The sequence below is a fragment of the Arthrobacter sp. SDTb3-6 genome (genome assembly GCF_013376095.1).
In the GTDB taxonomy this organism is placed as follows: Bacteria; Actinomycetota; Actinomycetes; order Actinomycetales; family Micrococcaceae; genus Specibacter.
Genome location: NZ_JAAMFN010000033.1, coordinates 1 through 48,009, shown reverse-complemented (window position 1 = coordinate 48,009; position 48,009 = coordinate 1). Strand labels below are relative to the sequence as shown.

At 68.3% G+C, this 48,009-nt stretch carries 46 protein-coding genes and 1 tRNA gene; 11 read left to right on the top strand and 36 right to left on the bottom strand.

The annotated features are described in order from the left end of the window. Positions 1 to 119 precede the first annotated feature (119 nt). The 3 genes from G6035_RS15115 to G6035_RS15105 all read left to right on the top strand — a co-directional run bounded on the left by G6035_RS15115 (position 120) and on the right by G6035_RS15105 (position 2,828). A complete protein-coding gene (locus tag G6035_RS15115; RefSeq protein ID WP_218063266.1) occupies positions 120 to 770 on the top strand; it encodes a TetR family transcriptional regulator in 651 nt (216 codons plus the stop codon). After that, a complete protein-coding gene (locus G6035_RS15110) occupies positions 767 to 2,440 on the top strand; it encodes an MDR family MFS transporter (RefSeq protein ID WP_176617927.1) in 1,674 nt (557 codons plus the stop codon). Before G6035_RS15115 ends, G6035_RS15110 begins: the two co-directional genes overlap by 4 nt. A gap of 163 nt (positions 2,441 to 2,603) precedes the next feature. Beyond that, positions 2,604 to 2,828: a helix-turn-helix domain-containing protein gene (locus G6035_RS15105; RefSeq protein WP_176617926.1), complete on the top strand. Its 225-nt coding sequence runs from the start codon at positions 2,604 to 2,606 to the stop codon at positions 2,826 to 2,828. A 129-nt stretch (positions 2,829 to 2,957) separates the two neighbouring features. Here the strand turns inward: G6035_RS15105 and G6035_RS15100 are convergent, their stop codons facing one another. After that, positions 2,958 to 3,428: an NUDIX domain-containing protein gene (locus G6035_RS15100; protein ID WP_176617925.1), complete on the bottom strand. Its 471-nt coding sequence runs from the start codon at positions 3,426 to 3,428 to the stop codon at positions 2,958 to 2,960. A gap of 135 nt (positions 3,429 to 3,563) precedes the next feature. After that, positions 3,564 to 4,079 (bottom strand): A24 family peptidase, encoded by a 516-nt coding sequence (locus G6035_RS15095; protein WP_176617924.1) that lies wholly within the window; start codon positions 4,077 to 4,079, stop codon positions 3,564 to 3,566. A gap of 69 nt (positions 4,080 to 4,148) precedes the next feature. On the opposite strand from G6035_RS15095, the gene G6035_RS15090 reads away from it, so the two are divergent. Further along, the gene (locus tag G6035_RS15090) at positions 4,149 to 4,937 is read left to right on the top strand and encodes a hypothetical protein (protein ID WP_176617923.1); all 789 of its coding nucleotides are present in this window, start codon (positions 4,149 to 4,151) and stop codon (positions 4,935 to 4,937) included. Positions 4,938 to 4,947: 10 nt separating this feature from the next. Here G6035_RS15090 and G6035_RS15085 read toward each other — a convergent pair whose 3' ends face one another. From G6035_RS15085 to G6035_RS15070, 4 genes are all read right to left on the bottom strand, one after another. Then, positions 4,948 to 5,925, bottom strand: coding sequence for a DMT family transporter (locus tag G6035_RS15085; protein WP_176617922.1), 978 nt, complete (start codon positions 5,923 to 5,925; stop codon positions 4,948 to 4,950). 114 nt (positions 5,926 to 6,039) lie between these two features. Then, on the bottom strand, positions 6,040 to 7,368 hold the full coding sequence (locus G6035_RS15080; RefSeq protein ID WP_176617932.1) for a PhoH family protein: 1,329 nt from the start codon (positions 7,366 to 7,368) through the stop codon (positions 6,040 to 6,042). 167 nt (positions 7,369 to 7,535) lie between these two features. Then, positions 7,536 to 8,156: a YoaK family protein gene (locus tag G6035_RS15075; RefSeq protein WP_256128025.1), complete on the bottom strand. Its 621-nt coding sequence runs from the start codon at positions 8,154 to 8,156 to the stop codon at positions 7,536 to 7,538. A 43-nt stretch (positions 8,157 to 8,199) separates the two neighbouring features. After that, a complete protein-coding gene (locus G6035_RS15070; protein ID WP_176617920.1) occupies positions 8,200 to 8,982 on the bottom strand; it encodes an isoprenyl transferase in 783 nt (260 codons plus the stop codon). A gap of 164 nt (positions 8,983 to 9,146) precedes the next feature. Here G6035_RS15070 and G6035_RS15065 point away from each other — a divergent pair, with 164 nt between their 5' ends. Beyond that, complete coding sequence (locus tag G6035_RS15065) at positions 9,147 to 9,794, top strand: hemolysin III family protein (RefSeq protein ID WP_256128024.1); 648 nt, start codon at positions 9,147 to 9,149, stop codon at positions 9,792 to 9,794. 105 nt (positions 9,795 to 9,899) lie between these two features. On the opposite strand, the gene G6035_RS15060 is transcribed toward G6035_RS15065, so the two are convergent. The 3 genes from G6035_RS15060 to mca all read right to left on the bottom strand — a co-directional run bounded on the left by G6035_RS15060 (position 9,900) and on the right by mca (position 13,501). Then, entirely contained in the window at positions 9,900 to 12,140 is a 2,241-nt protein-coding gene (locus tag G6035_RS15060) for a thioredoxin domain-containing protein (RefSeq protein ID WP_176617918.1), read from the bottom strand. A gap of 21 nt (positions 12,141 to 12,161) precedes the next feature. Beyond that, positions 12,162 to 12,524 carry a hypothetical protein gene (locus G6035_RS15055; RefSeq protein WP_176617917.1) on the bottom strand — a complete coding sequence of 121 codons (363 nt, stop codon included), beginning with the start codon at positions 12,522 to 12,524 and terminating at the stop codon, positions 12,162 to 12,164. A 74-nt stretch (positions 12,525 to 12,598) separates the two neighbouring features. After that, a complete protein-coding gene (mca, locus tag G6035_RS15050) occupies positions 12,599 to 13,501 on the bottom strand; it encodes a mycothiol conjugate amidase Mca (protein ID WP_371131029.1) in 903 nt (300 codons plus the stop codon). Between the two features lie 211 nt (positions 13,502 to 13,712). Here mca and G6035_RS15045 point away from each other — a divergent pair, with 211 nt between their 5' ends. Together G6035_RS15045 and greA are read left to right on the top strand one after the other, a co-directional pair. After that, on the top strand, positions 13,713 to 14,078 hold the full coding sequence (locus G6035_RS15045) for a DUF4307 domain-containing protein (RefSeq protein ID WP_176617915.1): 366 nt from the start codon (positions 13,713 to 13,715) through the stop codon (positions 14,076 to 14,078). Positions 14,079 to 14,224: 146 nt separating this feature from the next. Next, complete coding sequence (gene greA, locus G6035_RS15040; protein ID WP_176617914.1) at positions 14,225 to 14,716, top strand: transcription elongation factor GreA; 492 nt, start codon at positions 14,225 to 14,227, stop codon at positions 14,714 to 14,716. A 95-nt stretch (positions 14,717 to 14,811) separates the two neighbouring features. Here greA and ilvA read toward each other — a convergent pair whose 3' ends face one another. From ilvA to G6035_RS15025, 3 genes are all read right to left on the bottom strand, one after another. After that, complete coding sequence (ilvA, locus tag G6035_RS15035; RefSeq protein WP_176617913.1) at positions 14,812 to 16,050, bottom strand: threonine ammonia-lyase; 1,239 nt, start codon at positions 16,048 to 16,050, stop codon at positions 14,812 to 14,814. A gap of 51 nt (positions 16,051 to 16,101) precedes the next feature. Further along, positions 16,102 to 17,322: an AI-2E family transporter gene (locus tag G6035_RS15030; protein WP_176617912.1), complete on the bottom strand. Its 1,221-nt coding sequence runs from the start codon at positions 17,320 to 17,322 to the stop codon at positions 16,102 to 16,104. An 87-nt stretch (positions 17,323 to 17,409) separates the two neighbouring features. Then, positions 17,410 to 18,363, bottom strand: coding sequence for an aldose 1-epimerase family protein (locus tag G6035_RS15025; RefSeq protein ID WP_176617911.1), 954 nt, complete (start codon positions 18,361 to 18,363; stop codon positions 17,410 to 17,412). A 159-nt stretch (positions 18,364 to 18,522) separates the two neighbouring features. On the opposite strand from G6035_RS15025, the gene G6035_RS15020 reads away from it, so the two are divergent. From G6035_RS15020 to galK, 3 genes are read left to right on the top strand one after another with little or no spacing between them, the layout of a single operon-like run. Beyond that, positions 18,523 to 19,350 carry a DeoR/GlpR family DNA-binding transcription regulator gene (locus tag G6035_RS15020; protein WP_176617910.1) on the top strand — a complete coding sequence of 276 codons (828 nt, stop codon included), beginning with the start codon at positions 18,523 to 18,525 and terminating at the stop codon, positions 19,348 to 19,350. Then, on the top strand, positions 19,347 to 20,501 hold the full coding sequence (gene galT, locus G6035_RS15015; protein ID WP_176617909.1) for a galactose-1-phosphate uridylyltransferase: 1,155 nt from the start codon (positions 19,347 to 19,349) through the stop codon (positions 20,499 to 20,501). Before G6035_RS15020 ends, galT begins: the two co-directional genes overlap by 4 nt. Further along, on the top strand, positions 20,498 to 21,715 hold the full coding sequence (galK, locus tag G6035_RS15010; protein WP_176617908.1) for a galactokinase: 1,218 nt from the start codon (positions 20,498 to 20,500) through the stop codon (positions 21,713 to 21,715). Before galT ends, galK begins: the two co-directional genes overlap by 4 nt. Positions 21,716 to 21,804: 89 nt before the next feature. Here galK and G6035_RS15005 read toward each other — a convergent pair whose 3' ends face one another. The 11 genes from G6035_RS15005 to eno all read right to left on the bottom strand — a co-directional run bounded on the left by G6035_RS15005 (position 21,805) and on the right by eno (position 32,709). Next, positions 21,805 to 22,992, bottom strand: a complete 1,188-nt coding sequence (locus G6035_RS15005; protein ID WP_176617907.1) for a TerC family protein — start codon at positions 22,990 to 22,992, stop codon at positions 21,805 to 21,807. A 107-nt stretch (positions 22,993 to 23,099) separates the two neighbouring features. After that, positions 23,100 to 23,945: a Bax inhibitor-1/YccA family protein gene (locus tag G6035_RS15000; protein ID WP_176617906.1), complete on the bottom strand. Its 846-nt coding sequence runs from the start codon at positions 23,943 to 23,945 to the stop codon at positions 23,100 to 23,102. Positions 23,946 to 24,146: 201 nt separating this feature from the next. After that, positions 24,147 to 24,222, bottom strand: a tRNA-Leu gene (locus G6035_RS14995). A gap of 66 nt (positions 24,223 to 24,288) precedes the next feature. Continuing rightward, positions 24,289 to 24,789 (bottom strand): GNAT family N-acetyltransferase, encoded by a 501-nt coding sequence (locus tag G6035_RS14990; protein WP_176617905.1) that lies wholly within the window; start codon positions 24,787 to 24,789, stop codon positions 24,289 to 24,291. Positions 24,790 to 24,981: 192 nt separating this feature from the next. Continuing rightward, positions 24,982 to 26,457, bottom strand: a complete 1,476-nt coding sequence (locus G6035_RS14985; protein ID WP_176617904.1) for an NAD(P)/FAD-dependent oxidoreductase — start codon at positions 26,455 to 26,457, stop codon at positions 24,982 to 24,984. Positions 26,458 to 26,570: 113 nt separating this feature from the next. Beyond that, the gene (locus G6035_RS14980) at positions 26,571 to 27,083 is read right to left on the bottom strand and encodes a hypothetical protein (protein WP_176617903.1); all 513 of its coding nucleotides are present in this window, start codon (positions 27,081 to 27,083) and stop codon (positions 26,571 to 26,573) included. 100 nt (positions 27,084 to 27,183) lie between these two features. Next, positions 27,184 to 28,698, bottom strand: a complete 1,515-nt coding sequence (locus G6035_RS14975) for a S8 family serine peptidase (protein WP_256128023.1) — start codon at positions 28,696 to 28,698, stop codon at positions 27,184 to 27,186. A 32-nt stretch (positions 28,699 to 28,730) separates the two neighbouring features. Continuing rightward, entirely contained in the window at positions 28,731 to 29,705 is a 975-nt protein-coding gene (locus G6035_RS14970; protein WP_176617902.1) for a Ppx/GppA phosphatase family protein, read from the bottom strand. A gap of 48 nt (positions 29,706 to 29,753) precedes the next feature. Next, positions 29,754 to 30,365 (bottom strand): DUF501 domain-containing protein, encoded by a 612-nt coding sequence (locus G6035_RS14965; protein WP_256882832.1) that lies wholly within the window; start codon positions 30,363 to 30,365, stop codon positions 29,754 to 29,756. 171 nt (positions 30,366 to 30,536) lie between these two features. Then, a complete protein-coding gene (locus G6035_RS14960; RefSeq protein WP_176617901.1) occupies positions 30,537 to 31,295 on the bottom strand; it encodes a septum formation initiator family protein in 759 nt (252 codons plus the stop codon). 133 nt (positions 31,296 to 31,428) lie between these two features. Then, positions 31,429 to 32,709, bottom strand: coding sequence for a phosphopyruvate hydratase (eno, locus tag G6035_RS14955; protein ID WP_176617900.1), 1,281 nt, complete (start codon positions 32,707 to 32,709; stop codon positions 31,429 to 31,431). Positions 32,710 to 33,198: 489 nt separating this feature from the next. Here eno and G6035_RS20410 point away from each other — a divergent pair, with 489 nt between their 5' ends. After that, positions 33,199 to 34,113 carry a PadR family transcriptional regulator gene (locus G6035_RS20410; protein ID WP_176617899.1) on the top strand — a complete coding sequence of 305 codons (915 nt, stop codon included), beginning with the start codon at positions 33,199 to 33,201 and terminating at the stop codon, positions 34,111 to 34,113. Positions 34,114 to 34,207: 94 nt separating this feature from the next. Here the strand turns inward: G6035_RS20410 and G6035_RS14945 are convergent, their stop codons facing one another. From G6035_RS14945 to G6035_RS14885, 13 genes are all read right to left on the bottom strand, one after another. After that, a complete protein-coding gene (locus tag G6035_RS14945) occupies positions 34,208 to 34,912 on the bottom strand; it encodes a MazG nucleotide pyrophosphohydrolase domain-containing protein (protein WP_176617898.1) in 705 nt (234 codons plus the stop codon). Continuing rightward, positions 34,899 to 36,053 carry an adenosine deaminase gene (locus G6035_RS14940; RefSeq protein ID WP_176617897.1) on the bottom strand — a complete coding sequence of 385 codons (1,155 nt, stop codon included), beginning with the start codon at positions 36,051 to 36,053 and terminating at the stop codon, positions 34,899 to 34,901. The genes G6035_RS14945 and G6035_RS14940 overlap by 14 nt, the downstream gene beginning before the upstream one ends. 34 nt (positions 36,054 to 36,087) lie before the next feature. After that, entirely contained in the window at positions 36,088 to 37,002 is a 915-nt protein-coding gene (locus G6035_RS14935; protein ID WP_176617896.1) for a DedA family protein, read from the bottom strand. Between the two features lie 282 nt (positions 37,003 to 37,284). Continuing rightward, a complete protein-coding gene (locus G6035_RS14930) occupies positions 37,285 to 38,607 on the bottom strand; it encodes a thymidine phosphorylase (RefSeq protein WP_176617895.1) in 1,323 nt (440 codons plus the stop codon). After that, positions 38,604 to 39,062, bottom strand: coding sequence for a cytidine deaminase (locus G6035_RS14925; protein WP_256128022.1), 459 nt, complete (start codon positions 39,060 to 39,062; stop codon positions 38,604 to 38,606). Before G6035_RS14925 ends, G6035_RS14930 begins: the two co-directional genes overlap by 4 nt. A gap of 8 nt (positions 39,063 to 39,070) precedes the next feature. Continuing rightward, the gene (locus G6035_RS14920) at positions 39,071 to 40,366 is read right to left on the bottom strand and encodes an ABC transporter permease (protein WP_176617894.1); all 1,296 of its coding nucleotides are present in this window, start codon (positions 40,364 to 40,366) and stop codon (positions 39,071 to 39,073) included. Next, a complete protein-coding gene (locus G6035_RS14915; RefSeq protein ID WP_176617893.1) occupies positions 40,363 to 41,571 on the bottom strand; it encodes an ABC transporter permease in 1,209 nt (402 codons plus the stop codon). The genes G6035_RS14920 and G6035_RS14915 overlap by 4 nt, the downstream gene beginning before the upstream one ends. Next, positions 41,564 to 43,168 carry an ABC transporter ATP-binding protein gene (locus G6035_RS14910; RefSeq protein WP_176617892.1) on the bottom strand — a complete coding sequence of 535 codons (1,605 nt, stop codon included), beginning with the start codon at positions 43,166 to 43,168 and terminating at the stop codon, positions 41,564 to 41,566. The genes G6035_RS14915 and G6035_RS14910 overlap by 8 nt, the downstream gene beginning before the upstream one ends. A gap of 121 nt (positions 43,169 to 43,289) precedes the next feature. Next, the gene (locus G6035_RS14905) at positions 43,290 to 44,339 is read right to left on the bottom strand and encodes a BMP family protein (RefSeq protein ID WP_176617929.1); all 1,050 of its coding nucleotides are present in this window, start codon (positions 44,337 to 44,339) and stop codon (positions 43,290 to 43,292) included. A 230-nt stretch (positions 44,340 to 44,569) separates the two neighbouring features. Beyond that, positions 44,570 to 45,583: an NADP-dependent oxidoreductase gene (locus tag G6035_RS14900; protein WP_176617891.1), complete on the bottom strand. Its 1,014-nt coding sequence runs from the start codon at positions 45,581 to 45,583 to the stop codon at positions 44,570 to 44,572. After that, the gene (locus G6035_RS14895) at positions 45,580 to 46,014 is read right to left on the bottom strand and encodes an organic hydroperoxide resistance protein (RefSeq protein ID WP_176617890.1); all 435 of its coding nucleotides are present in this window, start codon (positions 46,012 to 46,014) and stop codon (positions 45,580 to 45,582) included. Before G6035_RS14895 ends, G6035_RS14900 begins: the two co-directional genes overlap by 4 nt. A gap of 60 nt (positions 46,015 to 46,074) precedes the next feature. Continuing rightward, positions 46,075 to 46,524, bottom strand: coding sequence for a MarR family winged helix-turn-helix transcriptional regulator (locus G6035_RS14890; protein ID WP_176617889.1), 450 nt, complete (start codon positions 46,522 to 46,524; stop codon positions 46,075 to 46,077). 123 nt (positions 46,525 to 46,647) lie between these two features. Continuing rightward, positions 46,648 to 47,850 (bottom strand): amidohydrolase, encoded by a 1,203-nt coding sequence (locus G6035_RS14885; protein WP_176617888.1) that lies wholly within the window; start codon positions 47,848 to 47,850, stop codon positions 46,648 to 46,650. Positions 47,851 to 48,009 lie beyond the last annotated feature (159 nt).

The window sequence follows — 48,009 nt, the reverse complement described above, 5'->3', positions numbered from 1 at the left end:
CCGCCGCCGTCGTACTTTCCCCTGCATGGGGTGACGAATGCCACCCTTCGGCAATTTTGCACCTTTACTTAAATAGTGCAAACTTTTACTTTGTGACTGAAAGTGCAAATATTTGTGGCGTGCATGGACTCCGTGCACGCAAGCGCGAGGCAACCCGGTCCGCCATCACCTCGGCGGCCCGGCGGTTTACTGCGACGCACGGACTCAACGGCTACACGGTTGAGCAGCTGTGTGAGGACGTCGGCATCTCCCGCCGGACGTTCTTCAACTACTTCCCGTCCAAGGAAGACGCCATTGTGGGGCACCTGCTGGACGAGTTCCCGGCCGATGCCCTGGCGGCCTTCCTGGCCGGCGGCAGCGCCGGGCCGGGCGCGGAACGCGGGCCGCAAGGGCTGAGCCGGGACCTGCTGCGCGACCTGTTCGAGCTGACGTGCGCCATGGCCGATGAGATGGACTTCACGCGGGAAAACGTCCACGCGCTCATCGAGGTCATGAAGGTGGAACCCCAGCTCATGATCAAGATGATGGGCAGCGCCGAATCCCGGGAGCACGACTTTGCGGACATCATCGCCCAGCGGGAGGGCCTTGCCCCCAATGACCCGGTCGCCTTGCTGGTGGCAGGCCTGTTCGGCAACCTGTCCCGCCGCGCCAGCCACCGGTTTTTCTCCGAGTGCAACACCCTGCAGTACCGCGACATCCTGGCCGGCCACCTGGCCCAGGCCCGGCAATTCTTTGTTTATTCCGATCTGACCTTTGAAGGGACCAGATGAGCACCGCCATCAAGGCAGGGCAACCCCTCCTGCTGACCCAAAGGAGGATCTGGATCATCTTCTCCGCGCTCATCGCGGGCATGCTGCTTTCCAGCCTCGACCAGACCATCGTCTCCACCGCGATGCCCACCATCGTCGGCAAGCTGGGCGGGGTGGAACACCAGACGTGGATCACCACCGCCTACCTGCTGGCCACCACCATCGTGATGCCCATCTACGGCAAGTTCGGCGACATCCTGGGCCGCCGGAACCTGTTCCTGGCCGCCATCGCCATCTTCACGCTGGCCTCCGTGGGCTGCGCCTTCGCCACCGGCTTCTGGGGCTTCGTGGTCTTCCGCGCCGTCCAGGGACTCGGCGGCGGCGGGCTGATGATCCTCTCACAGGCCATCATCGCGGACATCGTCCCGGCCAACGAGCGCGGCAAGTACATGGGCCCGCTCGGTGCCATCTTCGGCCTGGCCGCCGTGGCAGGCCCCCTGCTGGGCGGCTACTTCGTGGACCACCTGACCTGGGAATGGTGCTTCTACATCAATATCCCGGTGGGCATCATCGCCTTCGTGATCGCGTTCTTCACCCTGACGCTGCCGAACAAGAAGGCGACGATGAAGATCGATTTCATGGGCGTGGCGTTCCTCTCCATCGCCACGACCTGCCTGATCTTCTTCACCGACTTTGGCGGCAAGGCCGGCGGCTGGACGTCGCTGACCACCTGGAGCTGGGGTGCCGGCCTGGCCGCCGCCGTCGCACTGTTCATCTTCACCGAGGCCCGCGCCGAGGACCCGATCATCCCGCTCTCGCTGTTCAGGAACCCCATCTTCCTCAACTCCACGGCGATCGGCTTCGTGCTGGGCATGGGCATGTTCGCCGCCCTGGCGTTTGTGCCCACGTTCCTGCAGATGTCCTCGGGCACCTCCGCCGCGGAATCCGGACTGCTCATGCTGCCGATGATGGCCGGCCTGATGGGAACGTCCATCTGGTCCGGCATCCGGATGACGAAGACCGGCAAGTACAAGATGTTCCCGATCGCCGGTTCAGTGCTGACCATTGTCACCATGTGGTGGATGACCACGCTGTCCGCCGACACACCCATCTGGGTCATTTGCGCCCAGCTGTTCGTGTTCGGTGCCGGCCTGGGCCTGATCATGCAGATCGTGGTCATCGTGGTGCAGAACTCGGTCCCCGCCGCCCAGCTGGGCACCGCCACCAGCACGAACAACTACTTCCGCGAGGTTGGTTCCGCCCTGGGCGTGGCCGTCTTCGGCGCCATGTTCACCACCCGCCTGGCCAACTCCCTCACGGAACTGTTCACGCAGGCCGGGGCGTCCCCGGAGCAGGCCGGCAAGTCGATGGCCACGCTGGACCCGCAGGCGCTGGCGCAGCTGCCCCCGGCCGTCAAGGACGGCATCATCAACGCCTACGCCAACTCGCTGGCGCCCGTGTTCTGGTACCTGATCCCGTTCATGGCCATCGCGCTCATCCTGGCGCTGACCATGAAGGTCATCCCACTCTCGGACACCGCCGGCATGGTGGCCCGCGGCGAGGCAATTGGCGGCGAGGAGGCGGACCGCCTGGAGGCCGAGCGCGCGGGAGCCGCCGGCGCGCTGCTGCTGGCCCACGACAAGTCAGGGCCGGGCGAGACCGGGCCGGGCCAGGCTCCGGAGCAGCTGTAACCCTTCCACAAGCAGGTACCGCACGGGAAAAAGCAGGTAGCACCACTTCTGTTGCGGTCCTTGTAGTTGCCGCTAGCATGTGGACCACGTGGGGCCGGTGGTTGGCGGTGCCTGCGTCTGGTTGGCCGTCGCGAACACGATGGGCACTGCGGCTGGAGGGGCAATGGTTGATCTGCAGAGATTCGAGGACGCGCATTACCTCACGGTGGCCGAGGTGGCCCAGGCGATGCGCGTGTCAAAAATGACCGTATACCGGATGGTCCATGCCGGTGACCTGCCTGCCGTGCGGTTCGGCCGATCGTTCCGCGTGCCTGAACGGGCGGTGGAGGAATACCTCGTCGCCGAGCAGCACGCGGCGGCTCCGGTCCACCGGGTTCAGGGCTCCTGACGGGGCAGCCTGGCCAGTCCAATTCGAAGCGAACAGCCGGCGGGCAGGCGGGCGTCCAAAAATTCGGCGGTGCAGCTCGTGCGGGCCGGCGGGCAGCCAGGTCACCGAAGCTGCACCGCCGGTCCCGGCTCAGCGCTGGAAGTGCGGCTCGCCGTCGAACGCCAGGGCCCGCTGGATGCAGGCAAGGTGACCTGGGCGCAGGGGCGGCAGCTCCGCGGGGTCGAACCAGCCCACGGCGAGGGATTCGTCGTCGTTCACGCGGGCGGTGCCGCTGACGTGGCGGCAGATGAATTCGATGTTCAGGAAGTCGCAGACGTCGCCGTTGGGGAAGGTCACCGGGCCCACGGCGGCCAGGCCAAGCAGGTGCTCGATCTCGGCCACGACCGCGGTTTCCTCGAAGATTTCCCGCAGCATGCCCGGGCCGGGTTCCTCGCCCGGTTCCAGGATGCCGGTGATCAGCGCCCAGCCGCCGGTGTCGGAGCGCTCGCCCAGCAGGACGCGCCCGTCCGCGTCGAACACGACGGCGCGCACGCCGGGCAGCCAGAGCGGGTCATGGCCGATCTTCTTGCGGAGGTTGACGATGAATTCCGGTGAGCCCATGCCTCCAGCCTAGCGGGACGAAAGAAGCCCCCGCTGGACAACTAGGTCGCAGTAGTTGCCGTTTTCGGGCCCGTTTCCGCCCGAATTCTGTCATAACTGCGACCTGGTTGAGTCCCGGGGCGCGGGCGGGGCGGTTCAGACGGCGGGGACCAGCAGCATCGTGCCCATGGCGCCGGCCAGCATGGACGGTCCGAACGGGATGCGGGACCGGGCGGTGCCGCGACGGGCGGCGATCAGGGCGATGCCCCAGAGCCCGCCGGCCACAAAACCGGCCGCCGCGCCAAGCAGGACGTGGTTCCACCCCAGGAACCCGAGGTAGAGGCCCAGCAGGCCGGCCAGCTTCACGTCGCCATAGCCCATGCCCGTCGGATGCACAGCCCAGAGGACCCAGTACAGGGCACCCAGGGCCAGCAGCCCGGCCAGGGCCCGCCACAGGTGGCCAGGCTGTCCGGACAGGAGGGCGCCGGCCCCCAGCAGTATCCCAGCCACGGGGTAGGCCGGCAGGACCAGCCGGTCAGGCAGGGTGTGGGTGCGGATGTCAATCACGCTCAGTGCGGCTGCGAGGAACAGCAGGTACAGGCACGCGGCGGCCGCGCAGGCAGCGGCAACAGCCTGGGAGGCCTCCCACATTTCCAGCAGCCGGGTCACCATAGCCGTGATCCTACGCCATCGCGGAACCGCACGCGGCGGCATTTCGCGCTCCCGGCGTAAGCTGTGGATATGACCGGTGTGCCCATGACCCCCGACACCTTCCGCCACTTGTGCCGGTCGTCGCCGTGGCGCTGGCAAAGCCTGCGGTTTGAGCTCCACCGGCGTGATTCCGCCGCCGTCCGGGAGGAACGCGCCCGGGCCGGGCAGCCGGCGTCGGGCCCGGTGGTGGCAGCAATGAACTTCTGGGTGCGGCGCCCCGGCGCCCTGCGCGTGGAGACGCTGGAGGGGCAGCTGCTGGCGAGCACCACCAGGATCAACGAGTCCAAGGATTCGCTGTTCATCAGCGGCAACCGCAAACCGTGGCTGCTGCGGCCCAGCCTGGTCAACCCCGTCAAGGACGCCGACGGCTTTGTGGTGCGCCGCCCCGAGGCGCTCTACGGCGAGCCCGCCTACGGTTCCGGGCGCTTTGCCGCCGCCCTGGACCCCGTGGAGCTGGCGGGTGAACGGCCGGTGCCGTTGGAGAAGCCCTTTGCCAACGTGGCCGAGATCTCCGACATCGCCATGGTGGACCACCACGGCCGGCCCGCAGTGGATGCCATCCTCACGGCCAATCCGTCCTACACGCCGCTCTTTCCCGACGCCCCGCTGCTGTACCCCGGGCGGACGGCCGTGCGGATCGACCTGGAGACGGCCGTGTGCGTCGCGAGCCAGTCGCTCGACGGCGACACCTCCGGGGCGGGGCACGCCATGATCCTGCGGGGCATCGACGAATACATGCTGGACGACCTCTTCGAGGAGGTCAGCATGGGCCTGACCGACGTGCGGGCCCACATCCCCTGGGACCTGCCCGGTTCGTAGGCCTGCCCCGCTAGCGGGCGCGGCCGGAGGAGGCGTGCACCGGCGCCGGGTTCCGCCGCCAGGGCGCGGCGGCGATGACGACGGCGATCAGGGTCAGCGCGGTGCCGAGCACGGTGGCCGTGCCGACCGCCGCCACGGGTGACGGGAAGGCAAGGTCAAGCAGCACGGAGCCGACCAGCTGGCCGGCCACGCCTCCCAGTCCCAGCAGCAGGACGCCGATCCGCCGGACCAGCGCCGCACTGAGGAAGACCACCACGATGCCCAGCGGCCCGGCGGAATAGAGCCACCAATCGTGCGGCAGGGCGTGGGCCGGCGGGGAGAACGGCAGCTTGATGAGCCACGCGGCCAGCAGCACCACGGTGCCGGCGGCGAAATTGGTCAGGGTGGGGGTCAACGGCGTGCCCGCCACGGCCCCGATACGTCCGTTCATCGCCTGCTGGAACCCGTAGAACAGGCCCGCCAGCAGGGGCAGCAGCAGAAGTGCGGGGGCGCCGGGACCGAGCGTGGTGAACTTGGCGGAGACGGCCCAGGCCACCGCGGCCAGCGTCAGCACCGAGCCGGCCAGCCGCGGGGCTGTCAGCCGCTTCCGGCCGCCGGCACCGAAGCCCACCCGGTCCACCAGCAACCCGCCGACTGTCTGTCCGGCCACCAACGCAATGGTGAACAGCGCGACACCCACCGTCCCGACGGCGACCCCCTGGCCCAACACCAGCGAGGCACCAATCGTGCCGGCCGCCAGGTACCAGGGCGGCAGCTCGCGGCGGGACAGGGCACCGCGCAAGGCCGACGCCCCGGCCCGCCCGGCCCGCGTGCCCAGCGTCAGCAGGACCATGACCAGCAGCCCGGAGCCGAAGCTGACCAGCGCGGCCGCCAGCCCGTCGTCCAGCCGCTGCCCCATGGTTCCGGTGATGCGGGACTGCAGGGCGAGGGCCAGCCCGGCCACCATGGCCAGGCCGAGTCCGGTCGGCAGGGGAAGGTGTCGGGGCATGGGGTCGATTCTATCCCCGGAACCGCCTGCCCCAGGACGTCCTGCCCAACGCCGAACGGGCCCTTGACGGTGATACATCCCCGTCCAGTGCCCGTTGGCGGGGCGGCGCCGCGGCTAGATTTCGGCCCGCTCCAGCATCTCGGTCACGAGCGCGGCGATGGGCGAGCGCTCCGAACGGGTCAGCGTGACGTGGCCGAAGAGCGGGTGCCCCTTGAGCGTTTCGACGACGGCGGCGATCCCGTCGTGGCGGCCGACGCGGAGGTTGTCCCGCTGGGCGACGTCGTGGGTGAGCACGATCTTGGAATTCTGGCCGATCCGGCTCATGACGGTCAGGAGCACGTTCTTCTCCAGCGACTGCGCCTCGTCAACGATCACAAAGGAATCATGCAGCGAACGGCCGCGGATGTGGGTCAGCGGCAGCACCTCGAGCAGTCCCCGCTCCATGATCTCGTCCATGACCCGGTCGCTGACCACCGAGCCGAGCGTGTCAAAGACGGCCTGCGCCCAGGGGTTCATCTTCTCGCCCTCCGAACCGGGGAGGAAGCCCAGCTCCTGGCCGCCCACGGCGTAGAGGGGGCGGAACACCACCACCTTGCGGTGCTCGTTGCGTTCCAGCACCGCCTCAAGCCCGGCGCACAGGGCCAGTGCGCTCTTGCCCGTGCCGGCGCGGCCGCCCAGCGAGACGATGCCGACGTCGGGGTCCATGAGCAGGTCCAGGGCCAGGCGCTGCTCGGCGGAGCGGCCGTGGAGGCCGAACACCTCCCGGTCGCCCTTGACGAGGCGCACCTGCTGGTCCGCACCCACCCGGCCCAGCGCCGACCCGCGGTTGCTGGTGAGCACCAGGGAGGTGTTGACGGGGAGCACGGCCGCCTCGGGGATGGCCACCTCCTCGTGGTTGTAGAGCGCCGCCATCTCCTCCTCGGTGGTGACTATCTCCGCCACGCCGGTCCAGCCGGAGTCCTTGACCAGTTCGTTGCGGTATTCGTCCGCCGCCAGCCCCATGGCCGACGCCTTCACGCGCATGGGCACGTCCTTGGACACCAGGGTGACGTTCATGCCCTCGTTGGCCAGGTTCTTCGCGACGGCCAGGATGCGCGAATCGTTGTCCGTCCCCCGGAATCCCGCGGGAAGCACCTCAGCGGAAATGTGGTTGAGCTCCACACGGAAGGTCCCGCCGTCGTCCCCCAGGGGAATGGGGCTGGCCAGGCCGCCGTGCTGTTCGCGGAGTTCGTCCAGCAGGCGCAGCGCCGTGCGGGCAAAGTAGCCCAGTTCCGGATCGTGGCGCTTGGATTCCAGCTCGGAAATGACCACGATCGGCACAATCACCTCGTGCTCGGCGAAACGCAGGATGGCCCGCGGGTCCGAAAGAAGCACGGACGTGTCAATTACGTAGCTGCGCAACCCGGTGGGTGCCGCCTGCGGGGCATGCTGTTCGAGTTTCATCGTCTCAACCACGTCGACTCCAGCCTTTCCAGGCCTGCCGTGCACCTGGAACTCAATAGGTACGTCGGGCGGAGTTGCCCTCCGTTACTGCCCAAGGTACCCGCGTGGAAGGGAAGGCCTGGGGCGCCACGCGCAACGGGCCGGCGAACGCGGGGTGAACACTTCGGCTAGACGGTCTCCGGCGTCCGGGAGCGGACATTGACCGCCATGGCCAGCACAAAAATTCCCACGGAAACCCACAGGGCGTTGAGGTTGAACGCAAAATACGCGAATCCGCCCACAATCGACCCCATGGTCAGGGACAGCCACAGGAAGAGGTAGCGGACCCAGCCCAGCCGGTCCTCCCCGGCCAGGGCCGCCGCCATCCGCTGGCCCATCTTCACCAGCGTGCCGGTCATGTAGGTCAGGCCGATGCTGACCTCGCCGTCGCGTTCAAAGATGACGTTTTCCGCACCCATGGCCAGCGCCATGACCGGCGGCGCCAGCCAGACAGCCAGATTCAGGTCATAAAGTACGACGGCGGACCCCAGTGCCGCCGCCACGTACAGCAGGACCCACATCCGTTTGCGGGACGGGACCAGCCGGCGCAGGATCGAGGCCGAGATGACCCCGGCCGTAAACGCCCCCACCAGCCCCATCGCCAGCAGGAAGCCGAGCGGGTGGCCCTCGGCCAGGGCCGCGCCGGCGCGGGTGGAGTTGCCGCTCATGAAGGAGACGAAGTACCCGCCGAGGTGGATGAAGCCGACCGCGTCAACAAATCCCGCGGCCAGCGACAGCGCACCGGCCATGACGACTTCATTCCTGTGGTGTCTTTGCATGGCAGCGTTGCGGCTAGGCGCCGAAGCGGCGGCTGCGTCCGGCGTAGTCGCGCAGGGCCCGCAGGAAGTCGATGCGGCGGAACGCGGGCCAGAGTGCTTCGCAAAAATAAAATTCGCTATAGGCGCTTTGCCACATGAGGAAGCCGGAGAGGCGCTGCTCCCCGGACGTCCGGATGACCAGGTCCGGGTCCGGCTGGCCGCGGGTGTAGAGGAACTTGGAGATGTCGTCCACGGTGAGGGTGTCCGCAACCTCCGCCATGGTGCGCCCCCGGGTGTCGGCGTCGTGCAGGAGCTCACTGACGGCGTCGACAATCTCGCGGCGGCCGCCATAGCCGATGGCCATGTTGACGTGGATGCGTTCCTTGGCGGGCACGCGCGTGGTGAGCGAGGACAGGCGCTTGGCCAGGTAGTCGGGCAGCAGTTCCGGGGCGCCCATGGCGTGGACGCTGATGTCGGCGTCGGCGTCGAGCAGGTCAAGGGTGTTGGCGATGATGCCCATGAGTTCGTCGAGTTCCTCGGGCGAGCGGCTCATGTTGTCCGTGGAGAGCATGTAGAGCGTGACCACCTTGATGCCCAGGTCCTGGCACCAGCCCAGGAATTCGAGGATCTTGTCCGCACCGGCCTGGTGGCCCTGGCTGGTGGGGGCGTTGAACTGCCGTGCCCACCGGCGGTTTCCGTCCACCATGACGCCGATGTGCCGGGGGACGCTGCTGAGGTCCAGGGACCTGCCCAGGCGCCGTTCATAGTAGTTGTACAGGAATTTGGGCATCCGGACGGGGCCGGAAAACAAATGCATGGGTGGTGCGCCAGACCTTCCGGATCATGGCCAGGCGGCCGGGGAAACTTGCTAACCCTAGGTTACCCGCCGGTCCCCGGATTTGCGGACAGGCTGTGGACGCGTGCTGCCGGCCCTGGGCTGCCGGCGGATGGCTGGCGGGCGTCCCGACTATGATTTCGTCTATGACACCCCCTCCCTTGGCCGACACAAAACCGAGCTGGCGGGGTTGGCTGCACGCGGGAACCGCCCCCGTGGTGCTGGTGGCGGGCCTGGTGCTGGTGCTGCTGGCACCGGGTGGCACGGCCAAGGTGACCACCGCCATTTACACGTTTACGGGGGTGCTTTTATTTGGCACAAGTGCGTTGTATCACCGGCTTGATTGGCAGCCGCGGGCCAAGAGGCTGCTGAAACGGCTGGACCACAGCAACATCATGCTGGTCATTGCCGGCACCTACACGCCGCTGTCGGCGCTCATGCTGCCGCAGCCCACCGCCACGCTTTTGCTGCGTTTAATTTGGACCGGCGCCGTGCTGGGCGTGGTGTTCCGCGTGCTGTGGGTGGGCGCGCCGCGGTGGCTGTACGTCCCCCTCTATGTGCTCTTGGGCATCACGGCGCTGTTCTTCCTGCCCCAGTTTTGGGCGGCCGCCGTTGCCCCCACCCTGCTGATCTGCCTGGGCGGGGTCTTTTACATAGCGGGGGCCGTCATCTACGGGATCAAGCGGCCCAACTTCAGCGCACGGCACTTTGGCTTCCATGAGCTCTTTCATGCCCTGACCGTGGCCGGGTTTGCGTCCCATTTTGCGGCCGTGGCCCTGGTGCTGTTCCCCTAATCCGCAGCGCACCGCGGGAGCGTTGGCCGAAAGCGCCCCGGTTGCAACCGGGCGTCACGGGAAAGCGCCCCGGTTGCAACCGGGCGTTGGGGGACGGGCGGGCGGCTAGAGGAGCCGGGCCAGCTCTTCGACGGAGGCGGCCGGGCGGGCACACACCATGTTGCGGCACACGTACGCCAGCGGCGGGCCGCCGGCCGGTGCTCGCCCTTCCAGCAGCGGCACGGCGGGCGCACCGGTTCCATCCCAGACGGCCACCACCATGCCGGGCGACGGCGACGCCCACGCCCGCCGGAGCAGCGCCTCCCGCTCCGGACCGGGCGCGCCCACAACGGCCGTCTCCACGGGCCCGGCCGCCAGGGCCTGCCCTACGGCCAGCAGGCCGCCGGCGGACCGGGGTGCGCGCCGGGCGAGCTCCGGCAGCGTCGCCAGCAGCCTCTCCGCCAGCACGCGGTGCTCCGTGGATCCCGTGTACGCGGCAAACGTGGCCAGCGAGCCGGCCAGCAGTGCCACGGGCCCGGTGGTCGCGTTGTCGAACGCGTCGGCAAAACGCGCGCCGGCCGGGGCGCCGCCCAACGCCGCGCCGCCGGCGCTGTTGAACACCGTGCCGTCCTGGACAAACTTCTGCGCGGCGGCCAGCAGCGATGCCGCAAAATCAAACCACTGGCCGTCGCCGGTCGCGGCATAGAGCGCCAGGAAGCCGTCCGCGCAGGCGGCGTAATCCTCCAGCAGCCCCTCGATCCCCTGCGCCCTGCCGTCATGTGAAACCCGCCGCAGCATCCCGCCGTCCCAGTGGACCCGGCGTACATACCGCCCCAGTTCCACCGCGTGACCCAGCCAGCCAGGTTCGTCCAGCACCATGGCGGCCTCGGCCAGGGCCGCCAGGAGCATGCCGTTCCACGACGCCACCACCTTGTCATCCCGCGCCGGCATGGCGCGCGCGGCCCGCTGTTCGCGCAGCCCGGGAAGCAGGCGCTCCCACGCGGCGCGTTCGGCAGCCGTCAGCGCCCGGCCGGGGTGCAGCGGCCCCGCGCCGGAGGCCGGAATCCCCATGAAATGCCCGACGGCGGACGCGGCTGCCGCCCCTTCCGCGCCTGCCGCCCCTTCCGCGCCTGCCGCCCGGCGCAGCTCCGCCAGGCTCCACTTGTAGCTGGCGCCTTCACGGTGGACGCCGTCCACCACGGTGTCGGCGTCGAGCGAGGAGGCAAACGCCCCGCCGGGCAGCCGAAGCTCGGCCAGCAGCCAGGTGACGGTTGCCGCCACGGCCCGGCGGGCCTCCGCCGGCGGCAGCGGCACGGGCCTGGCCGTGGCGTGGATGTGGTGTACCGGTTCCACCGGCGCGGCGGCCTCCAAGGCGGCAAGCCCTTCCGGCCGTGCCTCTGCCAGCCGCACCCAGTGGACCAGGACGCGCAGCAGCCCGGCGTTGTCGTACAGCATTTTTTCGTAGTGTGGTTCGGACCAGTCCGCCGTGACGCTGTAGCGGGCAAAGCCGCCGCCCACCTGGTCGAACAACGCGGAATTGACCATGGCGCCAAGCGTCCTGCCGGCCAGTCCGAACGCCTGGCGCGCGGACTCCCCCGGACCGGCTGCGTGCCGGACAAGGAATTCGAGCCCGGGCGTGGGCGGGAACTTTGGGGCCGTGCCGAATCCGCCCTGGACGGGGTCTTCGGCCGCGGCCATCGCCACCACCGCGCCGGTCGCGGCGCCGGACAGCGACCGCGCCCACACGGCAGGATCGGAGCCTTCGGGGCTCACCGGACCGGCGCCCGGACCGGCGCCCGCGCCGGCGGCCGCGCCGGTGCCCGGACCTGTGGCCGCGCCCGCAGCTGCCCCGTCAGTGCGCACCTGCCACACGGGATCCGCCAGTGCCGCCGCCACGGCAGTGGCGGTGGCCTGGACCTTCTCCGGCCGCTGCGTCCAGGCCTCGACCACCGCCTCCAGCACCTGCCGGAAGGACGGCCGGCCGGAGAGCTGCTGCGGCGGAAAATACGTTCCGGCGTAAAAAGCCTGGCCCGAAGGCGTCAGGAAAACGCTCATGGGCCAGCCGCCCTGCCCGCTCAGGGCCTGGGTGGCCGCCATGTAGGCATCGTCCACGTCGGGGCGCTCCTCGCGGTCCACCTTGATGGAGACAAAATGCCCGCGGAGATAGGCGGCAATGGCCGGGTCCTCGAAGGATTCCCCGGCCATGACATGGCACCAGTGGCAGGCGGCATAGCCGATGGACAGGAAAACCGGAACGTTGCGGGCCCGCGCCTCAGCAAAGGCCGCCTCGTCAAAGGGCTGCCAGTCCACCGGGTTTCCGGCATGTTGGCGCAGGTAGGCGCTGGGTTCGCCGGCCAGCCGATTCATGGCTTCCCCCTGGTTGCTGTCCTAGTCCTGGTCCTGGTCCGCTTCGGGCTTAGGTGCATCCGGCGCATCCCCGGCCAGGGTGTCGGTGCGCTTGGCACCTGCTGCACGGGCGGCGTCGTTGGTCATGATGGGAATGCCCAGGTGCTCGGCAGCCGGGCCGTGTGGGCCGTCCATGGCAGCCTCAGCGACCTGGGCCCGGTAACGGACGCGGCGGATGCGCTTGACCATGTCGCGGATCAGGAAAAACATGATGGCCACGATGAAGGCCATGGCCAGGAAGCCCAGGAAACCGGGGCCGGTCGTGTCGTAGGTGAAGTCCTTCGTGAGGGCGGGGACCGTGGGGCTCGGGGCCGGTGTGGCGGCGAGCAATATCAATGAGTGCACAATTCGTCTTTCGTTTCATCCCCCGCAGGCGGTTGTCCCGGAAGGCTTGGCGCCGTGCGGGACGTGTCCACTATCTATCGTAGGCCAGCAAACAGGTCGTTTTCCGGCAGGATGGACTGAACGCGGGATTCGATGAGCGAATAGTCCTCCCACGGCCACACCTTCCGCTGCATGTCCGGGCTGACGGCGAAGAAAAAGCCGTCCGGGTCCACCTGGGTGGCATGGGCGCGCAGGGCCTCGTCGCGCTTTTCAAAGAATTCGCCACAGTCCACCTGCGTGGTGGTGGGATGGGTGCCCGCCGGCGGGGTGTGGCCTTCGGAATCCGCCTCCAGCCAGGCAGCCAGCCGCTGGGCGTACGGGGACGCCAGCCCGGCCTCCTGCAGGGCAAAGTGGAGGGCGCGGAAGCGCTGCGGGTTGAAGGCGAGGTCGTAATACAGCTTCTGCGGCGTCCAGGGCTCCCCCGTGCCCGGATACTTCTCCGGGTCCGCGGCAGCGTGGAACGCCTCCACGGCCACCTTGTGGGCCATGATGTGGTCCGGGTGGGGATAGCCGCCTTTTTCGTCGTAGGAGACCATCACGTGCGGCCGGAAACGGCGCACCAGTCGCACCAGGGGCGCGGCGGCAATCTCCAACGGCTTCAGGGCAAAGCAATTGACGGGCAGCGGCGGGAGCGGGTCGCCCTCGGGCAGGCCGGAGTCGGTGAACCCCAGCCATTGGTGCTCGATGCCCAGGATCTTTGCCGCCCGGGCCATCTCCATTCTGCGCGCGCCGCCCATGTCGCGGGCCGCATGGGCCTCGCCCACCATGGCCGGGTTTTGGATGCCGCCGCGTTCCCCGCCGGTGCAGGTGGCAACCATGACCCGTTCCCCCGCCGCCACATAGGATGCCATCATGGCCGCACCCTTGCTGGCTTCGTCATCGGGGTGGGCGTGGACGGCCAACAGGCGCAGGGGTTCGGTGGTGTGCCCGTTGTTGATGGTCACGTCGGCTACCTTCGATTCTTAGTGCTGTGTGGGCGAAAAACGTGTGCGGGAATAAACGCTAAACTTGTCCTGTCCTTAACGCCCCTTCCAGGGCGGCCAGCCCCCGGCCCAGCCGTGGATCAAGACACCAGTGGATGCAGTGACAAATTCTGAAACTCCCGCAACTAACAGCCTAGCCAATCGGTACGGCACGCCCAAGCGGACCATGTCCAGGCGGACGCGCATCCTGGTGCTGTCCCTCGTGGCCGCATTGGGCCTCTTCTGGGTTTTTTGGGCCACGGTGGCAAACAACTCGGGCGTTTCCAACAAGCTGGTCAGCTACAACGTGGTGGATTCCACCCTGGCCACGGTGGACCTGGCCGTGACCAAGGATCCGGCCGCCACGGCCAAGTGCTCACTCGAGGCGATGAACGATTCCTACGCCGTGGTGGGCTACAAGGTGATCACCATCGGCCCCGGCGGTGCGAACACTCCTGACGGCCGGACAATGCCGGTACGCGCCCAGGTCCGCACGGACTCCCTCGCCGTGACCGGGGTGGTCGAGGATTGCTGGATTGTGCAGCAGCCGTAACATTCAACACCCCCCCATTCTTGGGTTTATCCGGCTTGTTGACTAAACTTGTCATTATTATCTTCACCCCGCTTGGTTAACCGTGGAACCACTACGGAACCGCTGTGAGCGGGGTCTTTGTTTTATGTACCTTCGAGGAGAACTTCGTGCCTACCACTAACAGTCCGTCCGCTGCCTGGCTGACCAAGGAAGCCTTTGACCGGCTTCAGGCGGAGCTGACGCAGCTTTCCGGCCCCGGCCGCGCCGAAATCGTCGCCAAGATCGAACAGGCCCGCTCCGAGGGGGACCTGAAGGAGAATGGCGGCTACCACGCTGCGAAGGACGAACAGGGCAAGATCGAGGCCCGCATCCGCCAGTTGAGCGAACTTCTGCGCACCGCCCACGTGGGCGAGGCCCCGGCCGATGACGGCATTGTGGAGCAGGGCATGGTGGTTGGCGCCACCATCGCCGGCGACGAAACGACGTTCCTGCTCGGCAGCCGCGAAGTGGGCGCCGGGGACCTTGAAGTCTACAGCGAACGCTCCCCCCTGGGCATGGCCATCATGGGCCACAAGGTGGGCGACACCCTCAGCTACGTTGCACCCAACGGCAAGACGATCGAGGTTGCGATCCTCTCCGCCAAGCCCTACGACAGCTAGCCACACCCCCCTCAACTGGGTCGCAGTTGTTACAGAATTCGCCCGATTTTCGGCGCAGATCCTGCAACAACTGCGACCCAGTTGTTTAAGCGGGGCTAGTGGACCACGATCGGCTGGAAGCCTTCGGAGCGCAGTGCCGTAAGGACCTGCTCGCAGTGCTCATGCCCCTTCGTTTCCAGGTTCACGGTGATGGAGACGTCGCCCATGGAGATGGAGCCGCCCACGCGGGTGTGGTCCACGCCGGTGACGTTGGCGTCGTTCTCGGCGATGATCCGCGAAATGGTGGCCAGCGAGCCGGGCCGGTCGTTGAGCATCATGCGCACGGTCATGAACCGTCCGGCGGCGGCGAGGCCGCGCTGGATGACCTTGAGCATGAGCATGGGGTCGATGTTGCCGCCGGAAAGGATCACCGCCGTGGTGCCCGGCTTCTCAATCTTGCCTTCCATCAGGGCGGCAACGCCCACGGCGCCGGCCGGTTCCACCACCATCTTGGCCCGTTCCAGAAGGAAGATCAGCGCCCGGGCCAGGGAATCCTCGCTGACCGTGATGACGTCGTCGACGAGTTCACGGATGATCGAGAACGGCAGCTGCCCGGGCCGGCCCACGGCAATGCCGTCGGCCATGGTGGACACCTTCGTCAGCGGCACCAGCGCGTCGGCGGCCAGCGAGGGCGGGTAGGCTGCGGCGTTTTCGGCCTGCACGCCGATCACCCGGATCTCCCGGCCCAGTTCCTTGGCCCGCGCCTTCACGGCCACGGCGACGCCGGCCAGCAGCCCGCCACCGCCAACGCCCATGATGATGGTGTCCACGTTGGGGACCTGGTCCAGGATTTCCAGGCCGATGGTGCCCTGCCCGGACACCACGTCCACGTTGTTGAACGGGTGGACAAAAACGGCGCCGTGCTCAGTGGCGTAGCGTTCGGCCTCGGCCAGTGACTCGTCCACGTTGTAGCCGTGCAGCACCACCTCGGCGCCATGCCCGCGCGTGGCCGCCAGCTTGGGCAGGGCCACGCCCACGGGCATGTAGATGCGGGCCTTGATGCCCAGCGCCTTCGCCGCCACGGCCACGCCCTGGGCATGGTTGCCGGCCGACGCCGCCACCACGCCGCGCGCGCGTTCCTCCGGGGTGAGCCGCGCCATGCGCACATAGGCCCCGCGCACCTTGAACGACCCCGCACGCTGCAGGTTCTCGCACTTGAAGAACACCTCGGAGCCGGTGATCCGCCCCAGCGCCCGCGAACTCTCGATCGGTGTGAGCGCAATAATTTCCTTCAACAGCTCCCGTGCGGCCTCCACATCGGCAAGGGTTACTGGAAGGGTGCTGGTTGCGTTCACTGTGTTATCTCTTTCCATGGTTGTTGCGGGGGTAAAAACTTGCGGGCGGCGCTAGGGCTGGGTGCCCGGCACTGCCCTGGCGTTCGACGCCGGACCGTCCGTCCGGCGTTCCTGCCCGCCTTCCGGGGCGGCCGGGGAGGGCGGGGCGGACGGCGGGCCGTCAAGGTCCCGGGCGCCGGGCGCGGTGTCCCAGCCGCGTCCGGCAATGTAACGGATGAAGGAATTGGCCACGGCCAGCACCGGCACGGCAAACAAGGCGCCCAGGATGCCGGCCACGGTGGAGCCGGCCGCCACGGCCATGATGACCGCCACGGGGTGCAGGGAGACGGCGCGGCCCATGACGAAGGGCTGGAGCAGGTGGCTTTCGAGCTGTTGGACCAGCAGCACAATGCCCAGCATGATCAGCGCGTTCACCCAGCCGTTGGCCACCAGGGCCAGCAGCACGGCCACGGCACCGGTCACCAGGGCGCCCACCACGGGGATGAAGGACCCCACGAACACCAGCACGCCCAGCGGCAGGGCCAGCGGCACCTGGATGATGGCGGCGCCCGCGCCGATGCCCACGGCATCCACGGCGGCCACGAGGATCTGGACACGTACGTAGTTGCCCAGCGACAGCCAGCCGCGGCGGCCGGCCCCGTCCACGGCCGGGCGGGCGCGGCGGGGGAAGAAGCGGATCAGGAACTCCCAGATCCGCTCGCCTTCCAGGAGGTAGAAGATCAACACAAACACCGTCAGCAGCAGCCCCGCCGCGAAGTGGCCGAAGCTGCTGCCGATGCCCAGGGCCTGGGAGAGGATGGCGCTGCTGTTGTTTTGCAGGGCGTCGAGGGCCTGCGCCAGGTAGCTGTCGATCTGGTCGTTGCTGAGACCCAGGGGCCCGGCGGTCAGCCAGTCCTGGATTTGGATCAGGCCCTTGACGGCCTGCTGGCTCAGGCTGGCGATGCCCGTGACCATTTGGCGCCCGGCCAGGAACAGCCCGCCCAGCACCAGGGCAATCAGGCCCACCAGGGTGGCGGCTACGGCCAGCCCCTGCGGCACGCCCACCCGGCGCAACCACTTCACCACAGGCATCAGCAGGGCACTGAAAAGCGCGGCGACCATGAGGGGGATGACGAGCAGGCTGATCTGGCCCAGCAGCCACAGCAACATGGCGGAGACCACCAGGACCAGCCCGACGCGCCAGGCCCATGCCGCCGCCACCTGCATGCCAATCGGGACTGCCGGCTGGTCATGGCTGTGGGGGCGCTCAGGTTGCTGCTGCACGGGCGTCATAGACCAATAATTCCCCATTCAACAAAAATACGTAAAACGGCGTCCATTTCAGGGCCGGTGCCGCAGGGTCGTCGCCGCTTGGGCCGGCTACAGTTCCGCGTCGATTCCCCAACGCATGGTGAACGACTCCCCGGGCTCCAGCCACCTGAGCCCGTCCCCGGAGTTGAACGCGTTGGCCGGCCCCGTCATGGGTTCCATGGCCACGGCCAGCGGCCGCCCCGGGAAGTCGGGGGTGATGAAGACATGGACAAAGGCAACCGAGCGGTCGTGCCACAGGCTCACGCTGCGGCCGTCGGGGGCCTGCAGCGTGTGGCGGGTGCCGCCGTCGTCCGCCCCGGGCCCGCCAAGAGACGGCCCGCCAAGGGCCAGGCCGGTGAAGGCCGTGTCCATGACAACCTCCGGGAGCAGGCGGCCGCGCCTGAGGTCGTGGGCCGCGTCCACCGGCAGGGTCGCGGTGGGGATCATGCGGTCGTTGGCGGCGAGGTAGCTGGCGGCGTCGACGGTGATCCGCAGTTCCTCCGGCGCGGTGTCCCCCAGCCGGAAGTACGGGTGTGCGCCCAGGACGAAGGGGGCCCGCCGCGGGGAGTCGTTGGTGAGCGTCTGGTCCACGCGCAGGGCCCCGCCCGCCGTGAGTTCGTAGCGGACCCGGTGGCGGGCCAGGAACGGGTAGCCGTGCTGCGGATAGATGGCCGCCTCGAGCACCACGTGCTGCCCCGAGGACTCCAGGGCCGTGTAGCCGGTGTTGCGCAGCAGTCCGTGGATGGCGTTGTTGCGCGCGACCTCGGTGATGTCCAGCTGCTGGGCCTTGCCGTCCAGCTCCCACCGGCCGCCGTCCACGCGGTTGGCGAAGGGCGCCAGGGTGATGCCGGCGGCTCCCGGGGCGGTCTCGCTGCTGCCGTAGCCCTCCACCAGGGCCACGCCCCCGCGGTCGTAGTGGCGCAGGCCCGCGGCCAGCGAGGCCACGATGGCGGTGGCGCCGGCGCGCCGCAGGGTGAACTGGGGGCCGGACGCGGCAGGGACAACTGGTGTGGTGTCAGTCATGCACGCCACGTTACAGGCTCCGGCACCGGAAAATCGCTACATTTCCCAGCTGTCCCCCACAACCGATCATCGTTAATGTAAGATTTTGTTTGAAACTATTGTTTTTCGTTACCGTCGCCGCCGACGCCGGGAAAAGCCGCAACAGAACAGGGGTCCGCCATGCTGGCACCCGAACGCCAGGCCCGCATCCTGCGGGAGCTCCAGCTCCACGAGGCGGTGCGGGTGGCCGACGTCGCCGCTGCCCTCAAGGTCAGCGAAATGACCATCCGGCGCGACATCGAGATGCTGGACGCCAACGGTCTCGCCCGCAAGGTCCACGGCGGCGCCATGCGGCTGGCCCGGCTCAGCGCCCTGGAACCGGGCTTCCAGCTCAACGCCGACAAGGAGCTCGAGGCCAAGCTGGGCATTGCCGCCGAGGCCCTGAAACTGATCCGGCCGGGCATGACCCTGGCCCTGACCGGGGGCACCACCACCTACCAGCTGGCCGTCCACCTGTCCGCCGTCCTCGAGCAGTTCCAGGAACTGACGGTGGTCACCAATTCCCTCAAGGTGGCCGAGCTGCTCTACCAGCAGCAGGGCAGCTCCTCCTGCACGGTCATTGTCACCGGCGGGGAGCGCACGCCGTCGGAAGCCCTGGTGGGTCCCGTGGCCCGCCGGGCGCTGCAGAACCTGAACACCGACCTGTGCTTCATGGGCGTCCACGGCCTGGACGCCTGGCGCGGGCTGACCAGCCCCAACCTGCTGGAGGCCGAAACCAACGCCGCCTTCGTCGAATCCACCGGCCGGCTTGTGGTCCTGGCCGACAGCACCAAGTTCCACGTCCGCTCGCTCGCCGTGATTGCCCCGCTCTCCGCCGTGGACACCGTCATCACCGACGACCGCGCCAGCGCGGCCGTGCGCGAAGAGTTCGCCTCCCACGTCCCCACCTTTACCGTCTCCCCGGCCGGTGCCAAGTCCGCCACCAACCCCACCAGGATGTCCTCATGACGATTCCCACCAGCACGCGCCTGGCCGACGGCCGTGAACTGATCTACTTCGACGACGGCGCCACCGCCCGTCCCCACACGGCCGTGGACACCCGCCCCCTGGACCCCCGGAGCGGGGCCGACACCGGGGAGCTGCGCTTTGACGCCCTGACCGGCGACTGGGTGGCCGTGGCCGCCCACCGCCAGGGCCGCACCTACCTGCCGCCGGCCGACCAGTGCCCGCTGTGCCCCAGCACGGGTGCCAACCACTCGGAAATTCCGGACTCCACGTACGACGTCGCCGTGTTTGAAAACCGCTTCCCCTCCCTGGGGCCGGCGGTGGGGCCGGTGCCGGACAACCCCGCCTGGGGCACGCGCGGGCGGGCCTTTGGCCGCTGCGAGGTGGTGGCCTTCACGCCCGAGCACACCGGTTCCTTTGGCGCCCTGTCCCCCGAGCGGGCCCGGACGGTCATCGACGCGTGGGCGCACCGCACGGAGGCGCTCAGCGCGCTGCCGGGCATCAAGCAGGTGTTCCCCTTTGAAAACCGCGGCCAGGACATCGGCGTGACGCTGCACCACCCGCACGGGCAGATCTACGCCTACTCCTACGTCCCGCCCCGCAGCGCCGTCATGGCCGCCGCGGCCCTCGCCCATTTCCAGGCCCACGACGGGCGGGAGACCCTGCTGGGCGCCATCCTCGCCCGGGAGTCCGGGTCCGGCGATCGCATGGTGGCCCAGGGCGAACACTTCAGCGCCTACGTGCCCTTTGCCGCCCACATGCCGCTGGAGGTCCACCTCGCCCCGCACCGCCACGTGCCCGACTTCGCCGCGCTCAACGACGCCGAACGCGACGAACTGGCCGTCATGTACCTGGACATCCTGCGCCGCCTGGACAACCTCTACGACACCCCGACCCCCTACATCTCCGCATGGCACCAGGCCCCCCTGGATCCGCTGCTGCGCCCCGCCGGCCGTTTCCACCTGGAGCTGACCTCGCCGCGGCGCGCTGCGGACAAGCTGAAGTTCCTGGCCGGCTCCGAGGCCGCCATGGGTGCCTTCATCAATGACGTGACGCCCGAGCAGATCGCCGCCGTGCTCCGTGCGGCCTCACCGGCTTCCACGCCTGCGGCCGCCACGGCCACCGGACCCGAACAGAAAGCGGTGCTGTCATGACCGACTCCCCGATTTCCCCCGTCCCTGCCGTCCATGCCCCGGCCGCGGCCCAGGACCCGGATGTCCTGGGCCCGGCGGAGGTTGCCGCCCGGTTTGCCGAGGCCTTCGGGCAGGCGCCGGACGGCGTGTGGAGCGCCCCGGGACGGGTCAACCTCATTGGCGAGCACACCGACTACAACGAGGGCTTTGTGCTTCCGTTCGCCATTGACCGCTCCGCCGCCGTCGCGGTGCGGCTTCGCGACGATTCCACGGCCCGCCTGCTGTCCAGCTACGGCGGCCAGGCCGTGGCCACGGTGGACCTGGACGGGCTGTCGCATGATTCCATGGCCGGCTGGACGGCCTATCCGCTGGGCGTGGTGTGGGTGCTGCGCCAGATGGGCGTGGCGATCGGCGGCTTTGACCTGTTCCTGCATTCCACCGTGCCCACGGGTGCGGGCCTGTCCTCCTCGGCGGCCATCGAGTGTGCCGTGGCGTCGGCCTTCAACGACCTCTGCGATGCCGGCCTCGCCGCCAACGAGCTGGTCCTGGTGGGCCAGCGGGCAGAGAACGAGGTGGTCGGCGCGCCCACGGGCATCCTGGACCAGTCGGCGTCACTCCTGTCCACGGCCGGCCACGCCGTGTTCCTTGACTGCCGCACCCAGGAGTCACGGCTGGTGCCCCTGGACCTGGCCGCGGCGGGCCTGCTGGTGCTGGTGGTGGACACGAAGGTTTCCCACGCGCACGCCACGGGCGGCTATGCTGCCCGCCGCGCGTCGTGCGAGCTGGGGGCGGGGGTGCTCGGCGTGCGCGCGTTGCGCGACGTCGCGGCGGCGGACCTGGCCGAGGCGGCCGGGCTGCTGGATCCCGAGACGTTCCGGCGCGTGCGCCACATTGTCACCGAGGACCAGCGCGTGCTGGACACCGTGGCTGCCCTGGCCGGTGCCGGCCCCGCCGCCATTGGCGCGCTCCTCACCGCCAGCCATGCCTCCATGCGCGACGACTTTGAAATTTCCTGCCCCGAACTGGACCTGGCCGTCGATACGGCACTGGCCAACGGCGCCCTGGGCGCCCGGATGACCGGCGGCGGCTTCGGCGGCTCGGCCATCGCGCTCATCCCGGCGGCCGGCGAGGCCGTGGTGCGCAACGCCGTCGTCCAGGCCTTTGCGGCGGCGGGGTTCACGGCCCCGGACATTTTCGCAGTCTCCCCCGCGCAGGGCGCCCGCCGCGTCCTTTAACCCATCTAGGTCGCAGTTATTACCGTTTTCGCCCGGTTTTTCGGTGTTTTTCGGTAACAACTGCGACCTAGTTGGACTGGGTGGGGAGGTTAGCGGTTGAGGTGCTCCTGGTGCCGCTCGTGGGCCTGCGCCACCTGCCCGCGGATTTCCGCAACGTCCTTGTGCTTGTTGCGGTGCTTTTCCGCCATGGCCTGGATCTGCCGTTCCTCGTCCATGAGCTGTCCGTAGATCCGCTCACGTTCGGCAGGATCCGCCGTGTACTCCAGGTCCAGGTAGTTCTCGGCGTGGCGGCGGGCGTTGTTGAGCGCCGTCTGGGCCTTGCCGGACTTGCTTACCAGCGAGGCAACCACCGTGACGATGAGGACGCCGATGATCACCGTCAGTGACAGGCCCGTGGAGATCTCAAAGACGGGGACATGCCCGCCGCCGTTGATGAACGGCAGGTTGTTCTCATGCAGGGCGTGCAGGACCAGCTTGACGCCGATGAACGCCAGGATGGCAGCCAGGCCGTAGGAGAGGTAGATCAGCCTGTCCAGCAGCCCGTCCAGCAGGAAGTACAGCTGGCGCAGGCCCATCAGGGAGAAGGCGGTGGCGGTAAAGACGATGTAGACGTTCTGGGTGAGCCCGAAGATGGCCGGGATCGAGTCCAGCGCGAACAGCAGGTCGGTGCCCCCGATGGCCACCATGACCAGGAGCATCGGCGTCAGCAGCCGCTTGCCGTTGACCACGGTGAACAGCTTGTCGCCATCGTAGTGCTCGGAGGTGTGCAGGAAGCGCTTGGCCAGCTTGATGATGAAGTTGTCTGCGTCGTCGCCCTCGCTGTCCTCCTCCTTGAGCAGGTTGCCCGCAGTGACCAGCAGGATGATGCCGAAGATGTAGAACATCCACGACCAGGTGTTGATGAGTGCCGCGCCGGCAAAGATGAAGGCGGTGCGGGCAATCAGGGCAAAGACGATGCCGAAGAGCAGCACTTTTTGCTGGTCCTCGCGGGGAACCCGGAAGCTGGCCATGATGACGAGGAAGACAAAGAGGTTGTCTACGCTCAGGGCCTTTTCCGTGATGTAGCCGGCGAAGTATTCCCCGCCCATGGTGGCCCCGCCAAAGGCGAAGACCACAATGCCGAACACGATGGCGAGCCCCACGTAAATGGAGGACCAGACGGCGGCCTCGCGCAGGGACGGGACGTGGGCCTTGCGGATGTGGAAGAAGTAGTCAAAGGCCAGCAGGCCCAAAATGACAACTATGGTAATGCCCCAAACCAGCGGGGAGACGTTCATGACTTACTTTCTGTCGTGGATGGCGGCAGAATCCTCCGGCTTTCCAACCGGAGTTCCGTCCGTGGTGCAATAAGCAGAATGGGCGGGAAGAGGGTCTGTGTCCGGGGCTAGTCGTTGCCCCGGAGAATGGCGAGCAGGCGCAGGATCTCCACGTACAGCCACACGAGCGAGACCGTCAGGCCAAATGCGGCCGTCCAGGAGTACCTGGCGGGCAGCCCGTTCTGGACGCCGCGCTCGATGGAGGTGAAGTCCACGATCAGTGAGAACGCGGCCAGGCCGACGGCGAGCAGGCCCAGGGCAAAGCCGAACGGGATGCTGGTGCCGGGGATGTCCATGCCGCGCAGGCCCCACGGGTTGCTGGTGGCGCCGAACATCATCAACCCGAGGTTGATGAGCGAGAAGAGCGCGTAGCCGCCCAGTGCGATCATGAAGAAGCGGGTCATCTTCGGGGTGGCGCGCACCTTGGCATTGCGGAAGAGCAGCAGCGTCACGGCAAACACGCTCAGCGTGCCGATGACGGCCTGGACCACGATGCCGGGGTACATTCCTTCAAGGAATCCGGAGAGTCCGCCGAGGAACATGCCCTCAAAGGCGGCGTAGCACAGGATCAGGGCCGGGGAGGGCTGCTTCTTGAAGGAGTTGACCAGGCCCAGGACCAGTCCAACGATCATGCCCGGCAGCATGAGGACGGGAACGATCCAGCCCAAGGCGGCGCCTGCCAGGACCAGGGCGAGCGTGCCCACGGTCTTCATGATGACGTCGTCGTACGTCATGCGTCCGGTCTGCTGCGCATTCGCGGACGGCTTGCGGTAAAGGTCCTCGAGCTGCTGGGCCGAAAGCGTCCCCTGCGCGCCCATGGTGTCCGTGCTTCCGCTGAGGAAGCCGCGCCGCACGGCCGGGCTGTCCTTGAAATTCTTGTTGTTGGCAAAGACCGGGTTTCCACCAAGCGCCATGGTGCTGATTCCTCCAAAATAGGGGGTGGGTAATCCTCCAAGTCTACCAAGGCGCGGGCCGCCGAAAGTCCGCACCGCCTCCCCCAGGCACTCTTGGCACCAGGTGTACAGCAGAAGTTCACCAGCTGTTTACCCAAAGGTGCGCCGCATCACCGCCGACGCCGGATCCCGCCACGGTCGCAGTCCGTGCGGCCGGCTTGTTGGTACCCCAGGTCGGACTCGAACCGACACTTTGCAGATTTTAAGTCTGTTGCCTCTGCCATTGGGCTACTGGGGCGTGACCGCGGCTCAATGCCGCCTTCGGCTCCAACTTTACTGGATGAGGTCGCACGGAACCCAACCGTCACAGCTTGCTGAACGGCTCCGCGTAGCGAAAGTGGCCCCGGATCCCGGCATGGAAGCCCGGCAGCGGCAGTGCCATGAAGTGCGATCCCCACGACGGGTCCGGCGAGGCAATCCCGACGGAATCGGCGGGCACAAAACCAAAGCGCGGGTAAAAATCGGTGCTGCCCAGCAGGACTATGGCCGGTTCGCCTTGTTCCCTCGCGGCATCGATGGAGGCATGCATGAGCGCTGCGCCAATGCCCTGGCGGCGCCACTGCGGCAATACGCCAATCGGTCCCAGCCCCACCGCAGGGGTGTCGCCAATCCAGGCGCGGGTGCTGATGACATAGCCCAGGATCTCCGCGTCGGCCGACTCCGCGACGAGGGACAGCTCAGGCAGGTATTCGCGCGAGGCAAACAGCTCGCGCAACAGCCTGGCCTCGACCGGTTCCGGGAAGGCCGCTTCGATCAATGCAAGAATTTCCGGCCGGTCCGGCGCCTGCTCACGTCGAAGGATCATCGCCCCAGTCTATTCCGACAGGTCCGCAGCGGAAACCGTTGGGGTTGGCCGGATGGGCCGCCGTTGCCTGCTTTTGACGGCCAGCGGCAGGACGGGCCCCGCCGGCGGGGTCTCGACCAGCGGGGCCGGAACGGACGACGGCGGCCCTCCCGCGAGTGGGAAGGGCCGCCGTCGGGCCGGGAAAGGCGAGGGCTACTTGCCCGCGGTGGCTTCTTCCCGGACCTCAGCCTTGGGGGCCTCGACCGGGGCTTCAGCCTTCGGGGCCTCAGCCTTCGGGGCCTCGACAGGTGCCGCAGCGGCAGGCTTCGGCTTCGGAGTCGCCGCAGTAACGAACGTCACGCGCGGGTTGGCCAGGTTTTCCAGCTGGGTGAGGTCGCGGCCGGTGAACATGGCAATGAACCAGTCCATCAGCACGCGGAACTTGCGCTCCACGGTGGGCATGGCCAGGCCGTGGTAGCCACGGTGTGCCAGCCAGGCCGGGGCGCCCTTGAGCTGGATGCCCATGATCTTGGCAACGCCCTTCCACTCGCCGAAGCCGGCAACGGCCCCAAGGTTCTTGTGCTTGTAGCCCTTGAGCGGCTTGTTGAAGCGGCTGGCCCACAGGTTCTTCGCGAGTCGCTTGGACTGGCGCAGGGCGTGCTGGGCATTGGGGACGCAGGTGCCGTCCGGCAGGCCGCCGGTGACATCCGGAACAGCCGCAACGTCGCCGGCAGCCCAGGCGTTTTCAACGACGCCGAACTCGCCGGAAACCTGCAGGTTCACGTTCACCGACACTCGGCCGCGCGGTTCGATCGGGAAGTCGGTGGAGCGGACCATCGGGTTGGCCATGACACCGGCCGTCCAGATGAGGGTCTCGGCATCGAATTCCTGGGCGGGGGTCTTGTCCGGCAGGTTGATGAGCTTGATGTTCTTGTTCTCGGCGTTGTCCAGCGAGGTGTTCAGCAGGACCTCGACGCCGCGGCTGCGCAGGTGCTCCACGACCCAAAGGGCCTGGGCTGCGGTGACCTCGGGCATGATGCGCCCCATGGCCTCGACGAGCACGAAGCGCAGTTCGGACTGGTCCACGCGGCCGTTCAGCTTGACGGCGGCGCGGGCCATGTCCTCAAGCTCGGCGATGGTCTCGATGCCGGCGAAGCCGCCGCCCACCACGACGAAGGTCAGGGCCTTCTTGCGCTTGGCGGGGTCGGTCTCCGTGGAGGCCTGCTCGATGAGCGAGAGCACCTGGTTGCGCAGGGCAACGGCTTCCTCGATCGACTTCAGGCCGATGCCGGATTCGGCCAGGCCCTTGATGGGGAAGGTGCGCGTGATGGCACCGGCCGCCACGACGACGTCGTGGTAGGGCAGCTCAATGTTGGCGCCGCCGTCCGCGGGGGCGATGACAGCCGTGCGGTTCTCGTGGTCAATGCTGGTGACGGAGCCCTGGATCAGCTCGGTCTCCTTGAGGTGCTTGCGGTGGGAGACCACTGCGTGGCGTGCCTCGATGTTGCCGCCGGCCACCTCGGGCAGGAACGGCTGGTACGTCATGTAGGGCAGGGGATCGACCAGGGTGACGATGCCACCGGACTTTGCGATCTTCTTTTGCAGCTTGAACGCCGTGTAGAGGCCAACGTAACCGCCGCCAACCACCAGGACGCGTGGACGGTCTGAGTATGTGGGAGTGAGTGCCATGTTTTAAGTGTACAACTCTTTGTGAAAACATTCACTAATACGCAGTGGCTGAATATTCACACTTCCGTTCGGGCCTCCCGCGGGGGCTCGACACGCCCTCCCCCAGGCCCGTTTCAGCCCACGATCGTAGCGCCGCAGGCCCGCATGGCCTGGATGAACTCGCCGGACGTCCGGCGTTCCCGCAGGGTCTTGAAGTTGTTGCGCGAGATCCGGTTGATGCCTTCGTGGCTCACGGTCAGCAACAACCTGCCGGTGGCTTGGGAGTCCACGGTCAGGTCGCTGTTGGCCAGGACGGAATTCGACCACACGCCGAATGCGGCAGACGGCAGGGACCAGGAAGCCGAGGTGCCGTCGTCAGGAACGAACGTCAGCATCCCGCCGGCCAGCGTCAGCGTGCCAAACCCGGAAAAAGGGTCCAGGTGTCCGTCGCGCCGGACGTGTGCGTTCCATTGTCCGGCCGGCCCACCCTGCCCGGCCGGGAACGCGACAGGGCGCGGTGGGCGGGAAGGGGTGCCGGCAGGGTTGCGCGACAGCCTCACCACCACCCACACGACCACCGCGACGACGGCGGCCATCACGAGGATGATCGGGAGCGAGTAAACCAGGGTGGGCAACGTCAGCGACATAAGGGCAGTTTCGCGCGCTTGGGCAAACGGCCGCAATGGGGAATGGTGCCCATCGCCCCTCACGACGGCCGCACCCCGGCAGGCAGGGCACGGGCCTTCCCTAGGACTTGCCGCCCCCGGGCCCGACGGCGGAGTCCCGGCCCGCCCCGGTGCCGGAGTCCCGGCCCGCCCCGGTGCCGGAGTCCCGTCCGGCACCGGTGCCGGACGCTGTTCCGGAGGTGCCGGACGCTGTACCGGGGCTGCCGGCAGCCGGTCCTGCGGTGGCGCGGCCGGCCTCTTCGGCCAGCAGCCGGCGCCGGACCAGCAGCACATGGGTGCCGCCCGCGGCGAGCACCACCACCAGCAGCGCCAGGAAGCCGAGCACGATCGCCGCCGGGGCCATGCTGCTCAGCTGGGCGGGCGGCAGCGGCGCGGGCACGGCATGGTCGCTGAAGGTGGCCGCGGGCAGGGGCGAGGTGGTGACGGTGGAACCGCCGGTGGGCGGGGCGGCCTCGCCGCGGCGGTGGACGTGGATCCATTCCTTGATGCTGCCCAGGGGATTCGCCTGCACCACGGGAACGTCGGCGGTCAGGGCCGCGTAGGCGTCAAGGACGCCGTAGCCGTAGAAGGCGTTCGGGATGCCGTTGCCCTTCGGCTTGGCGGTGGTGATGATCCGGTTGATCACTTGCGCGGCAGACATCTTTGGATACTTGGCCCGGATCAGGGCCGCAACGCCGGAAACGATTGGGGCTGCCCCGCTGGTGCCGCTCCACCGGGCATAGCCGCCTCCGGGCAGCCCGCCGGCCAGGTCCTCCGCCGGGGCGGCCACGCCAATGCTGATGCCCTGCGAGGACGAGTCCACGCTGGCCACCCCGTCCTTGTCCAGGCCGCCCACGGCCAGCACGCCGGGAATGGTGGCGGGGGCACCGACCTGTTCGCTGCCTGACTTGCGGTTGCCGGCCGCGGCGACGATGACGACGTCCTTGGCTTCGGCGTAGGCGAAGGCGCTGTCCCAACTTTGCGGCCAGGCGGTGGAGGTGCTCCCCAGGGACATGTTGATGACCCTGGCGCCGTGGTCCACGGCCCACCGCACGGCTGCGGGGATTTGGGCATCGATGGTCTTGCCGGAGGGGTTGTCGCTGCCGAGCCAGACGGACACGCTGAGGAGTTCCGCCTTGGGGGCGACGCCGATGACGCCGTCGGGGCCGGCACCTGCCATGGGGGCCGCCGTCGCACTTTTGGTGGCGGTTGCGCCGGCAGAGGCGCTGGCGTGGCCGCGCCCGGCCAGCATGGTGGCCACGAGGGTGCCATGCTCGGGTTCGGCGCCGACACCCTTGGTGCCCTTGGCATTTCCGGAGCCGGACATGTCCGCACCGCCGACGACGGCACCCTTGAGGTCTATGTGGGCGGCGTCGATGCCGCTGTCAATGACGGCGACCTTCACGCCCTGGCCCTGCGAGATGGTCCAGGCCTTGGTGATGCCGGAGGAGCCGAGCCAGTACTCGCGGTTGCGGATGTCGTCCGCGGATGCCGCCCCCGCGCCGGCCAGGGCCAGCGGCACGGCCATGCCAAGCGCGAGCAGTGCAGCGCAGAGGCCGCGCAGCCGTCGCTTGGGCGGCTGTGTCACTTGCGGCATTCAGGCTCGTTTCCGTCGAGGTGCGCGCCGCTTCAGTGGAGTCCTCCGGCGGCGCCCAGGGCGATTCCGTCCAGAATATCGTGTTCACTGGTCGTTGCCGATTCGAGCCGCCCGTGTGTCAGCTCGGCAAGGCGGCGCAGCACGGTCGCCCAGATCAGCGAGCCGGCGCCGATCACGTCCACCCGCCCGGGGTGCATGAAGCCCAGTGCGGCCCGCTCCGCCCGCGTCATGGCGAGCAGTTCGGTGGCCGCCTGGGCAATCTTTCCCAGGGGCACGACGGCGGCATGGATCACCTCCGGCTCGTACTCCGCCAGCCCGAGGGCCTGGGCCGTAACAGTCGTAATGGTGCCCGCCACGCCCACCACCTTGGTGACGTCGCCCAGCGGCACCTGCGCCATGACGTCGTCGAGCTTGGCCTCGACGGCGGCCTCGGCAGCGGCGATTTCCGCGGCCGTGGGAGGGTCCGAGCGCAGGTAGCGTTCAGTGAAGCGCACGCAGCCCATGTCAGTGCTCAGGGCGGCCTGCACGCCCGCGCCGCTGCCGGCCACAAACTCGGTGCTGCCGCCGCCCAGGTCCACCACCAGGACCAGTTCGCCGGCCAGGGCCGGGAGCGCGCTGGCGGCGCCGGCGAAGGACAGGGCGGCCTCCTCGGCGCCGGAGACGACCTCCGGTGCCACCCCCAGGCGGGCCGTGATGCCGTCGGTGAACTCGGCCCGGTTGCCGGCGTCGCGCGTGGCGCTCGTGGCGACAAAGCGGATGCGCTCCACGGCAGTGCCGTCCGCGGCGCAGTTGCGGATCAGCTCCGCGTAGTCCTCGGCCGCGGCGAAGGTCCGGGCCAGGGCCTCGGGTGCCAGCAGGCCCGTGGCGTCAACACCCTGGCCCAGGCGGACCACGCGCATTTCACGGTGGACGTCGGCCAGGGTGGTGGTGCCGTCGGCGTGCGCCGTGACGTCGGCGATGAGCAGGCGGATGGAGTTGGTTCCGCAGTCAATGGCAGCTACGCGCATGGGGTGGGCAGGTCCTTGTCTTGGGCTGGAGGGGCTGGCGGCGTGCGGTCAGTCCTGGCTGAGGTGCCTGACGTGGCGGCTGAGGTCCTTGCTGGGCACGGGCGCCTGATCGTCCCAGGCACCGGCGCAGTAACATTTGTCCGCCGTCCACCATTCGGCCAGCGCGGCCAGTGCCTCGTCGCCCAAGGGGTTGACGCCGGGGCCGGCGGCCAGGGCGTGGCCCACCAGGACGTGCAGGCATTTGACACGGGTGGGCATGCCGCCGGCGGAGATGCCGTCGATCTCGGGGACCGGCCCCGTGCCGGCCCGCCCGCCGATGGCCGCACGGGCGGCGAGGTAGTGCTCGTGGGCCCGCTGGTAGGCGGCGGCCAGCCCGGCATCCGCGGCGAGGCGGTCCGTCATCTCCGCCATCATGCCGGCCGCTTCCAGCCGCGACGCCGCGGCCGTCAGCACCGGATGGGTCAGGTAGAACGTGGTGGGAAACGGGATGCCGTTGCCCAGCCGTGGCGCGGTGGCGGCCACCAGCGGGTTGCCGCACACGCAGCGGGCGGGAATTTCCACGACGTCGCGGACGGGCCGGTTCAGCTGACGGCTGAGCGTGTCCAGGTCGTGCTGGGTGGGCACTCGGGGGTCTTCGGCAGTGGTGTCAGGTGCGGGCACCGGCGTCCTTCCTTGCAGGCATTCGTTCCGGGGCACCGGGTGGGTCCGCGGTGCAGCGGCGGTGGCGGGGGTCCGATCAGGCACCCTGTCCAACAGGCCATTTTACAGCCCGGGCGCTCCCCCGCTTTCCGGTCCTGCCGACGGGCCGCGAGAAACTGCCGTCGGGCAGCTCTATTTCGCCGCAGGCTTTGGCGGGGCCTTGGCTGCCGGGGCTGCGGGCTTGACCGCGGCCGACTTCTCCACGGCCTGCCACAGGCTGTCCACCCACGGTTCGGTGGTGACGGTGGTGGCCTTGATTGCCGATTGCCCAGCCGCGGCCGGGGCTGCCGCCGGCGTGCCGTCCGGCTGCGATGCCGCGGCTTCACCATAGACCCAGTAGCCGGTCTCCCCCGGCATCAGCATGCTCACCCGGTCGCGGGCCTGTTGCTTGACGTAGGCGGGGTCGTCCCAGCGGGCCAGTTCAGACTTCGCCACGCCCTGCTGTGCCGTCTGTGCCACGATGTCCTGCTTCAGCGCGGAAATCTCTGCGCGCTGGTCCATGTAGGTGTGGATGTTGGGGGCCAGCGCCACCGTGACGGCAGCCATGGCCAGGCCCAGCACCAGCAGCCGGCCGTTGAACGACCGGGCGGGCACCGGCGTGTTGGCCGGATCATGGTGCTGGGAGGCATGGCCGGCGGCATGGTTGGCTGCGTGGCTGCCGGTGGTGCGGGCCGGGCCGGCGGCAGCGGGGCTCCGCCCGTTGCCGGGGTTGGTGACGGCCTGGCGGGAAGGCCGTGGCGAGCCGGTCCGGCCCGTTGCCGGCTGGTGTGCCCCATGGGAGGTGCCGTGGTCGCCATGGGCGGGGTCCGGCGTCGTACCCGGCTCGGCCGCTGCTTTCTTCGCCCCGGCACTAAATTGTGCGCTGGGCACCTTGGGACGACGTGTAGCCATGGTTCTCCTGGTACTTCCCCGGCGCGCCTCGGGCTTTAACGCCGAGGGGCCGGTGGCTGGCTGGGTGTGTATCCACCTTAGCCAACCACCGGCCCAACTCGCGTTATTGACGCGTTTTCCGGCGTCGGGCGAGTTACGCCTTGAAGCGCGGGAAGGCGCTGCGTCCGGCGTAGCGTGCGGCGTCCTCGAGGTCCTCCTCGATGCGCAGCAGCTGGTTGTACTTGGCCACGCGCTCGGAGCGGGCCGGGGCACCGGTCTTGATCTGGCCGGCGTTGGTGGCCACGGCGATGTCCGCGATGGTGGTGTCCTCGGTTTCACCGGAACGGTGCGAGGTGATGGTGGTGTAGCCGGCGCGCTGGGCCATGGACACGGCGTCCAGGGTTTCGGTGAGCGAACCGATCTGGTTCACCTTCACCAGCAGCGAGTTGGCGGTCTTGTTCTCGATGCCGCGGGCCAGGCGCTCCGGGTTGGTGACGAAGAGGTCATCGCCCACGATCTGGACCTTGTCGCCGATGGCGTCGGTCAGGGTCTTCCAGCCCTCCCAGTCGTCTTCATCGAGGGGATCCTCGATGGAGACCAGCGGGTAGTCGCGGACCAGCTCTTCGTAGTACGCGCTCATCTCGGCAGCGGTGAGGGACTTGCCTTCGAACTGGTAGGTGCCATCCTTGAAGAACTCGGAGGAGGCAACGTCCAGGGCCAGGGCAACGTCCTTGCCCGGTTCGTAGCCGGCGCGCTTGATGGCCTCCAGGATCAGGTCCAGGGCGGCACGGTTGGACGGCAGGTTCGGCGCGAAGCCGCCCTCGTCGCCCAGGCCCGTGGAGAGGCCCTTTTCCTGCAGCACGGACTTGAGGTTGTGGTAGACCTCCACGCCCCAGCGCAGGCCCTCGGAGAAGGTGGAGGCACCGAGCGGGACAACCATGAATTCCTGGATGTCGACGTCGGAATCGGCGTGGGAGCCGCCGTTGAGGATGTTCATCAGCGGCACGGGCAGCACGTGGGCGTTGGGGCCGCCCAGGTAGCGGTACAGCGGCAGGTCCGCGGAGACGGCGGCGGCGCTGGCCACGGCCAGGGAGACGCCGAGGATGGCGTTGGCGCCAAGCTTGGACTTGTTGGGGGTGCCGTCCAGTTCCAGCATCATGGAGTCGATGAGGCGCTGCTCCGTGGCGTCGATGCCCTCCAGCTCGGGGGCGATGGCCTCGCGCACAGCCTCGACGGCCTGCAGCACGCCCTTGCCCTGGTAGCGGGCCTTGTCGCCGTCGCGGCGCTCAACGGCTTCAAAGGCGCCGGTCGATGCGCCGGAGGGAACGCCTGCCCGGCCCACGGAGCCGTCCGCAAGAAGAACCTCGACCTCAACGGTCGGGTTTCCCCGGGAATCCAAAATTTCGCGTGCGTGAATGGCTTCAATAAGTGCCACGTATTGCTCCTCTTTTTTGAGCTTCGAGCGGATATAGGTCGACCTCGCTGTCGGCACAATCCTAGCCGGTTGCCGTGACCGGGCACTCTTTACTACGCCGCCTGCACGGCGGGTGACCCGACTTGCGGCCAAGTTGCACCAATGCCGCACGTTAGGGGCCCCTTTCGGGCCGCTTTCGGGCCGCTTTCGGGCCGGAGCGGGGCGTGCCGGGGCTCGAAGTGGGGGCCGTGCCGGCAGTGTTCCTGACAGTTGACCGGGAATGACGCCAGGACCCCTTGACAACGAAATATAGCGATATATCGTTAACTATCGCTAGAAATTGCCAGCGAGAGGAAGCCATCCCCAGCGTGAAGTTCCACGGGCCGCCCACAGCCCGCCGCTTCACATCCAGGCCGGCCCCCACCCGGGAAATCCACGTTCGGATCCTCCCGGGGCAGCCCGGCACCGGCCCTCCACGGACACACCACTTTCACAGAACAGGTTTTCACCATGAACGGCATCAACGACCCGGAAAACAACATCCCAGGGGGCCCCGGACCCCAGGACTTTGGCACCAGGGGCCCCGGCCCCGGAGACACCGGGCCCACGGACCACGACGGCGGGGAATTCGACGGCGACGAGCACGGCGGTTTTCCCGGCGGCCATGGCCACCATGGACACCACCACGGCAAGCGCCGCGGCGGATTTGTCCCGGGCTTCGGACCCGGATTCGGCCGGGACTTCGGCCGGGACGCCGGCTGTGAACCGGGGTTCGGCCCCGGCTTCGGACCCCGCGGGGGCGGGCGCGGCACCCCCTCGGACGACGACGAGGAATTCGGCGGCCGCCCCGGGTTCGGCCCAGGTAGGGGCCCCGGCTTCGGCCCGGGGCCGGGCAGGGGTTTCGGACCGGGCTTCGGCCCCGGCTTTGGCCCGGGCTTCGGTGGCGGCTTCGGCCCCGGCTTCCGGGGCGGATTTGGCCGGGGCGGGCGGGTCCGCAAGGGCAACGTCCGCAGCGCCATCCTGTCCCTGCTCAGCCAGCACAGCTACAACGGCTACGGCATGATCGGCGCCATCGCCACCCACACCGACGGCGCGTGGCGCCCCAGCCCCGGCTCGATCTACCCGGCGCTGGCCGCCCTGCAGGCCGAGGGGCTGATCGAGTCGACGGGCAAGGGCAAGCGGACCGAATTTGAATTGACCGGGGCGGGCCGCAGCTACGTGGCCGAGCACCCGGAGGAGATGGCCGCCGTCTGGGCCGACGTCAGCGAGGAGGCCGGGGCCGGCAGCGAGCTGCGCCAAAGCATCGGCAAGCTGATGGGGGCGGTCCACCAGGTTGGCCACAGCGGCACGGAGGAACAATTGCGGGCCGCCACGGAGGCCCTCGACGCCGCCCGCCGCACCATCTACAAGCTGCTGGCCGAATAACCGCAGGCTCCCCGCGGCGCAAACCGGATGCCGGCGTGGGCCTTTGATCCCGCAAATCCAGCATCAAAGGCCCGTACCGGCATCCTGCGTGCTTTCACTCCCCCGGGGTGTGCTGTTCCTGGAAGCGGCGGACCGCCGTCCGCAGCGCGCGTTCGGCGTCCAGGCCCTGCGCCCGGGCGGCCCGGACGACGTCGAACAGCGCCTCGCCGAGCTCTTCTTCCGTTCGGGGCGTGGCTGGTTGGGCGGAGGGGCCGGCCGTGGCCGGGCCGGCACCGGCGCGTTCCAGGGTTTTTGCGGCGAGCGCCAGGGCGGGCATGGCGGCCGGCAATGAATCAAACACCGACGACGGACCGGTGCGTTCCCGGGCCTTCTCGGCGGTGTAGTTCCGTTCAATGGCCGCAATCGAGTCCGGAAAGGAGGGCTGGAGCGTGCCGTCGGGGCGGAACACGTGGCTGTTGCGCCGGATGAGTTTTTCGGCCAGCTGGTCCGCCACGTCCGCCAGCGTGAAGCCGCCGGCCTCGGACTGCAGCAGGGCGTGCAGCACCACCTGGTAGAGGATGTCCCCGAGTTCGCCCCTGAGCGCCCCAACATCCAGCTCGCCGGGCGCCTCCACAACGTCGGCCAGCTCGTAGGACTCCTCCACCAGGTAGGCGATGAGCGAACGGTGGGTCAGCGCCGCCGTCCACAGGCAGTGCTCCCGCAGGTCGGCCACCACCGAGGCGAGCCGGTCCAGCGCGGCACCGGCACCGCCTGCCACGCCCGCACCCGCCGGGCGGGACTGCGGGTCAGTCCTCGTCATCACCGTCCAGGACGTCGTCGTAGCACTCGATGATGTAGTCGGCCAGCTGTTCGCGTGCCTCGATCGGCAGGAACGCGGCGTGGACGGCGTTGAGGGTCAGCTCCAGGATAGTCTCCAGGTCGTAGCCGAAGGTTTCGGCCAGCAGCTCGAACTCCCCGGTCAGGGTCACCCCGCTCATGAGCCGGTTGTCGGTGTTGACCGTGACGTTGAAGCCGAGCTGGTGGAGCAGGTCGATGGGGTGCTCGGAGATCGTGGTGCCGAAGGCGGCCACGGCGCCGGTCTGCAGGTTCGAGGACGGGCACAGCTCCAGCGGGATCTGGCGGTCGCGCACCCACTGGGCCAGGTCGCCCAGGGTGACGGTGCCGACGTCGTGCCCGTCCTCCTCCTGGACGTCCAGGTGGATGTCCTCGGCGATGCGCACGCCGTGGCCCAGGCGCAGGGCGCGGCCGTGGACCAGCGCGTCCTGGATGCTGTCCAGCCCGGCGGCCTCGCCGGCGTGGACGGTGGCCGGGAAGTTGTTTTCGGCCAGGTAGGTGAAGGCCTCGGTGAAGCGGGAGGGCAGGAAGCCGTCCTCGGCGCCGGCAATGTCGAAGCCCACCACGCCGTTGTCGCGGTGGCGCACGGCCAGCTGTGCGATCTCGGAGCCGCGGTCGGCATGGCGCATGGCGGTGACGAGCTGGCCCACCTCGATGTAGCCGCCGGCCTCGTCCACGGCGTCCATGCCTTCCTCCAGGCCTTCCTGCACGGCCTCGACCGCCTCGTCGAGCGACAGCCCCTTGGTGAGGTGCTGCTCGGGTGCCCAGCGCACCTCGCCGTACACCACGCCGTCGTCCGCCAGGTCCTCGACGAACTCGCGGGCCACGCGCACCAGGGCGTCATGGGTCTGCATCACGGCAATCGTGTGGTCAAAGGTCTCCAGGTAGCGCACCAGGGAGCCGGAATCGGCCGAATCCAGGAACCACTGGCGCAGCCCCTCCGGGTCGGTGGCTGGCAGCTCGTGGCCCACTTCGGCCGCCAGCTCGATGATCGTGGCCGGGCGCAGGCCGCCGTCGAGGTGGTCGTGCAGGGAGACCTTGGGCAGGGTCTTGATGCCCACTGCGGGCTGGGATTCGGGGTGCTGGTGCTCTGTTGGATTAGTCACAAGCCCTACTTTAGGGATGCGGCGCCGGTGCGCGCTAGTTTTGGCCGGTCCGGTGCGCTAAGGGCGTATCCTGCGGGCCTGCCGGCGGCCCGGGTACGACGCCGGCCGGTCCGGCCCCGGCTTGGGCCCCGGCTTGGGAGCCGGCTGACGCGGGGGTTCCCGGGGTGCCATGGATGCCGGCGGCGCCGTGGCCGCCGGCGGCACCGTGGCTGCCGGGCTGTGGCCCGGCAGCTTCGGCGCCGGCCGCGTGGGCCGCGGCCGCGGCGAGGGCCTGGGCGGCGAGCTGGGCTGCATGGGCGCCGGGTTCGGGGCGCGGGGCCAGCCGTCCGCGCTTCTCCAGCTGGTGGTGCAGGATTTTCATGGCGTGGTCCACGATAAAGCCGATGACGATCGCGAAGGCAATGGCGATGCCCACGCCCAGGAGCGGATTGTGGTGCACCCAGCGACCGGCGACCCGTCCCACCGAGGCCGAGTACACGACCCACGTCAGCACCGCGATGCCGTCCAGCAGCACGAACCGCCGCCACGGAAACCGCGTGGCACCTGCCGTGAAGTTGACCGCTATGCGGCCCACGGGGATGTAGCGGGCCGTGAAAATGAGGATGGCCCCGCGCTTGTCGAGTTCGCGTCCCGCCCAGGCGAATGCCTTGGCGCCCCGGGGCTTGCGCATCCATTTGAAACGGGTGGTGCCGAGCTTGTTCCCCATGAAGTAGGCGATGTTGTCGCCAATGATGGCACCAAGGGCGGCGCCGGCCATGAGCAGCCAAATGTTCGGGTGGCCGGTGCGCAGCGAGATGGAGGCCAAGGCCACGATGGCGGTTTCGCTGGGCAGGAAGAGGAAAAACCCGTCGATCAGGCAGAACAGGCCAACCACGGGAATGACCCACCACTGCGCGGAAGAATGCGCAAGGACGTAGTTGATCTGGCTGACGATGTGCAAAAAGTCCACCGGGGATGGTTCCTCTCCTCTGGCGGGGTGTTATTCCTTAGTTTCCCACGTCTACCTGTGTGCAGGCATCCACCCAGCGGCCGACATTTGGTCCGTCTTCCCACACCGCCATATGACCACCAACCCCCGGTTGCAACCGGGGCACATTCCACCGTCCCCCGGTTGCAACCGGGGCACTATTTTGCAACGCTTTTGCCGCTCGCGCGGGAGGGTTTGCCATATGCGCCCCGGTTGCGCGGGAGGGTCGGGAAAAACACCCCCGGTTGCAACCGAGCGTCCGTATTAGGCGATGCGGTCGAGGATGAGCTTCCTGGCCGGGCGGGAACCTTCCGGGGCGATCAACACGGCACCTTCCAGGGCCTCCCTGGCCCGGCCGAACTTCTCCGGCGTGTCCGTCAGCAGCGTCATGAGCGGTTCGCCGGCGCGGACCAGGGCACCGGGCTTGGCGTGCATGCGCACACCCGCGCCCGCCTGCACCACATCCTCCTTGCGGGCCCGGCCCGCACCGAGGCGCCAGGCGGCCACGCCCACGGCCATCGCATCCAAGCCCACCAGCACGCCGTCGGCCGGGGCGTAGACGGTCTCCGACTCGCGGGCCACCGGCAGCGCCGCGTCCGGGTCGCCGCCCTGGGCCGCAATCATCCGCCGCCACACGTCCATGGCCCGGCCGTCCCGCAGGGCGGCGGCCGGGTCGGCATCATGCACGCCGGCGGCCCGGAGCATCTCCTCTGCCAGCCTCACGGTCAGTTCGACGACGTCCTCCGGCCCCCCGCCGGCCAGCACCTCCACCGACTCCTCCACCTCGATGGCGTTTCCGGCGGTCAGGCCCAGCGGCGTGGACATGTCCGTCAGCAGCGCCACCGTGTTGACGCCGGCGTCCCTGCCCAGGGCCACCATGGTTTCCGCCAGTTCACGGGCCATGGATTCGTCCTTCATGAACGCCCCGGAGCCCACCTTGACGTCCAGGACCAGGGCCCCGGTGCCTTCGGCGATCTTCTTGCTCATGATCGAGGAGGCGATCAGCGGGATGGCCTCAACCGTGCCTGTGACGTCGCGCAAGGCGTAGAGCTTCTTGTCCGCCGGGGCCAGGCCGGCACCCGCGGCGCAGATCACGGCGCCCACCTCGGAAAGCTGGCGCATCATCTCCGCGTTGCTGAGGTCCGCACGCCAGCCGGGAATGGCCTCGAGCTTGTCCAGCGTCCCGCCGGTGTGGCCCAGCCCCCGCCCGGACAGCTGCGGGACGGCCACGCCGAACACGGCCACGAGCGGGGCCAGTGGCAGCGTGATCTTGTCCCCCACGCCGCCCGTGGAGTGCTTGTCGGTTGTGGCCATGGGGGTCCCGGCCGGCGTGCGCAGGGCCGCGAAGTCCATCCGCTCCCCCGAGTTGATCATGGCGGTGGTCCATTGCGAGATTTCCGCCCGGTCCATGCCGTTGAGCAGGATGGCCATGTTCAGGGCCGCCATTTGTTCGTCGGCGATGGTTCCGCGCGTGTAGGCGTCGATGGTCCAGGCGATCTGGTCCGCGCCCAGCGTGCCGCGGTCCCGTTTGGTGCGGATGATGTCCACGGCGTCAAAGGCCGGGCCGTTGTAGGCGTGCGCGCTCATGATGGGTCCTCCAGGTTCTCCGGGCCAAAGGCGTCCGGCAGTATTTGTTCCATGGTGCGGATTCCGTGTCCGGTCATCAGCACCATGCCCGGTGCCCGGAATTCGTACAGGAGCTGGCGGCAGCGCCCGCAGGGCATGAGCACGGCACCGGCCGCATCCACGCAGTAAAAGGCGCGGATGCGACCGCCGCCGCCCATCTGCAGGGCGCCCACCATGGTGCATTCGGCGCACAGCGTCAGCCCGTAGCTGGCATTTTCGACGTTGCAGCCGGACACCACCCGCCCGTCGTCGAGCAGGGCTGCGGCGCCCACGGGGTACTTCGAATACGGCGCGTAGGCCCGGCCCATGGCGGCGGAGGCCGCCGCGTGCAGCGCGTCCCAGTCCGCCTGGCCGATGTCCGCAGCAGCGGCGAAGCCGGCCCCGGCGCCCTGGGCGGCGTTGTCCATGGTGTCCATCTGCTCCCCTATCCCTTGATGTACGGTTCGCCGTCGGCCGCGGGCGCACGGGACTTGCCCACGAATCCGGAGACGGCCAGGATGGTCAGCGCGTACGGCAGCATGGCCAGGAACTGTCCGTCGATGGGCGTGCCGGCCAGCGAGAGGATGCTCTGCAGGTTGCCGGCAACGCCAAACAACAGGGCCGCAAGCGCTGCGCCGATCGGGTTCCAGCGGCCAAAGATCAACGCCGCCAGGGCGATGAACCCGAGCCCGCCGGTCATGTCCTTGCTGAAGCTGCTCACCGCCACGAGCGTGAAGTAGGCGCCGCCGACGCCGGCCACGGCACCGCCGGCCAGCACGTTCAGGAAACGGGTCCGGTTGACGTTGATGCCCACCGTGTCGGCCGCCTTGGGGTGCTCGCCGACCGCCCGGATGCGCAGCCCCCAGCGGGTGCGGAACAGGCCGAACCAGACGGCGGCCACCAGCACCAGCATGAGGTAGCCGATGATGGACTGGCGGAACAGGGTGGGCCCGATGACCGGGATCTGCGACAGGAACGGGATGGGCACCTCCGGCAGCTGGGCCGGCTGGTTGTAGATGGTGGCGCCGTCGACCTTGATCTTCATGATCTTTTCAAACAGGAAGCCGGTCAGCCCGGACACCAGCACGTTCAGCACCACGCCCACAATGATCTGGTTGACCACGTACTTGATGCTGAATGCGGCCAGCAGGAAGGAAACCAGCACGCCCGCCACCGCGGCGGCGAACAGGCCCGCATAGGCGTTGTGCGTGATGGAGGAGACCAGCGACGCCGTAAAGGCGCCGGCCAGCAGCTGGCCCTCAATGGCGATGTTGACCACGCCGGAGCGCTCACACAGCACGCCGGACAGCGAGCCGAAAACGAGCGGAGTGGTGATCAACATGGCGCCGGTGAACAAGCCCACCAGGGTGATGTTCTGCGTCTTGGTGCCGCCGATGATCCACACGAGCAGCCCGATGACGAACGCCGCGGTGAACGTCATCGCCACCCACTTGTCAATGCGGCCCTCGTTTTTCATCTGCCGGTACGCGCGCACGGCCAGCAGGACGCAAAGGGCGGCAACGACGACGCCGAACACCTTGGCGGGCACGGCCAGGTCCGGCACCTGCCACGCGTCCCCCTCCTGGGAGATGCGGAACGTTGCGTCCCCGTCCGGTCCCAGCACGGCAAAGACGATGACGGCGAACAGGGCCAGCACGCCGAACAGGACGGGAAGCTTCCAGCTGCGGACGGCGACGCGGTCCGCGGCCCTGGACGGCGTGATGTTGGCTGTGACGCTCATGCGCTGGCTCCTTCACGGCGGGCGGCCTTGATGCGGAAGATGGACCGGATCAAGGGCGGGGCGGCGATGAACAGCACGATCAGTGACTGCACCACCGCAACAATGTCAATGGAAACGTCGGCGTTGACCGCCATGGAGGTGCCGCCTGCCTTGAACGCGCCAAAGAGCAGGGCGGCAAAGAAGGTGCCCCACGGCTTGGAGCGCCCCAGCAGCGCCACGGTGATGGCGTCAAAGCCGATGCTGCCGGCAATTTCCGAGTCGAGGGATTTCTCCGTGCCGGCAATTTGGGCCACGCCGGCCAGGCCCGCCAGGGCGCCGGAGATGAGCATGACGGTGATGTAGCCGCGGGAGACCAGCATGCCCGCGGTGCGTGCGGCCTTGGGATTGGCGCCGATGGCGCGGTATTCAAAGCCGAGCGTGGAACGGTTCAGCAGCCAGGACACGCCAATCACGGCCAGGACGGCGATGATCAGCCCCGCGTGGACCCGGAAGTTGGGACCCAGCAGCAGCGGCAACACCGCGTTGTCGTCCATCTGCGGGCTGATCGGGTTGGTGCTGTTGGGGTCCTTGAGCTGGTTTTTCAGCAGGTACAGGACCAGGGAGATGGCAATGTAGTTGAGCATGATCGTCACGATCACCTCGTGGGCGCCGGTCCTCGCCTTCAGGAATCCGGCGATGCCGCCCCAGATCGCGCCGCCAATGGCGCCGGCCAGGATCACAACCAACAGGTGGATGACCGGCGGAAGGTGCATGCCGAAGCCGACGGCGCCGGCAAAGGTGGCGCCGAGGATGATCTGGCCCTGCGCACCAATGTTGAACAGGCCCGTGCGGAACGCCAGCGTCACTGCCAGGCCGGCGAGTATCAGCGGGGTGGCGAAGGTCAGCGTCTCAAAAATGCCCAGCTGGCCCTGCCAGGTGCGGGCCGTGGGATCGTAGGTGGCCCCGCGCCACAGGGCGCCGTAGGCCTCCGACACCGCGGACCAGATGGCCGAAAACGTGGCGCCGGGATCGGCGAAAAAGTAGCCCGAGGCGGTGGCGACGCGCGGATCGGTGACGGCGATCAGGATGCCGCCGATCACCAGGGCCACGACGACGGCGAGCACGGAGATGAGGGCGTTGCCGCCCATGATCTCCCGGATGACCTGCGATCCCTGGCCTTCCTTCGCCGGGGGCACGGGTTCCTTGACTGCCTGCGTCTCACTCATGAGCGCCTCCTTCGGTGTTTCCGGCGGTGCTGTCCCCTGCGGGGGCGTCCCCGGCTGTGCTATCCCCTACGGGGGCGTCCAGCTGCGCCTGTGCCTCTTCGGCGGTCAGCCCCGCCATCATCAGGCCCAGCAGTTCACGGCTGGACTTTCCGGGCACAATGCCCATGAGCCTGCCGGCGAACAGCACGGCGATCCTGTCGCCGAGCTCGAGCACCTCGTCCAGCTCGGTGGAGACGATGATGACGGGCGTGCCGGCGTCGCGCTCGGCCACAATGCGCTTGTGCAGGAACTCGATGGACCCCACGTCCACGCCACGGGTGGGCTGGGAGGCGATGAACAGCTTCAGCGGGCGGGCCAATTCGCGGGCCAGCACCACCTTCTGCTGGTTTCCGCCCGAGAGGGTGTCCGCCGCGTCCTGCGCGGACTGGGCGCGGACGTCAAATTCGGCAACCTTTTCCTGCGCACTTTTGGCGATGACGGCCCGGTTCATGGCACCAAACCGTGAGTACGGTTCCTTGGTGTAGAGGTCCAGGACCAGGTTTTCGGCGATGGAGAACTCCCCCACGAGGCCGTCGTCCTGCCGGTCCTCGGGGACAAAGCCGACGCCGGCGTCGAGGACCTGGCGGACGCTGCGGCCCACCAGTTCCTTCCCGTCCAGCATGATGGATCCCTGGACGTGCTTGTGGAGCCCCAGCACGGCCTCGGTCAGTTCGGTCTGGCCGTTGCCCTGGACACCGGCGACGGCGAGGATCTCCCCGTCCGCCACGGCGAAGGTGACGTCGTCCACGAGGCGCTGGCCGGCGTCGTTCATCACCGTCAGCCCGGTGACCTTGAAGGTCTCCTCGCCGGGCTGGGCGTCGGCCTTCTCCAGGGTGAGGCTGACGGAGCGGCCCACCATCATGGAGGCCAGCTCCGTGGTGGAGGCGTCCGGATCGGCGGAGCCCACCACCTTGCCGCGGCGGATGACGGTGATGGTGTCCGAGACGGCCTTCACCTCGCGCAGCTTGTGGGAAATGAACACGATGGATGTCCCTCCGGCCTTCAACTGGGCCATGATGTCCATCAGTTCATCGGTTTCCTGGGGCGTCAGCACGGCGGAGGGCTCGTCCAGGATCAGGATCTTGGCGTTGCGCACCAGCGCCTTGATGATTTCCACGCGCTGCTGCACGCCGACGGGGATTTCCTCCACGAGCGCGTCGGGGTCCACGTGGAAGCCGAAGCGGGCGGAAATTTCCCGGATCTTCCGGCGCGTGTCCTCCAGGTCAAGGATGCCGGCAAAACCGGTGCTTTCCCCGCCCAGGGCCACGTTCTCGGCAACCGTGAAGACCGGGACCAGCATGAAGTGCTGGTGGACCATGCCAATTCCGGCTGCCATGGCATCAGCCGGGCCGGAGAATTTCACGGGTTTGTCGTCAATGAGGATTTCGCCGGCCGTGGGTTCATACAGGCCGTACAGGACATTCATGAGGGTGGATTTGCCGGCGCCGTTTTCGCCAAGGAGGCTGTGAATCTCACCCGAGGCAACCACCAGGTCAATGTGGTCGTTGGCTACGAGGGCACCGAAACTTTTGGTGATGCCCTTGAGTTCAAGTTTCAAGGATTTAACCCGTCTACGAAAAAAAGTTTATGCGGAACGTTGCGGCTGAACGCCACTGTGCGCCGCACCTCCAGCGAGTGCTGTCGGTACGGCGCATCAGTTCAACGATGTTTCGTTTTTCCTACTTCGGGCTGGACTTCGACTCCACCTTGATGGAGCCGTCGATGATGCCCTTCTTGATCGTGGCGAGCTGGCTCTTGGTGTCGGCGCTGACGGCCGAGTCCAGGTCGTGGAACGGGGCCAGGGCCACACCGCCGTTGTCCAGGGTGCCCACGTACGGGGTGGCGCTGTACTTGCCGGCGAGGTCGTCCTTGACGATGGTCTCCACGGCGTCGCCCATGGTCTTGATGACCGAGGTCAGCAGGATGGACTTGTAGGTGGGGGCCGTCAGGTAGCCGTCCGAGTCGACCCAGACCAGCTTGACGTCCTTGCCGCCCTTGTTGGCGGCCAGGATGGCGTCCCCGGCGCCCTTGCCGAGCGGGCCGGCCACCGGCATGACGACGTCGGCGCCCTCACCGATGAGGTTGTTGGTGGCCTTGGTGCCTTCCTGGATGATGTCAAAGGTGTTGGCGAACAGGCCCTGCTGGCTGGCCACGTTCCAGCCCAGCACCTGGACGTTCTTGGACTGCTGCTTGTTGTAGTAGGCAACGCCCTCGGCAAAGCCGTCCATGAAGATGGTGACCGTGGGGATGTTGATGCCGCCAAAGGTGCCCACCTTGCCGGTCTTGGATACGGAGGCCGCCGTGTAGCCGGCCAGGAACGCGGCCTGGGCGGTGTCGTACACCACGGGCTTGACGTTGGGCAGCTTGATGGAGTTGTCATCGATGATGGCGAAGTGCAGCTTGGGATCCGCCGTGGCCACCTTCTTGGTGGCGTCGGCCAGCAGGAAGCCGACCGTGAACGTGAGGTTGCAGCCGGCGTTGGCCATCTGGTTCAGGTTGGGCTCAAAGTCGGCCTTGGTGGTGGACTGTGCCTCCTTCATCTTGATGCCAAGATCCGCCACGGTCTTCTTCAGGCCCTCATAGGAGGACTGGTTGAAGGACTGGTCGTCGAAGCCGCCGGAGTCCGAGACGATGCAGCCAAGGTAGTTCGCGGCGGCGGCGTTTCCGCCGGTGCTTCCGCCGCCGGCGGGTGCCGGCGCCTGGCCGCAGCCGGTGAGCAGGAGCGCCATTGCCCCCAGGGCCACAGTGCCCACAGTGGTCCCGCGCTTAAAAGTGTTTTTCAAGGTTCCTCCATAAGGTGACGATTGCGCATGGCCAACCCCCCGGCCGCCTGCGCAGTGTTAGACACCACAGTAATGGTAGTCATTACTGACCGGTAGCTGGTTTCCCGGGGGAGCCCGGCATCGTTGGGGAACCGTTACCAACATCTGCGCCTGCGGGCGACGGGGCGGGGCGGACCCTATGGCAGGGTGACCACCATCTTTCCCGTGTTGGCCCCGCGCATCAGGTCAATGAAGGCCTGCGGGGCATTTTCCAGTCCCTCCACCACGGTTTCGTCAAAGCGGACGGTCCCCGCCGCGAGCCAGCCGGCCATTTTGTCCACGAATTCACCGGCCAGGTCCTGGTGTGCACCCACCAGGAAGCCGCGCAGCGTGAGCTGCTTGCCGATCGCCGAGGCCAGGTTCCGCGGCGCGGGGGTGGCGTCGGTGGTGTTGTAGGCGGAGATGGCACCGCACAGGGCAATCCGCCCGAACGGGTTCATCACGGAGATGGCCGCCTCCAGCTGCTCGCCGCCCACGTTGTCAAAGTAGACGTCGACGCCGCCGCTGTACCCCAGCGCCCCGCGGAGCAGCTCCCGGGCCGGGCCGTCGTGGTAGTTGAAGGCCGCGTCAAAGCCGAGGTCCAGAAGGTGTGCCACCTTTTCCGCCGAGCCGGCACTGCCGATGACCCGCGCGGCGCCAAGCGCCTTGGCGGCCTGGCCCACCAGCGATCCCACGGCCCCCGCGGCCCCGGAAACAAAGACCGTCTCGCCCGGCTTGAAGGCGGCCACCCGCGTCAGCCCGGCGTAGGCTGTCAGGCCGGTCATGCCCAGCGCCCCCAGGAATGCCGAGGGCCGGGCCAGCGAGGGGTCCACCTTCCTCGTGCCCTGGCCCGGGAGCACCGCGTAGTCGCGCCACCCCAGTCCATGGACGACGACGTCCCCCTCCTTGCGCACGTCGCTCCTGGACGCCACCACCTCACCCACGGCGCCGCCGTCGAGCGCGGCATCCAGGGCAAAGGGGGCGCTGTAGGACTTGGCGTCGTTCATCCGCCCGCGCATGTAGGGGTCCACGCTCATGGCCAGGTTGCGGACCAGGACTTCGCCGTCTTCAAGCTCGGGCACGGGCCGTTCCGCGAGCCTGAAGTTCTCCGGGACGGGCCAGCCGTGCGGCCGGGAGGCAAGCTGGATTTCGCGGGACACCAGGGCACTCATGCTGCGGCCCCTTCCGTGGCGAGGGTGAGCCGGATATCCACGTTGCCGCGGGTCGCATTTGAATACGGGCACACCTGGTGGGCCTTTTCGACCAGCGCCCGGGCCGCCTCGGCCCCGACGTGCGGCAGCGAGACTTCCAGCCGCACGGCGATGCCGAACGCCCCGTTGGCAATGGTGCCCAGGTCCACCTCGGCCTGGACGGTCGAACCGGCGGCGTCCACCTTGTCCCGGCGGGCCACGAGGCGCAGGGCCGAATGGAAACAGGCCGCGTAACCGGCGGCGAAAAGCTGTTCCGGGTTGGTGCCCGGGCCGGAACCGCCCATTTCAGGAGGTGAGGCGAGGTCGACGACGAGCCTGCCGTCGTCCGTGCGGGCCTGGCCGTCGCGGCCGTCCCCGGTGGCGAGGGCGCGTGCGGTGTACAAAGCGTTCATGGAAGGATTCCTTCGGTTGGGTGGCGATGGGGTGTTGTCTATTGTGGGCTGCCTTGCGTGCTACGGCGCGGGATCCTTGGCGTGGGCGTGCAGCGCAGCGGTGACCTTGGCGAGCGTGGCGTTCAGCTGTTCCAGCCCGTCGGGCGTCAGGCCGGCCGCCGCGGCTATGTGGGAGGGCACGGCCAGTGCCTTTTCGCGCAGCCCCGCCCCGTGCGGGGTGAGGTGGACCGCGACCCGGCGTTCGTCGTCGGGCGTCCGCCGGCGCTCCAGCATGCCGGCTGCTTCCAGGCGCTTGAGGAGCGGGGACAAGGTGCCGGAATCCAGCTCCAGCTCCTCCCCCAGCTCCCGGACGGAAACGCCGTCGTGCTCCCAGAGCAGCAGCATGACCAGGTACTGGGGGTAGGTCAGGCCCAGGTCCTGGAGCAGTGGCCGGTAGACGGCGGTGGCGGCGCGGGAGGCCGCATACAGGGAGAAGCAGACTTGGCGTTTAAGGATGCTGCGTTCGGGCATGGCACCAGACTACGTCTTAATTTGGATGTACACAACTTAATTGTGCACAACTTAAATTTGACGGTCGCGGCCGGCCGGATCCGAAAGTGGCTGGTTCCGTCGGGAGGCTGGACCGGCGAAGGCTCAGGCCGCGGGGCGGAGGGCCCGCAGGGCGGCAGCCGTCAGCACGCGGATGCCAATGCCCAGCGCGCGCTCGTCCACGATGTAGTCGCCGCGGTGCAGGTCGTATTCCTCCCCGCCCGGCACATGGGTGCCCAGGCGCATCAACGAGCCGGGGACGCCCTGCAGGAACCAGGCAAAGTCCTCCCCGCCCATGGACTGCGGGGCCAGGACCACGGAATCCTCACCGAGTTCGGCACGCGCGGCAGCCTCAATCAGGGCCGTCTCATGTTCGGAGTTGACCACGGGCGGGACACCCCGGGTGTGCTCCAGGTGCACCTCGACGCCGTACGGTGCGGCCACCTGCTGCACCACGTCGTCGAGCAGTTCGCCGGCCGCATGCCAGGCCTCGCGGTCCAGGCAGCGCATGGTCCCGCTCATGACGCCGTGGCCGGGGATCGCGTTCGGCGCCGAGCCGGCGTTGATCTGCCCCCACACCATGGACACGCCGCTGCGCACGTCCACCCGGCGGGACAGCACGGCGGGTACGTTGATGGCGATCTGGGCCAGTGCGAAGACGAGGTCCTCGGTCAGGTGCGGGCGCGAGCTGTGGCCGCCGCGGCCGGTCAGTTCAATCTTGATGGTGTCCGAGGCGCTGGTGATCGGGCCGATCCGGGTGCCGATCCTGCCCACCTCGATGCGGGGGTCGCAGTGCAGCGCCATGATGCGCGGGACGCCCTCGAGCGCGCCCTGGTCGATGCAGGCCAGCGCCCCTCCGGGCAGCGTTTCCTCGGCGGGCTGGAAGATGATGCGCACGGTCCCGCCCAGCGGCTTTTCGTTGTGCATGCGGGAGAGCACCAGGGCGATGCCGAGCATGGCGGCGGTGTGGATGTCGTGCCCGCAGCCGTGGGTGACCCCGTGGTTGCGGGACGCGTAGGGAAGCCCGGTCTCCTCAATGATCGGCAGGGCGTCAATGTCCCCGCGCAGCGCCGTCGCAATGGGTCCTTCGCCCACGTCCACGATCACCCCGGTGCCCTCGAGGCGGCGGGGCGAGAGGCCCGCGGCGGTCAGCCGGTCGTAGATGGCGGCCGTGGTCCGGTGCTCCTGGAAGGACAGTTCCGGGTGGGCGTGCAGGTCGCGGCGGAAGTCGATGACCTCGTCGATGAGGGGCTCCAGCCAGGGACCGACCAATTCCGTGGGGACTGTTTCCAGCGAATAGTTGCGCACAGAACAAACTTTAGCCATGTCACGGTGCCGGGGCGTCATTGCCGGTCGCCGCGTTACGCGCCGGTAATCTACGCGGAGCGCTCCTGCTGCTAGAGGACGTCCATGTCGCCTTGGGCCTTGAGGCCGTCGACGGCGCGCTTGACCAGTTGGGCGTGGGCA

Excerpts from the sequence above, each read along its gene's own strand:
- G6035_RS15110 (WP_176617927.1), top strand. The coding sequence starts at position 767 with ATGAGCACCGCCATCAAGGCAGGGCAACCCCTCCTGCTGACCCAAAGG.
- G6035_RS15105 (WP_176617926.1), top strand. The coding sequence starts at position 2,604 with ATGGTTGATCTGCAGAGATTCGAGGACGCGCATTACCTCACGGTGGCC.
- G6035_RS15100 (WP_176617925.1), bottom strand. The coding sequence starts at position 3,428 with ATGGGCTCACCGGAATTCATCGTCAACCTCCGCAAGAAGATCGGCCAT.
- G6035_RS15095 (WP_176617924.1), bottom strand. The coding sequence starts at position 4,079 with ATGGTGACCCGGCTGCTGGAAATGTGGGAGGCCTCCCAGGCTGTTGCC.
- G6035_RS15090 (WP_176617923.1), top strand. The coding sequence starts at position 4,149 with ATGACCGGTGTGCCCATGACCCCCGACACCTTCCGCCACTTGTGCCGG.
- G6035_RS15085 (WP_176617922.1), bottom strand. The coding sequence starts at position 5,925 with ATGCCCCGACACCTTCCCCTGCCGACCGGACTCGGCCTGGCCATGGTG.
- G6035_RS15080 (WP_176617932.1), bottom strand. The coding sequence starts at position 7,368 with ATGAAACTCGAACAGCATGCCCCGCAGGCGGCACCCACCGGGTTGCGC.
- G6035_RS15075 (WP_256128025.1), bottom strand. The coding sequence starts at position 8,156 with ATGGCCGGTGCGCTGTCGCTGGCCGCGGGATTTGTTGACGCGGTCGGC.
- G6035_RS15070 (WP_176617920.1), bottom strand. The coding sequence starts at position 8,982 with ATGCATTTGTTTTCCGGCCCCGTCCGGATGCCCAAATTCCTGTACAAC.
- G6035_RS15065 (WP_256128024.1), top strand. The coding sequence starts at position 9,147 with ATGACACCCCCTCCCTTGGCCGACACAAAACCGAGCTGGCGGGGTTGG.
- G6035_RS15060 (WP_176617918.1), bottom strand. The coding sequence starts at position 12,140 with ATGAATCGGCTGGCCGGCGAACCCAGCGCCTACCTGCGCCAACATGCC.
- G6035_RS15045 (WP_176617915.1), top strand. The coding sequence starts at position 13,713 with ATGTCCAGGCGGACGCGCATCCTGGTGCTGTCCCTCGTGGCCGCATTG.
- G6035_RS15030 (WP_176617912.1), bottom strand. The coding sequence starts at position 17,322 with ATGACGCCCGTGCAGCAGCAACCTGAGCGCCCCCACAGCCATGACCAG.
- G6035_RS15025 (WP_176617911.1), bottom strand. The coding sequence starts at position 18,363 with ATGACTGACACCACACCAGTTGTCCCTGCCGCGTCCGGCCCCCAGTTC.
- G6035_RS15020 (WP_176617910.1), top strand. The coding sequence starts at position 18,523 with ATGCTGGCACCCGAACGCCAGGCCCGCATCCTGCGGGAGCTCCAGCTC.
- galT (WP_176617909.1), top strand. The coding sequence starts at position 19,347 with ATGACGATTCCCACCAGCACGCGCCTGGCCGACGGCCGTGAACTGATC.
- galK (WP_176617908.1), top strand. The coding sequence starts at position 20,498 with ATGACCGACTCCCCGATTTCCCCCGTCCCTGCCGTCCATGCCCCGGCC.
- G6035_RS15005 (WP_176617907.1), bottom strand. The coding sequence starts at position 22,992 with ATGAACGTCTCCCCGCTGGTTTGGGGCATTACCATAGTTGTCATTTTG.
- G6035_RS15000 (WP_176617906.1), bottom strand. The coding sequence starts at position 23,945 with ATGGCGCTTGGTGGAAACCCGGTCTTTGCCAACAACAAGAATTTCAAG.
- G6035_RS14990 (WP_176617905.1), bottom strand. The coding sequence starts at position 24,789 with ATGATCCTTCGACGTGAGCAGGCGCCGGACCGGCCGGAAATTCTTGCA.
- G6035_RS14985 (WP_176617904.1), bottom strand. The coding sequence starts at position 26,457 with ATGGCACTCACTCCCACATACTCAGACCGTCCACGCGTCCTGGTGGTT.
- G6035_RS14980 (WP_176617903.1), bottom strand. The coding sequence starts at position 27,083 with ATGTCGCTGACGTTGCCCACCCTGGTTTACTCGCTCCCGATCATCCTC.
- G6035_RS14975 (WP_256128023.1), bottom strand. The coding sequence starts at position 28,698 with ATGCCGCAAGTGACACAGCCGCCCAAGCGACGGCTGCGCGGCCTCTGC.
- G6035_RS14970 (WP_176617902.1), bottom strand. The coding sequence starts at position 29,705 with ATGCGCGTAGCTGCCATTGACTGCGGAACCAACTCCATCCGCCTGCTC.
- G6035_RS14960 (WP_176617901.1), bottom strand. The coding sequence starts at position 31,295 with ATGGCTACACGTCGTCCCAAGGTGCCCAGCGCACAATTTAGTGCCGGG.
- G6035_RS20410 (WP_176617899.1), top strand. The coding sequence starts at position 33,199 with ATGAACGGCATCAACGACCCGGAAAACAACATCCCAGGGGGCCCCGGA.
- G6035_RS14945 (WP_176617898.1), bottom strand. The coding sequence starts at position 34,912 with ATGACGAGGACTGACCCGCAGTCCCGCCCGGCGGGTGCGGGCGTGGCA.
- G6035_RS14930 (WP_176617895.1), bottom strand. The coding sequence starts at position 38,607 with ATGAGCGCGCACGCCTACAACGGCCCGGCCTTTGACGCCGTGGACATC.
- G6035_RS14925 (WP_256128022.1), bottom strand. The coding sequence starts at position 39,062 with ATGGACACCATGGACAACGCCGCCCAGGGCGCCGGGGCCGGCTTCGCC.
- G6035_RS14920 (WP_176617894.1), bottom strand. The coding sequence starts at position 40,366 with ATGAGCGTCACAGCCAACATCACGCCGTCCAGGGCCGCGGACCGCGTC.
- G6035_RS14915 (WP_176617893.1), bottom strand. The coding sequence starts at position 41,571 with ATGAGTGAGACGCAGGCAGTCAAGGAACCCGTGCCCCCGGCGAAGGAA.
- G6035_RS14905 (WP_176617929.1), bottom strand. The coding sequence starts at position 44,339 with ATGGCGCTCCTGCTCACCGGCTGCGGCCAGGCGCCGGCACCCGCCGGC.
- G6035_RS14900 (WP_176617891.1), bottom strand. The coding sequence starts at position 45,583 with ATGAGTGCCCTGGTGTCCCGCGAAATCCAGCTTGCCTCCCGGCCGCAC.
- G6035_RS14895 (WP_176617890.1), bottom strand. The coding sequence starts at position 46,014 with ATGAACGCTTTGTACACCGCACGCGCCCTCGCCACCGGGGACGGCCGC.
- G6035_RS14890 (WP_176617889.1), bottom strand. The coding sequence starts at position 46,524 with ATGCCCGAACGCAGCATCCTTAAACGCCAAGTCTGCTTCTCCCTGTAT.